Source organism: Paenibacillus sp. FSL W8-0439 (assembly GCF_038008995.1).
GTDB classification, from domain to species: domain Bacteria; phylum Bacillota; class Bacilli; order Paenibacillales; family Paenibacillaceae; genus Paenibacillus; species Paenibacillus polymyxa.
The window spans coordinates 5,607,895-5,665,565 of record NZ_JBBPAK010000001.1; the positions used below are offsets into that span (position 1 = coordinate 5,607,895).

A 57,671-nucleotide genomic window follows, 5' to 3' on the forward strand; every position below is an offset into this window, starting at 1 on the left:
TATCCGCTGTTTCTCGCCATTAACAATTCGTTCAAAAGCTTCGCTGAGGTCATGACCGACGTCATTGCGCTGCCCAAGCAGCTTTCGCTGGATAACTACGTATACGTATGGAAGTTCATTGACTATCCACGCTTATTTCTGAATAACACGATTATTACTGTGCTCGGGCTGGCAGGCATTGTTCTAATATCCTCCATCGCTGCCTATAAGCTGGCACGGACGAAAAGCAAGTGGAGCTCCGCCATTTACATGCTGTGCATTATGCCGATGCTGATCCCATTTCAGTCTATTATGCTGACCGTCTTGCGCCTGGCGAAAGACTTGAATTTGGCAGACAGCACTTGGGGGCTTGGCCTGCTGTACTGGGGTTTTGGAGCCCCACTGGCAGTGTTTATCTATCACGGCTTCGTGAAAGGCATTCCAGTCGAGATTGACGAAAGCGCCAAGATCGACGGAGCCTCAGGCTTTCGGCTTTTCTTTTCTGTGATCTTTCCCTTGCTGAAATCGGTCACCGCTACTATTGTTATTATCGACGTGATGTGGATATGGAACGATTTTCTGCTTCCGCTGCTCATGGTTAACGGCTCACCCAGCACCAAAACGCTTACGCTGGCTGCCTATACCTTCGTTGGGCAATATACATCAGACTGGCAATATGCTATGACCGCAATGGTAATGGCTGTACTGCCCTCCATTATCGTATTTATCTTTCTGCAAAAATACATTGTTAAAGGCGTAGTGGCCGGGGCCGTCAAAGGCTGAGGCAATTACATCATGACAGATGACCCCCAGAGGACTTGCGTAAAGTTTACGCAAGTCCTTTTGACTGATTGGCTCCACCTTCCTTGACATTTCTCCACATAAATGATTTACTAATTTCATTATTCGTAATTATTACGATTAAGTTATCAAACAGAAAGTGCTGCTGCTTTCCTATCTCGCATTACAGTTACTACTGCACAGTCAACATTTTATGAAACTTTCGAAGGGATGAGTGATTACGTTGGCAAACGCTATGGAAAGAGATGAGAAAATACCGGTCACGGTTCTAAGTGGGTACCTCGGTTCCGGCAAAACTACACTGCTGAACCATGTACTGAACAACCGGGAAGGCTTACGGGTAGCTGTCATCGTCAATGATATGAGTGAGGTTAATGTGGATGCTGATCTCGTTCGCGACGGTGGAGGATTATCCCGTGTGGATGAGAAGCTGGTGGAAATGTCCAACGGTTGCATCTGTTGTACCTTGCGTGAAGATTTATTAAAAGAGGTAGAGCGACTGGCGCTCGAAAAAAAGTTTGACTATATTCTTGTTGAATCCACAGGTATAGGTGAGCCCATTCCAGTGGCCCAAACCTTTAGTTATGTAGATGAGCAAAATGGAATTGATTTGACCAAGCTGACCCGATTGGATACAATGGTCACTGTCGTGAACGCGCCAGAATTTTGGAAAGACTTCTACTCTAGAGACTCCCTTAAGGATCGTGGGCAGGAAGTGGCGGCAGAGGATGTACGCGGCATCGTTGATCTGCTCATAGAGCAGGTGGAATTTTGTGACGTGCTAATCATTAATAAATGCGATCTGGTATCCTTAGAGGAACTCGAACGATTGGAAAAGGTGCTGCGCAGCATTCAACCGAACGCCAAAATCATCCGTTCTGAATACGGCAGAGTGGACCCAAAAGAGATTTTAAACACGCATCGCTTTGATTTTGAAACAGCTAGTCAGGCGGCGGGTTGGATACAGGAAATGAACAAGGATGAACACGTACCGGAGACAGAGGAATATGGCATTGCTTCGTTTGTGTACAAGCGTAAAATCCCATTTCACCCTGAACGTTTGTTAAAATGGCTGGCTCAATGGCCTACTGAGGTTGTACGTTCCAAGGGATTAGTGTGGCTCGCCACGCAAAACCGTACTGCCTTTACATTCAGTCAGGCGGGTAGCTCCAAACAATTCGCACGCGCAGGACTATGGGTGTCTGCTTTGACTGAAGAAGAACGACAATACTATCTCGGTGAAAATTTTGAAAAAACACCCGATTGGGATGAGAAGTATGGTGACCGGGTTACCAAACTCGTATTTATTGGTATCGATATGAACCGGGAAGAAATCGAGCGTAGCTTAGATGAGACACTGCTAACCCCTGAAGAAATGGAACAGGACTGGCGCAAGTTGCCTGACCCGTTTACGAAAAACATATAATGAGTTTGAAAAAGCGCCTAAAGTGATTAACTACCTCCCATCTTAGGCGCTCTGGCCTTATTTATGCTTAACCCATTGCGCGTTATCGATCGGCCAAAAGATCACATCCGCACGTCCGACAATATCCTTGATGGAAACAAAACCAATTGCACGACTATCCCTACTATTATTGCGGTGGTCACCCATTACAAAAATATACCCATCAGGAACCTTGGAATCGGTTATGGTACCGTTTGGAAAGTCCACATTGTTATATAATTCTCCCTTGGCGTGAGCATCTTGGATAGCCTCTTGAATGTATGGCTCCTCTACTTTCTTACCGTTCACATAAAGATGATCACCTTGATACTGAATCGTATCTCCAGCCACTCCAATCACACGCTTAATAAAGTCCTTTTGTTCCTCTTTTACATGAAATACAACCACCTCACTTGCCTTGGGGTCACGAAAATCGTAAATCACCTTATTCACGACCACTCGTTCATCTGTTTTGAAATTCGGTTCCATGGATGCTCCCTCAACAATAAATGGCGCAAATAACAGCCAACGTATAATGAACACGAGCACAATGGCAACAATAATTGCCTTAAGCCAATCGATCATCTCCTTGTTCATTCGCGGTCGCTTTTCCTGCAATGGTTCGGAAGTTGAACTTGTCAAATGCTTCCCGCTCTCCATGCGCTAAACCCACCTTTTCTCACAGTTTTCATTTCTATTATATGTATAATGTTTAAGTATAATCAAATTTTCCCAGTCTAGCAAAACTGTATTTTTAGTTGAAACAAAAGTGTGAACTTTTTTTCACAATATTAAAAAAACAATAAAAAACTGTTGATGCAAACGTTAACATATATTACACTGTGCATATACTTCTTAGAGCGTTTTGGACTTATGATAGATCAATCTGTCCCCCCAGGAGGTGTCCTGTTTTTTTAATGGAAAGACAGCATGAGCGACTTTTATATGTGCTATCTTCTTTTAAAATATGAGCTCAGATAAGGAGGAATTTACATGTTTAAACGGAATGATCGTTCAAAAAACGGCTTTAACGCTCTAAGACTCGGTGTTTCTTTTGTTTTTGCTTCTTCTTGTCTTATTGGAACCGCTTACGCGGATATTCCATCCAACAACCTCCCCTCTACCACACTCACAGAGGAGGCAGTTAGTGCAACCGATTCAACAACTGTTTCCACCACGTTAGCGGCAGGCGATTTGTATGTGGCTCCAAATGGTAACGTGTCCAATCCAGGTACCATATCTAGTCCTACCACCCTCGAAGCAGCACTGACACAAATTGCTCCTGGCAAAACCATCTACCTGCGAGGTGGTAAATACGCCTACTCCTCAACGATTACAATTCAGCGTGGAAATAACGGCAATAACGGCTCACTCAAAGGATTAGTCGCTTACGGTAGTGAAAAACCCGTACTTGATTTCTCGGCTCAGGCCTTTGGTTCAGCTAATCGGGGACTTCAGCTTAACGGGGACTTCTGGCTGGTAAAAGGTCTTGAAGTCAAAGGTGCCGGAGATAACGGTATCTATATTGGCGGCAGCAATAACCGAATTGAAAACGTCGAGACCCACCACAATCGGGATACCGGGCTCCAACTCGGACGCTACTCCCCTAACGCTTCCACCAGTGAGTGGCCTGCGAACAATTTGATTTTGAATTCCTACTCTCACGATAACGCCGATCCCGATAATGGCGAGGATGCCGATGGCTTCGCGGCTAAACTGACTGTAGGATCAGGCAATGTGTTCGATAACTGCTTGGCAGCGTACAACGTAGACGATGGCTGGGATCTGTACAGTAAAACGGAAACAGGCCCTATCGGTGCCGTAACCATTTTGAACAGTGTGGCCCATCACAACGGGCAAACCTCTGATGGAACGTCTACTGCGAACAGTGACGGCAACGGCTTTAAGCTGGGTGGAGACAAAATCAAGGTCAACCATATTGTAAAAAACAGTATCGCTTTCCAAAACAAAAAACACGGTTTCACCTACAATAGCAACCCTGGCACCATTACTTTGACCAACAATACTTCATGGGACAATGGACAAAGCAATTTCGCCTTTGATAAGGGTGAACACGTGTTCATTAACAATCTTTCTTTCGAGGGAACAGCAAGTGATAAAACAAGTGGTACGGATCAAGATAACTCTAACGTCTGGTGGAAAAACAAAAAAACGACGAATGCCAAAGGTCTCACAGCCAGTGCAGACGACTTTGTTAGTCTCGTGCCTTCCATCACTCGAAGTACAGACGGTTCCATCCAGCTGGGTGATTTCCTTAAGCTGGCCAAAGGAAGCGATCTGATTGGCTCGGGTACTCCGAGCGGAAATATAGGGGCACGGTAAAAGCCCCACCTAATCAGGACGCCTGGCCCATCTACCAACCTAGACCATTCTGCATAATATAGCGACCGGTGATTGTCCTCATAACCAGACAAAATATGAGGTGAACAGATCATGGAACGAAAAATCACACTGAAACATACACTTGCCTATGGAAGCGGTAACATGCTGGGAAGTGGTGCACTTGCTATTAGCGGTGCATGGTTAATGTACTTTTATACAACCTTTTGCGGACTGTCTCCTGTTCAGGCCGCAGCCATTTTCTCTGTTGCCAGCATCATAGATGCGGTCAGCAATCCGATCATGGGCTTTATCAGCGACAACTTTCACCGAACCCGCTTAGGTCGTAAATTCGGCAGACGCCGTTTTTTCATCATGATGGGTATTCCGCTGATGCTCGTGTATCCGATGCTTTGGATAGATGGGTTGGGCTTCTGGTATTACCTGAGTACGTACGTGCTGTTTGAACTGGTGTACACCTCTGTCATGGTGCCGTATGAAGCACTAGCGTCCGAGATGACCCGGGACTTTGGCGCACGCTCCAGATTGACCGGATGGAAGGCCATGTTTGGTAAAATCGCCAATTTCGCCGCCGCTTTTATCCCTGGTCGCTTTATTGCTGCTTATGGCAAAGACTCTCCGCTGCCTTTCTTGTATACCGGTCTCGTTTTTGCAGCAATTCTGCTGATTGCCATGGCATTCTTGTACAAAAACTCCTGGGAGCGTCCAAGTGAGGAATTACAAAAGGAACTGGAAGGTGAAGCTCCGCTTTCTTTTATAGATTCCATGAGAAAGTTGTTTGTCGACATTTCCTCAACATTTCGGGTTAAGACGTTCCGTCACCATCTCGGGATGTACCTGGGTGGCTTTTCAGCTGAGTGGCTGTTTACTTCAGCCTTTACGTACTTTATTGTTTTCTCCTTGTTCCAAAGCTCTGAAATGGTATCCAATCTCAACAGCTTCAACTCTGTCATTCAATTGATTTCTACCTATTTCTTCATCCAATTCTGTGTGCGTAAAGGGTTTCGTATGCCTTTCATCGCCGCACTCGTCGTCGTTTGCTTTAGCGTAGCAGGTTATGGTCTGCTCTATCTCACAGGAGCCTCTAATACGATGATGTGGCTATATGTCATCACACTGTTCATGGGGCTTGGTACGGGTGGCGTCTACTACATTCCTTGGAATCAATACACATTCCTTGCCGATGTGGATGAAGCGTTGACTGGTCGTCGCCGGGAAGGTATTTATGCGGGTATGATGACTTTTGCCGGAAAAATGGTGCGGGCTGTTGTCGTTTTCATTCTCGGCTGGGTGTTACAGCACTTTGGCTTTGTATCCGGAGCTGAGAGTCAGCCAGTCTCTGCTCAGCACGCTATCTTCTATGTACTCGTGGTGGGTACTATTGTTCTCGCAATCATCGGGATGATTGCTTCTGTCGTAATGAAGCTGGATATTGACAGCCACAAGAAGCTAATCGCCGAGATTGACCGCCTCAAAAACGGTGGCTCCATGAAATCAGCCAAGCCAGAGGCTCGAAAAGTGTTCGAACAACTAACAGGCTTCAGCTACGATCGGTGTTGGGGCAACAATAATGTGGGCTTTAAGAACAAACCCGTTGATCCTAAGACACACACTCCGTCTATGTAACAACAATAACATTACAGATTAAACTTTACTGAAGAGGTGACTGTATCATGGCAAATTCAACATCGCAACCAACAACAAATCCTACAAAAACAGATTCCTGGGCTGTACGTATGAGCGATTCCGTGATTAAACGGAGTCCGGAATTTTATGAAAAATGGGAATATGACCATGGCGTGATTTACAGAGGTTTGGAATGGGTTGGCGAACTGACAGGCGATCCCAAGTATATGGAATATATAAAAAAACATATGGATCACTTTGTTGATGAAAATGGTGTGATTCAGCGCTATAAAGTAGATGAGTATAATATTGACCATGTGAATAACGGCAAGCTGCTCTTCACTCTGTATCGTGCCACAGGCGATGAACGCTATAAAAAGGCAGCCTTCCAATTACGCAGTCAGCTGGAAAAACATCCACGCACAAGCGAGGGCGCATTCTGGCATAAGCAAATTTATCCGTATCAAATTTGGCTTGACGGCTTGTACATGGGTGCCCCGTTCTATGCTGAGTTTATTCGCGAATTCGGAGATCCGTCAGAGTTTGACGATGTGACCCTGCAATTCAAGCTATGCTACAAGCATACGCGTGATCCTGAAACGGGTCTGCTCTATCACGCTTGGGATGAGAAGCGGGAACAGCATTGGTGCAACCCGGAAACCGGCTGTTCCAAAAATTTCTGGGGCCGCTCAATGGGCTGGTTTGTTATGGCACTCGTCGACGTGCTGGACTACATTCCAGAAGATCATGCAGATCGTCCCGTCTTGATTGATATGTTGAGAGAAACACTGGAAGCCTTGCTGAAAGTGCGTGATAAAGAAAGCGGCGTCTTTTATCAGGTGCTCAACCTGGGCCATGTGAAAGGCAACTATCTGGAAGCATCTGCTTCCTGCATGATTCTATACGCTATGGCCAAAGGTGTTCGCAAAGGTTATCTGCCAGAGCATTATCGCCAAGAAGCAGAAATCACCCGTAAAGGTATTATTGATGAATTTATTACGATTACTGAAGAAGGACTTGTGAATCTGAACAAAACAGTACAAGTAAGCGGTCTAGGTGGTAAAGATCGCCGGGATGGTACCTTCGCTTACTATATCAGCGAGCCGATTATAACTAACGATCCCAAAGGTATCGGAGCTTTCATTCAGGCGATGGGTGAAGCAGAGCGCATCTAAATGATGCGGACTATGTACTTTTAAATAGCACAAAGGACGGTGGCGATGAGCCCCGTCCTTTTCTCATATATATCCTACTTCATAACCTTAAATTCATATCCCTGTTTCTTCAGATATTCTATAATTTGCGGCAATGCTTTGGCTGTTTCTTCTTTACCATAAGTATCATGCATGAGTATGATCGCTTTTTCTCGGCCTTTGACTGACCTCATAAACTGATTAATTAGTGCGGGTGCTTTCTTGGATCTTCCCTCTGCATCCTTCGTTAATACATTCCAGTCCACCTGATGGTAATCCTTTTGAAGTAAAACCTTATCCAGAGCAGCCATTCCTTGTGGATCTCTTCTGTTCCATGTCATGTGCCCCCCGGGGAATCGGATCATTCTGGTGGAGAATTCTGGTCCCAGAATGCTTTTTAAAACCTGATTGTTCTTCTCGATCTCCTGCATAACATGATCCGTATTTACTCGTCTGTTCGGATATAAATACTTATAGTTATGTGAGTACGTATGGTTTCCTATCGCGTGACCCTCTTTGACAATTCTTTTGATAAGGTTCCGGGTATGCTCATTCTCATTGGCTTCTTTTCCTACAATAAAAAAGGTTGCCTTGACCTTTTGCTTTTTCAGAATGTCTAATATTTGGGGGGTGACCGTCACAGATGGACCGTCATCAAAGGATAAGTAGGCCACTTTTTTACCATCGGCTCCATCGGGCATCTTTCCTAGCATTTGCTGATTTAAATATTTTTCAACAAAGGCACCGTCTTCTACACCGGGATCATTTTTTGGAGAGGCTGCTTTATCGTTTGTCCCTGCGCTGGCTTTAACTTTGGATGAGTCCTTGGATACAGAATCTGTTTTTTTAGCAAGCTCCTGAGTCGGCGCATGTGGTTTGCTATCTGAGACCTTTATCGCAATAAAAGTAATGCAGCCTGCCACAAATAATACAATAGCAATCAGCATCAGCCTTCTTTTGTTCCTCTTCAAGCGGTGCTCTCTTGTTCTACTATGTGAATAACCCTTTTCCATTAGATTATGTACCTCCACCCTAAAATAAGAAAAACCACCGGAGCAGGGTGAAAGCGCACCTTACAACGAACATTGGAAAACCGGGAGGTTTGGCCGATGAAAGTTTAAGGTTGCACTTCAACCAGGGGACGGACAACCTACTCCCGGTGGTTTCTTATCTTGCATTTGCATAATTTATGAATATCATTGCGGTTCTGTTCATTAAGATTGCTTCGTTAGGGCCTGAGCCAGTAAAGATGCATAGGCTTTAGCGCCTTTAGGTTTTAAATGTACTCCATCATGCTCAAAATATGAGTTTTTACCGGAGCTTGCTGCATACCAGTCAATCATTGTAATTCGTGGGTCTTGGGATGCAGCTTCAGCAAGATGCTTGTTCACAATGCTCTCCCAAGGCCGAGGTACACGGGTATTCACAAGTATTATATGCTTTGTATCCTTCAGACTGGCGAGCAGATTGGATAGCTGGTCCTTGGTGAAAGCGCCGTTCGTACCCAGCTCAATAATAACCGTCTTGCCCAGTTGTCCGTTCTGTCTCAGTTGCTCCAATACGGCAGGCGCTTCCGCCATTTGGCGGCCGATCCGTCCATCCACAACAGCCCCTGGGAAGGATTCCTGAATGTACGACTGTACATCGAGCATGACAGAGTCTCCAATGGCAGTCACACTAGAGCCATCGCCTGTCATAGGCTTAGCTTGTTGGGATGTGGTCGAAGGTTCCATCTGTGTCGTAACGCCATCCGTAGTACCAGCCTTGACTGCCGTATTTTTAGGCGTCTGGGCTTGGGACGAAGCCTTGCTGTCCTTGACTCCTTGCGGCTTGGTGGCTGTAGGCTCCTTGGAAGCTACGGACACCGTTCCATGAAGCGGCGGCATCGCCTTTGCCTTGGCAATTGGCTGCTCATCACTAGATGCTGCCTGCAACGTTGCGTCAGGAGATACCACGTACAGGTGAACGGTACCCACACCAATACCTATACAAAGCATTGCTGTTGCGGTTGTAGAGATCCATCTCCACCGCATCTGCCGACGAACCGCTGAACGAATTCCTGCAATCCAGTGCCGGAATCCATCATGCCGAATCGGTTCCTCGATATATTTAAACGAGAGAGACGCCAGCAGTATGGTAGCCAGCAATTGTATAACGATACGCATCACATGCACACCATCGGTATCCACCTGAGGTGTCGTTAGCGTGATAACTGGAAAATGCCATAGATACAGTCCGTAGGAACGGGCGCCGATCCAGCGCAGCGGCTTGCGTCCAAGCAGGCGACCGAGATGGCTCACCGGGTGTGCCAATGCTGCAACCACAATAGCAGTGACCACCGCAATCCCCAGCAAGCCGCCGCGGTACAGGGCTGGGTCATATTCATTCGAGGCCCACGCCCAGTGGCATAGCAGCAGCAAGCTGATTGCACCGACGCCATCGAGAAGCAAGCGCGCCTTCGCAGAAGCATGCTCTTTCAGCTTGCCGCTTGGCCATACCAAGGCCAGCGCCGCACCAATCAGTAGAGCGAAGCCGCGTGTGTCCGTGCCATAATATACCCGGCTTGGATCGCTTCCCGGTACGTAAATCACGGCCATCAGGAGCGCGGATATTAACGCCAGACAAATCACCCATCCGGCCAGTACAATACGCTTGGGCATGTACTTCAGCCCAAGCGCCAGCAGTAAAGGCCACAGGATATAAAACTGTTCCTCCACCGCCAGCGACCACAGATGCCCAAGCGGAGAAGGAGGACCGAAACTTTCAAAATACGAAACCTGATGGAAAATAAACCACCAATTGCTCATATACACCAATGCGGCAGGTACATCTCCGCGCAAGGCCGTAAGCCGTGACGGATCGAAGAGCAACGAGCACAGGACAATGACAGCCACAACCGTCAGCATGGCAGGCAGCAACCTTCTGGCACGACGCACCCAGAAATCTTTCATTTTAAAACTATGATATGTATCCCACTGACTGACTAGAATATCTGTAATCAGATACCCCGACAAAGTAAAAAAAACGCCTACACCCAACAAACCACCCGGTAACCAATCCGGATTCAAATGATACACAATGACTGCGATGACCGCCAGTGCTCTTAATCCATCCAAACCTGGCATATAACGACGTTGTGACGACAACCGATTAGACTTCATTTCAGCCGCTGTCCTTCTTGCAAATTCGAACTCTCTGTCTGTTTCAATGCTCTTCTGCCCTTTCCCTCTCCTGCACATCGTCTGTGCGATGCCCTGTAGCCTTTTCATTCATTATATAAAACTTCATAATCGTAATGATTTCATTGAAGTTAAAATTAATGACAATGTTTTTATTATATCATTCCTTTCCACACTTAGGTAACCACTGATAGATATACAAAAAAAGGTATCTCTTCCCTTAGGAAGAAAATACCTTTTTTTTAATTCGTGTCTATTAAAATTTGATGATCCCTGAAGTATGAAGGAAGACCAACAACATCAGGATCGGTGCAACATACCGAAGGCCGAACAACCATACACGGAACCAGAAAGGCTTGAGATTGGCATGCTCGCCAGCAGTTTTCCAGTAATACCCTGTGAATATAACTATCAGTAAGCCGCCCAATGGCAAGAAGATGTTGGACGCTGTGAAGTCAACAAAGTCAAAGAAGGATTTGTCGCCCACCTTTAACTCTGGAACCAACCCCATCGACAATGCAGAAGGGACACCCAGCAACAGACACAGGATCGATACGATGACAACCGAGCGTACCCGGCCCCAACGGAACCGCTCCATAACATAAGCTACCGGTACCTCCAGCAGGGATACCATAGAGCCTAATGCTGCAACCGCCAGCAATACGAAGAACAAACCGCCGAAGAAAGCTCCGAAAGGCATGGCAGAGAATGCAGCCGGTAAAGCAATAAAGACCAAAGACGGTCCTTGGGCAGGGTTAATACCAAAGGAGAAGGTTGTAGGGAAAATGATCATACCTGCGATAAACGCATAGATTAAATCCCCGCCACCCACTGCCAGCATAGCTCCACCCAACGATTGTCGACGATCCACATAAGCACCATATGTGACCATGATCCCCATCCCTAGTGAGAGGGAGAAGAAGGCATGTCCCAAAGCAACCAATGCGGACTCTATACTTAACTTAGAAAAGTCGGGATTCAAAAAGAAGGATACACCCGCACCAGAACCTGGCAGCATGAGAGCGTTAATCATCAGCACGAGCAACAGGATGACCTTAGCAGGAATCAAAATTTTATTGAACTTTTCAATTCCGTTCGATACCCCAAGGGTAACCACAACTGCTGTAAATGCAAAAACAATTAACAACCATACCAACGGTGCATAGCCAGAGGAAAATGAAGCAAACTGACCCGCAAAATCATTATTCGAAAACAGACTTCCGCTAAATGCCTCTACGGCATAATGCAGTGTCCATCCTCCTACAATGGCATAGAACGACAAAATAACAAACGGCACGATAACAAACATAATGCTCATCTTGCCCCAAATTGGATGTCCGCCTACTTTCACCATTGCAGAGGCAGCACTTCCTCGACCTGCACGACCAAGCGCAAGCTCTGCTAAAAGTACAGGCAAACCAACAAGCAACAAGCAGACAATAAACAACAAGAAAAATGCAGCTCCGCCATATTGTCCGGTAATATACGGAAATTTCCAGATGTTACCTAGTCCTGCCGCACTCCCGATCGCTGCCAAAATGAATCCAGCCGACGAGAAGCGTTCATTCTTATCAGACAGGTTATTCTGCCCCTTGCCCAAATTCATGGTATCCCCCTCATTCTCTCTACTTACGCATAAACTTGAGCATGCGTACATAAATAATTTTTTCTCATTATAGCGTAAGTAGGATGTAAGGTCATGCATAATTTTTCACTATTACCGGATTTATTTTCATAATGTTCGGTATCTACACAATACAACAAAAAACTACATTTTTTCTTCAGTATCCTTCTTTATTATGGTATCTCCCATACGATTGGATACTTTTTGGTAAATGTACGAAATAGCCAGCAGGACAACCCCAAATGAGAAATAGGCTACAATCGTGCTTCCCGACGTTAATAGGTGTAGATCGTACAATAGCAGCTTACCTGTAGCTAGCAGAGTCAAGCCCAACCCAAATCGGCGAATGTAGACCACTCGCTTGAGGAAGCCGTATACAATATACAAAATGGCCAGCAGGAGATACACCAGACTGAATACAAGACCTGCGTCTCCCAGACGGAACTGAACTCCGAGAAAGGCGGTAATGATGCCCAACAAATATACACCCATAATGACCGGATATAGCTCATTACTTCTATAATGTCGCGTCATCAGTGCGTTTAGGAAGTCCTTGCTGCTGAAGAATACCAGTACATTAAAGGCTGCCAGTACAATTAACGCCACATAATCAGCAGCCGTATTCTGCGCATAGTCTTCATGCAAGGTTGGAATCGCTACGGTAACCACCAATGCCAGCGCGTAGCCTATGACGTACAATGCCAAGCTATAGTATTTAATCACCCGATCGTACAACAGCTTCACTTTAGGCAGGAAATAAGCTAACACCAGGGATACGCAGGTGAACAACAATACCTTGTACAAGGTGTAATGTGCAAACTCATCGGATACGACGATGTTATACCAATGCCCAGCTTCGTACAAAAGATAGAGGTACACGTTCACCAAAGCTACATACTTAAATCCTTGCATGATATGCATTTCGTACAAACGATTGTTTTTGAAAGCATTCGGACGACTATATTCAATCGCATAGAAGACAGTAACGATCAACATTCCCAGTGTAATGAGCGTATATTTGAGCCCAAAATAATCTGTCTCAAAGCCTGACAACAGATATATAGGGAAATCAATGAAAAAGAATGCGCCCAGACACAATCCTAGAATGCCCCATCCTGCACGCTCCAATTCTTTCAAGCGATAGCGATGTCCATACAATGTAAGAAGCACAGCCTCGATTAACCAGCCCATGGACAACCATCTGACTCCAAACTGGAACGGAATCATGAGAATGGCAAAGGTCAATGATGTCGTATAAAACAGTATTTTGGTTTGTTTCTCCTCTGGAATATATCGCCGAACCCATTGGCCCAAGCCCCCATACACCAAGCAAAAGACGAGTGCCAGTAATCCTTTGTAATCATCCAGACCTGCATCGCCGAACAGAGAATACAGAACGGAACAGCTCACAACTGTATTCAGAGCCAACAAGGAGAAATCCAGCCATGATAGTTTTGTTTTGAGTCGGAACGGCACCCACAGTGTCATCCCGAGATACATCGCAAATGTAATGATTGCATATAGCATGCTGGCTATATTGCTTTCTGATAACCACGCGAGTACAACCATTAATGGGGTATTGAGCAGAAAGCTGATATATTGCACGATGACCCACCGTTTGCGGAAGGATACAAGCAGGATCAGCAGGTTCAGCAGGAATAGATAGCCCATCGCGATATACACGGCGTTTCCTTCCAGCCCGTTTGCTGCCATATAGGAGAACAACGGAAGATATCCCCCTACTAAACCGAAGGAACATATCGTTCGAGATTCATATCTTAAGGACAACAGCACAGCGGTCACCGTAACTAGAACGGACAAGCCTATACCTGTATACATTCCTATGATTTCTAGCAAAAAGTAGCTATAAAAAATGGACCCGTACAGTACAGAAATACCGCCGCCCAAGATACCGAGCGCAAAGGTCTGCTTCTGCTTGCGATACAACCACTCGCCGCCGCCCAGCATCAGCGCTCCTAGCAAAAAGAACGCAACGCCCTTCATATTCCCTGTAAACCAGTTTGAGTATGAGTATTTAAAAGCGGCTCCCACACCCAAGATAATGAGCAAAATCCCCAGCTTGTTAATCCAGTTCAATCCCAGCATCATTTCAAACTGATTCTGTTTCATGCGCTTCTGCATCGTTTCTTCGCTGATCTCTTCTTCCCCGAGCTGATGAAGCTCGTTTTCCGTCTGATGAAGCAATTTGCGCTCTGCTTCCTGAAACCGCCTGCGTTGCTCCATGATCCGGTCACGAATCTCCTCCGAGAACAGTCTCAGTCTAGCGACGATCTCATCCTGATCCTCTTTAAGCTCATGAGTGGTTTGCTGAATAAGCTGGTCCACCCGGTTTTTAGCCCCATATTCAATGGAAGTCAGCCGGTTTTCCCCTTCTGCGGTTCTGGAAGCAAAATAGGTCTCCAGCTTTTCCCGCGAAATGCGAATCATATTCGCCTTTTCGCTCAACATCTGCTCCGTCAGCGCAGTACGCAGCTTTCCATTTTCCTGCTCAATATGTCGTACCCGCTCTTCCAAGTGAATGCAGCGAGCCTGATAATCCTCGAACTTTTTTCGCAGAACCTCGTTTTCCAAAATGATATCTGAAGCTTCGTAATCTGCGATTAATGTTTGATACTCCTTGAGCAGCTTGTTCTGTTCTTGGCGGATCGTATGTAAACGATCTTTAAAATCCTCCATGTTCCCCTCCATCGCTGTCGTTTTGGTAATCATTACATTTTACATGAAATTAAAATAGCATTATAGAGACTATAGCCCATTTTGAACGCTGAATTAAGGCTATTACTTAAATATTCTTCCAGTTTCATTATCACAGATGAAGTAGAATGGAAATACATAAGAAATAAAGCCTACCTTTCCCCTTCGCAAACATGAAATCGAAATTGAAAGGAGAAATATACATGTATTCAGTAAGTGGTACTATAGCTTTGATCGCAAGCATGTCCATGTTTTGGATTTTATACGTTCTAAGAGTCAGCCATTCTGTAGGTTACAATGATGCTTTTTACTTATTTCCACTTATCTTAATCGCATTGTGTATTTATTTTTATTGGAAAGATCATGTTGAAAAAAGGAAGTAATCCAGTGTACTGACTCATGCCCTTGATTAACCTGCCAAAAATTCGTATACTTACAAAAAAGCAAACGACATTGTGCCTGTGAAGAGCATCCAACTCGGAGGCGTTTACGCCAAGGATTATACGTTAGTGTACGATATGGCGATATGTTCCTAAGTAAACCGGACCCGCCCGTTAAAGCGGAGCAAAGTGGATTGGAGAGTCATGACTTCTGTCATGCTGTCCGGTCAATTTGGGTGGCACCGCGAGATCAAAGCGCTCCTCGTCCCATGTGGATGAGGGCGCTTTTTGTATTTTTATCCGAAAAGGAGTGCGGTGTCATGTTAGATATCAAGTGGATTAGAGAGCATCAAGAGCAGGTTCAGAGAGCGGCAGACGATAAAAGAATACAAGTATCGGTCGCAGAGCTGTTAACCCTGGATGATCGGAGAAAGCAGTTGCTTCAGGAAGTGGAGCAGCTGCGCCAGATGCGTAATCAGTGTAGTCAGGATATTGGGGCGCTAATTCAGGCCGGGAAAAATGAACAGGCGGATGAGGCTAAGCGGCAGGTCAAAGAAATTAACGGACGGCTAGATCTTCTGGAAGTCCCGCAACAGGAAGTAGAGCAACAGTTTCAACAGCTCTTGCTTCTAATGCCTAATATCGTATCCCCGGATACGCCGCGAGGCCAGTCGGATCAAGATAATATAGAACTGGAACGGGTCGGAACGATACCTGACTTTGGATTTGAACCCAAGGATCATATGACGCTCGGCCAGCTTCACAACCTGATCGATGTGCCTCGCGGTGTCAAAACAGCCGGTACCCGTAACTACTATCTGACGGGAGCTGGGGTCGCGTTGCACCGGGCTGTACAGCAGCTTGCTGTTGATCTGCTGAGCGAACGAGGATTTCAGCTGCTGGACGTACCATTAATGGTACGCTCTGAGGCAATGCGCAGCACTGGCTTTTTCCCGCTTGGACTGGATCAGACGTACCGTATCGCAGGAGAAGATCAATGGCTTGTAGGCACCTCGGAAGTTCCGCTGGTCTCGTATTACAGCGGTGAGATTGTGGACGTTACAGACCCGATTCGGCTGGCGGCGGTATCCGTATGCTTCCGCAACGAGGTTGGCTCGGCCGGAAGGGACGTGCACGGACTGTATCGTGTGCACCAGTTTGCCAAGGTGGAGCAGGTCATCATCTGTGAAGCGAGTCTGGACGCTTCAGAGCAAATGTTTCAGGAGATTACGCGCAATGCGGAAGATCTGCTTCAACTGCTGGAGCTACCCTACCGCAAGATGGCTGTCTGTACAGGCGATATGTCTCAAAAAACCTACAAGCAGTTAGACATTGAGACATGGATGCCTAGCAGACAGGCTTACGGCGAAACACACTCGTCGTCCCAGTTGCTTGATTTTCAGGCGCGTCGTTCCAACATCCGGTACCGTAATGCGGACGGCAAGCTACAATATTGTTACACACTTAACAATACAGCGGTCGCTTCGCCTCGGATCTTGATCCCGTTACTAGAGCATCACCAACAAGAGGACGGTTCGATCCGCATTCCAGAAGCTTTACGACAGTATATGCCGCAGCATATAGAATTTTTGCGTCCGCCCATGTCATGAAAATATGGGCACACTTTGAAGAAGCGTAGAGCCAATGAGTAGGATTTCCTCATAGTCATAAACACAAAAAAGACGAAGGACAACCATCCTTCGCCTTTTTTTAATGTCTCACTGCGCTTCTGCTTCCCATGCACTAGCAGGGCCAAAAAATTCATAGTGGATATCCGATGCAGGGATATTCCACTCTTTCAACAGGCCGTATACCGATTGCATGAATCCCACAGGGCCACAAAAATAATACTGAGCGTTACGTTCCGGTATCACGGATTGCAGCCAGGCCAGATCCAGATGTCCTTCCTTATGAAAGGCCTGAGCTAGACGATCCTGCTCGGTTGGTCTGCTGTAGCACCACCGAACAGCCGCCTGTGCATGTGTGGCGACTAGTTCTTCCACCTCATTACGCAGAGCATGGTTATCTCCGCTGACTGCTGCGTGGACAAAAGTGACGGGCCGATTCGGAGCAGTTTCCACCAGGAAAGCCAGCATGCTGACCATCGGGGTGAGCCCGACTCCACCACTGATCAATACAACAGGTCTGCGATCTGTCCGATCCAGGGTAAAGTCACCCGCCGGTGCAGATACCAATAGTACATCGCCCTCCTGCACGTGCTCATGCAGATACACAGATACCTTGCCCGCTGGACGAGACCCTACAGCATCCTCTCGTTTTACGGATATCCGGTAGTAAGGTTTTCCTGGTGCACTAGAAAGGCTATATTGACGGATATGAGTATTATGTTCACCCGGAATCTCCATCTTCAAGCTGATATATTGCCCAGGCTCGAATGCAGGCAGCACCTGTCCATCCTGCGGCACCAGGTAAAAGGACGTAATTCGCTCGCTTTCCTTAACCTTTTTCTGTACAACAAAGTTCTTAAAGTCTGACCAACCTCCCTGCTGCTGTTCAGCCTCCTTGTACATTTCAGCTTCCACATCTATAAATACATTCGCAATCACGCCATAGGCTTCGGCCCATGCGTTGATGATCTCATCTGTTGCTGCATCCCCTAGCACGTCCTTGATCGCAGCGAGTAGATATTTCCCGACGATCGGATAATGCTCTGGCTTAATCCCCAAACTACGATGCTTATGTGCAATCTGGCGTACCACCGGAAGAATTTCCTCCAGACGGTCAATGTGCTGTGCGGCCGCATATACAGCATTGGCCAGCGCGCCTTGTTGACGTCCTTGCTTCTGATTCGCATGATTAAATATATTGAGAAGCTCGGGATGGGCCTCAAACATCATCTGATAAAAACGCTTGGTGATTGTAGTTCCGTGTACCTCCAAAACAGGTACAGTCGATTTGATCGTTGCAATGGTTTGCTCACTTAGCATTGTTGTATCCCTCTTTTCTCCAAAATAATGATGAACAAAAGGCGTTACAACATAGCTCCCTTTTGTTAACCTTTAATTAAAGCAAGTATACCCACATAAAGTAACCGTTTATGTGATTCCAGTCACTTTAAATTTGAAATAATGTGAACGTGTCAATGACAAAACGCACAATTATATACATTCCCGGTGTAGATAATAGCACATCCACAAGTAGGCAAAGAGAAGCTCCTTTTAACTCAGCCGACCACCATTCCCATTTTCATTCAGTACCGATTCCAATTTATGATTCGAAAGACTTCAATTTATTCCACTTGTAAACGCTTCCAATTAAGATAGAATCGTAGATGAGGTACCGGACAAGCTGTTCGGGGCCATCCTATCTATATTAGGGAGGCAGATGATATCGTGAAGTGGATCAACAACAGCAAATGGTTAGCCCCATGGATTTGTATTATAATCGCAGTGGTCGGTGCAGGTCTTCAACCCGATGCAGTACATGCCAATACAACAGGCGTTACGCAAGCAACCTATGGGAGCGAGATGAACCCATCGCTGAATGGTTTGGACGCCGCTAATGCAGAACTATCCTTGAGTGCAACAGCAAGCACAGCCATTACGAATGGAACGGATTGGAAGGACACCGCAGGAAACCCGATTCAGGCGAACAGCGGCAATATCCTAAAAGTAGGTTCCACTTATTATTGGTACGGCGAGCACGCTGAGAACTGGAAATTTGAAAAAGTGAACGTATATACCTCGACTGATTTGAAGAATTGGTCCTTCCGCAGTAGTATCCTCACCAAAGATTCCGCTCCCGAGCTGAATTCGAGCAAAATCGAGCGGCCTAAAGTCATTTACAACAAATCCACCGGAAAATATGTACTATGGGCACACTATGAAAATGGCACGGACTACTCACTCGGTCGCGTAGCTGTTGCTACCAGCGATACACCTGACGGGAATTTCACCTACCAAGGCAGCTTCCGCCCGCTGAATTATGAGTCCCGTGATATGACGGTGTTCACGGATACCGACGGTAGCGGCTACCTCATTACAGCTTCACGTAAAAATGGCGGCGCCAATGATACGATGGCAATCTTCAAGCTGACGGCCGATTATACAGGCGTGCAGTCGTTCGTTGGCTGGATTTTTGAAAATGGCTATCGCGAAGCCCCCGCTGTTGTGAAAAAGAACAATACCTACTACCTGTTTACCTCACAGGCATCCGGCTGGTATCCGAATCAGGGTGCTTATGCAACCGCCAGCTCCATGACTGGAAGCTGGTCTGCTTTGTCGCCTTTCGGTGATCCGGCGGCTTACGGCTCGCAAATCCACTCCATCGCCACAATTACAGGCAGCGCAGGAACCAGTTATATCTATATGGGCGATCGTTGGAACCCGCTCAATCTGAGCGATCACAAATTCATCTGGTTGCCATTGACCCTGAATGACTCCAATAAAACGGCTACTCTAAACTGGTACAGTAGCTGGGATATGGATGCTGCCACAGGCACAGTCATCCTACCATCCCTTGTGAATCACGCGCAAGGCAAAACAGCTACTGCCAGTTCAGCCGCATCTGCTTCCCCGGCTTCACTGGGGAACGATGGCAATCCCCAAACCTCATGGAAGGCTACATCTGCATCCTGGCCTGCTTGGTGGCAGGTGGATTTGGGCAGTACCAAGACGATTAACGAAGTGGATATTTCATGGTTTATGTACAAAGGATCTGAGGCATATTACAAGTATAAGATCGAATATAGTACGGATGGCGTTCATTATTCCACCATTGACCGTACGAGCAATACTGCATACGGCTTTACCAGTGACAAAGTTAATTTTCAAGCCCGTTACGTGCGAATCAATCTTGTAAATGCAGTGCTATTCAATAATCCGAACAACTGGTATACTCCGACGGTGCATGAAGTGAGATTGCTTGGCAATTAATTTGCTTCATTAAAAAGAACATGGCAGGAGAGTGCCCACATCAGTTAGGCCTTCTTCTGCCATGCTTGTGCTTTACCATCCGTTTCTTACTCACTGGCTCAACGCATCCGATTCACTGTGGTGAACACAAATTTATCATACCGATGGCGCGAGAATGAGTATTCAAATGGTATCCCCGTATCCAGATAACCCACTTGCTCAATTTCCAAGATTGGGTCATCTGCTGCACAATCCAGATGCTCCCGATCCAGTTCCGTCGACTTGGATGCCCGGATGGTACGATGTGAACCGACAATATTAAGGCCCAGCTCCTCCTTAATATGTTTGTACACCGATCCATACAACACTTCCTCGGTAATACCGCTAATCAGCTTCGTTGGCATGTACGTGCGCTCGATAACATAGGGTTCGCCCTCCACAACACGCAGACGGATCACATGATATACAGGAGAATTGACGTCAATAAACAGATGAGTCGCTACTTCCTCGGATGGAAATTGAACGTCAAAGGCTATGATTTTACTTTTGATTTCTTTCCCGCGCAGTACGTTGGTCAGCCCCAGCATTTCATTCACAACGACATTAACCGGGCCATTGTAGACCGATTTGACGATAAAGGTTCCGTGTCCTCTTTTACGATTCAGCAGTCCGTCCATCACCAATGTGTCCAATGCCCTCTTAATCGTCATTCGACTTACACGAAACTCTTTTGCCAATGAGATCTCATCAGGGATGGGATCATCACTGCAGTAGGTCTTATTCATAATACGCTCTTTGACCTCTTGTGCAATCCGCTCGTATTTGTTCATCTGTCTACCACCTGTACTAAAAATTGTTTTATGTCAGCATTTTACCAAAATATCGGTAGCGCTGGTTTTTCTGTTCTGCAGGCGGGACGTTAAGGTATGACGGTATAGTAAGTATACCGAACATTATACTTTCTCACCAGCGGTATACAGCACAGCTTCCTTTCAGCAATGAAGAAAAAAAGGCGGTCCAAAGGACCACCCCCCACCTTACCTTAGAATCCGTTATTTTCGATCACTTGTTTGAACCAGTACCCACTCTGCTTAACGGATCTTTTACCCTCGTTCTGAAGATCCACGGATACAAAGCCGTAACGATTCTTATATGCGTTCGTCCAGGACCAGTTGTCCATAAACGTCCATAAGTGATAGCCTTTCACATTGGACCCTTCTGAGATAGCTCGTTGGACCCATTTGAGATGCTCACGGATAAAATCAATACGATAATCATCGCGGATCATACCCTGCTCATCTCTGAATTTTTCTTCACCTTGTACGCCCATTCCGTTTTCTGAAATGAAACATTCAATGTTGCCGTAATTTTCTCTGACATTGGTCAGAATGTCGTAAATGCCCTTCTCATAAATCTCCCAGCCTCGCATCTCATTCATCTTACGACCAGGCATGGCATAATAATCGAAGAATCGTTCCGGCACAAAAGGTGCGTCTGGATTTGGGAGACTTTCACGGGCCTTGACTCTGCGCGGCTGATAATAGTTAATCCCCAGCAGGTCTACAGTACCCTGGCGTATAATTTCCCGATCTCCATCTTCCATGCTCGGTACAAATCCCTCTTGGCGTAACAGCTCCACAAGCAAAGGGTTAAATTCTCCCGTCACAGATGGGTCTAAAAAGGAACGGTTAAAGAACGCGTCGCATATTTCAGCAGCCTGCACGTCTGCCGGATGCTGACTACGCGGATAGCTCGGCGTCAGGTTCAAAATAATACCGATTTTGCCCTTATAGCCGCCTTCTCTGTAAGCCTTAATGGCACTGGCGCTCGATAACAGGGTATGATATCCCACCTGTACAGCTTTACCGAAATCCACTTCATTGGGATAGTGGAAATCGTATAGATAGCCGCCTTCCACCGGGACAATTGGCTCGTTATGCGTAAACCATTTGGCTACACGATCCCCGAACAACTCAAAGCAAGTGTTCGCGTAATCCACGTAAGCTTCGACCGTCTCGCGGTTTACCCAGCCTCCTTTTTCCTGTAAAGCCATCGGCAAATCAAAATGATACAGATTCACAAACGGCTCAATGCCCACCTGGTGCAACTCTTCAATGACGGAATTATAAAATTGAACCGCCTGCTGGTTTATTTCACCTTTCCCTGCCGGAAACAGGCGTGACCAGGAGATAGAGAACCGGAAAGAGTTGTGGCCAAGCTCTTTCATGAGTGCAATATCTTCTTTATAACGGGTATAGAAACGGGATGTATCAGCAGGACCGACCCCGTCATAGAAACGGTTCGGCTCCTGCTCAAACCAATAATCCCAAATGTTCGGTCCTTTGCCGTCTCCCTCCACAGTTCCTTCTGTCTGGGTAGCCGAAGCTGAGGAACCCCACCAGAAGTCAGTCGGAAAACGGTATTGAATGGCTTGCTGCTCTATATCTTTCATTTCGGTATGATTCACAGCTCTACTCCTCTCTCTTTTGCAAAGAACAAGTCCACTACACTAGCAGCTCATTCATGTTACATTCCAACAGTTTGATCCTTACCTGCAACGGCTGCTTGTTTAAGCTCCTCTTCCTGCTCCTTACGAACGTTCATCCGATCAATAATTTTCAGGAACGGGAACCAGATGACAAAGACGACAGCCATATTAAACAACTGCAGTATGCCTCCCATTAGAGAACCCGTAGCCATCATTCCACTAAAGAACAACGGCATCGTCCAAGGAACCTGTATCCCGTTGGGCGGCGGTACAATCCCCGTAGTCATGGCAAAGTAAGTAATCAGCGTAACGATCATTGGAGAAATGACCCACGGAACAAAAATAAGCGGATTCATCACAATCGGCAGACCGAATATGACGGGTTCGTTGACATTAAACAGACCTGGTCCAAGAGCCAGCTTACTGACCTGCTTCAATTGCTTACTCTTCAGGAAGATCAGAATCGAAAGCACGACAGCCAATGTCATACCTGTACCACCGATACCTACTGTATAAATATCAACAAACTGCTTGGTGATAATATGCGGCAGTTCCGCTCCTTTGGAGTACGCTTCATAGTTTTCAAGTGCCAGTGTATTCCAGATTGGGTCCATAACCGAGTTGATAATAATCTGACCATGAAGCCCAAAGAACCATAAAAGCTGAACAAAGAAAATAGCAATTAATGTAGGTATAATACCACTGCCCAAATGCACCAGCGGTGCCTGTACGGCATGATAAATCAGATCATGCAGGTTATTGTGAAGGGTCAGTGTAACTACAACATTAATGATCAAAAATATACCCAATGTAATACATGCCGGAAGCAAAGCGGCAAACGATTTGGCAACGGCTGGCGGAACGCCTGGAGGCATTTTAATGACAAAATTTCGCTGTGTCACCCTCCGGTATATCTCAGCCGCGATAAAGGCGACGATCATACCAAGGAACATGCCTTTGGCACCAATCCGGTCCACCGGAATGACACCAGCAATCGTGGCACCGCTTTCTTGTGTCAGTACAAAAGGGGTGAGCATTAAGAAACTGGCCAACGCGATCATACCGCCGAATATGGGCTCGACCTTATAACTTCGAGATAGATAATAACCAATCCCGACGATGACAAATAAGGTCATAATATTCAGTGTGGCATTAGGCGCAATGTTCAGCAGACTGCTAAAAGTCGCATAATTGCCGTCGCCCATCCACCCTTTTAGAAACGGCAGATTAATAATAACTACAATAATGGAGCCAAAAACTGTTAATGGAAATGACAGCATGAATGCATCACGCAGTACAGTAAGATAGCGGTTGTTGTTCAGTTTACCGGCAATAGGTATCAGTATCCGGCTTAATTTTTCAAACAAAGCCTATTCCTCCCCGCGAAGTGACTTGCATCAATAGGGTTGCAAGCATTTCATGTCCCAAAATTCACAAATTTACAGGTCCAGCTATAAACTTCTGGATTTGAACAGCTCCAGCAGCTCTTGAACCAAATCCTTCATGGTAGCCGTGGACATCAAATGATCCTCGGCATGCATTAGAAGGAGTGAGAAGGGAGTTTGGGTTCCTCCCGCTTCCTTCTTAACCATTTGAAAATGGATATCATGCGCGGCACGTAAATCCTGCTTGGCTTGTTTGAGCAAATCGTCCGCACCTTCTACATTTTCATTTCTGTATTCAGTCAGCGCCTGAATCACTTTGCTGCGAGCGCTTCCACTATGCAAAATAAGTTGGAAACTAATTTGTTCTTCCGTCAGATCAGCTATATTAACTTTATCCATTTTTACGTTCCACCAGTTTCACAGCCTGTTCGTAGGCTTTCTTACCGTCAACCATTCCGTAGGCCATCATGTCAATCACTTCTACATGAATACCATATTGGGCTGCTTCCTTTTCCAGCTGTCCTTTAAGAAAACTCATTTGCGGGCCGATCAATACAGCGTCAGCCTTAGCCATGTCCTCTGCGGCTTGATCTTGACCTACTGCCCAAATTTCAGCCTCGTCTCCAATGGACTTAGCATAATCCTGCATCTTAGTAACCAGCAAACTTGTAGACATACCTGAGCTGCACGCCAGTAAAATTTTCTTCATGATTGTTCCTTCCCTTCAAGGTCTGATTGGATGATAACTACTAGAAAACGTTTACAGCGTAATTATAAATCCGCTTTTTGAATTTGTCTATACATTTAACATATATGTATAGACTTTTTTTAAAATGACACATTTTCTTCTTTTTTTTTTGAAAGTGAACTGATCCCTCATCTTTAATCTCTCAATAATAATCGATTTTCACTATAAGAGATTCTGCCAATGATATGTTATTCGATTCTGTAAATTGTTAACATGAGCTACGGAATAGGCTTGATAGCCCCTCCGTAGCCAAAGAATAGCTGAGGTCAGAAGAGATGAGTAGAGACGAGATGAACAAGCATCCTACATGAAAGTAGAGCTTTCACGCACTGAAAATTAGAAAAATTTTGAATATCAAGAAACATTCCTACATTTTTATCGTCTATATTATGGAAGGCCCTACGTATGAGGGCAGGATTCTTTGAAGCCCGAAGTTAAAAATCAACTCACAAAGGAGCTTATGCATGTTGAAAAAGTTAGGATTAGCTGCATTAATTTTGATTACTGGCATCTCTGTTATTGGAACAGGCTGGGCCGCACCCAGCATAACAACCATTGAAGTCTCTAAAACTGCTGTAGATTACAACATTGCTCGTCCTTCAAGCGATGGTGCTTTTCATGATGGCTTATTGGCTGCTGAAACATCTGCCGGAAACCTTGTGTATTACAATACCAAGGGACAAAAGGCTTTCTCTCTTCCCGCCGAGCTTAAACCTGTTGGTGATTTTCAAGAGCAGCGGGCTGTAGTCAAAAATACAAAAACCAATCTCTTTGGGTACATTAATACGAAAGGGACACTGGTCATTCCTTGCCAATACACCGAAGCCAATGTCTTTTCCGAAGGCAAGGCCAAGGTCACCATAGCAGACACCAAAGAAAATGCAATTATAGATCGAACGGGAAAAATCCTTTCTCATTTTAAAGAACATGTGGATTCAGAATATGTATTTACAGAAGGGCTGGCCCTTGCCTATGCCCCTAACACTGGGAAGATTGGTTTTGTGAATGCTTCCGGTAAGCTAGCGATTCCTTATCAATACAAATACAGCCGTAGTTTCTCGGATGGCTTGGCTATTGTTCAAAATAGCAAGGGACTATACGGTTATATCAATACGGCAGGAAAAGAAGTCATTCCACCTCAATACAAATCTGGCGGAGACTTCTCGGAAGGATTGGCTCCAGTACAAAATGCCAAGGGTAAATGGGGATTCATCAATAAACAGGGAAAAGTCGTGATTCCCTTTAAATTTACGGATGCACAGGATTTTAGCGAGGGCTTGGCCAGTGTGAAAAATGCGAAAAATGAGGTTGGGTTTATTGATAAAACCGGAACATTGGTTATTAAATATCAACAAAAATATGACGTTACATCTCCATTCAAGGAAGGCATTGCTTTAGTTGGTAAACAAGCAAACTCATCTGTCTCGAACGGAAAATTCGGTTACATCAATCGCCAAGGGCAACTGCTGACCAAGCTTGAATACAGATCGGAATCTTCTTCCTTCTCTAATGGTTATGCTGTTGCTTTTGTCAAGCCAGGCAAAGCCTTCATTGTATCTAAACATTCTGCTTCAAAATAAAAAAATAACCCTGGAGGCAGATCGAATGGATCTGCTTCCAGGGTTATTTTGACTGCTAATATCTCAAAACCACTTAGTCGTGTGTATAGAATTTTACGCCAGGCAGATCAGCTGCCACCCAAGAGTAATTAATAGTATTACTGTTGTAATTTTTGGTTCCCGCCTGAGCGATCTGTACTTCCTTCAAGATCGTGATCGATGAACCCTTTGGTCTGACGACGACGACATGACCATGTCCGTCCGCTTTTTTGATCCCGATGGTTGGGTACCCGAGGTTTGCTCTTTTTTGAGCATCCTGAAAAGTTACGGAGTACCAGCCCGGCGTGTTGTTACCCAGTAAAGCATCAGCCATTTGATTGGCTAAGCCACTTGGCAAGGAAGCCGACATCGCAGCCATCACGTCTTGTGCAAAAATATTACATTTTGTTCCACCTACCGGCGAATACTTTTTGTTCGTTTCTACCTTAAAACCGTCGATTACAGATGCGTATGTGCTTGCACTTCTAGCCATTGAAAATTCCCCCTGAATATAAGTTGTAGAGGAAATGACGGAGTCGCTTGAACATCTGAATGGCTCCACATTCGATTGATATTAGCTTCAATTCCCTCTCAACTATTAGGGTGATTTCCGGCTTACTTTAACAACGCAATACCACAGAAAACGAACTATATTTTTATAATTTCAATCGAAACCAGAGACTTTGCTCAAAATCAACTTAACAGCAGCCATAATGTGACCCTTATTGTTTAGTCATCACTTAGCTGAAGGCTTTCTTCACTGATTACGGTTGGAACGATAAGCTCAGGAGTAGTCGCAGGCTTAGCTGGTGTAAAATAGTCTGCAACCCCCACCATTATAGCAATGCCAATAAACAGCACGATCCAATTACGATTCTTTTTCATCATCTGTACCTCTCATTCTTCACTGCGCCCGTTCATCCACTTGAACCAGTGGAGCAAATGACTGAATCGGTATTCATGCTGGGAAGCATACGTCCATACCTCCGGCTCTTCACCAGGTTCCTTCCAGACGAGCATGGAAAAGTGACCTTCTTTCTCGCTTGCAACCGACAGCAGCGAAAGACGATCATCCCCGAATCGGTAAGGGGCCGATTCCACCCAGTAATTTCGCATATCGCTGATCCAGCTGCGAAAATGCTGTGTACCTGCGATCCGGAGCACTTCATCAGGAAGGAGCAGATGCTCATGGATGTCCTTCCAATCCCCTGCATATTGGTACCGCATTGCCAACATTGGACTGAGCGGTCTCACTTTCCCTAGAGCCAACGTAGGCATACAGGTGACGGGAACGACCGGGCCAATACGCTGGATAGCATAAGCATGGGCTTCCTCCTTACTCATTCCGTAGGATATAGCCTCCACGAGGAAATCGTTCCGTCTTACACCAAACTGATGCTGGTAGTGTGACATTTCATCCCGTAGCTCTAGTACCATACCTTGTAACGTATCTGTTCCGATCATTCCCAAACACCTCTCATTCCAAAATATAGGCGTGCAATTCCTGTTGCGCTCGATACTTAGCCCAATTGAATTCGGGCCAACTCGATTCTTCTCTCGTCATGCTCATCAAGCGGGCTTGTAAAAACTCATCCAGCGCTCCGTGTTCCTTACGGCTAAAATCAATCAGTAGTGGAATCGCGTCCGCTGATAGCTCACTCAAATATTCCTTGTCTATCACCGATGTTGTACGATACCGTTCGAGATTATTTTCAGCTATCCGTACATCAATACCCACATAATTCACGACGACATAGGCGATTAGAGCGAGTACAATATAATATTTCGCCAGCGGAAGCTGGCGGACATGAATACGCACGGCCGCAACGAGCAGCAGCAAGCCTAGAAAAATCATAAATGCGTGTACCAGATAACGGATATACGTATATCCGTATGCTTCTTCGTACATAACCAGCCGGGTATATCCCGAGTACAGCATCACACCCGAACAACCGACGAGTATGTACAGCAGGCCGCTGTTCAATGTTTGCACTATACCTGAGCTGAATTCAGTCCATTTCAATACACTGATCATCAGCACAAAATTGATACCTGTTACCATAACCAGCTCCCCGAATCCTCTTCTCGCATATTCAGCATACGAGGTTCCTTCTGGCAAAGCACCTTCCCATGCACCAAACAGATATCCGAACTGCAGCACGACGAACACAACATACACCAGGTTCATGACAATCAGCACTGTAGCGGTAATGACAGGATCAAACTTGATTGCGACCGGCTCGTGGTAAGGTACTGCTGCTGCTGACTGAGCCTCTCTTTCCGTATTCCGCGGAGCAGGCTGTACGAATCCCCACAAGTAACAGAAAAAACAGAAGGTAAAAAAGCAGGCCCAGATCAGCCGCGGCAAACCACTCCCAAAGGTCCATGTGCCAATCCATGCGGGTATGCCAGATAACAACTCTTCGAACACCCCATCTGCGGAAGCCAGCAGAGATATAATAATGAGTAGCAACGGCAAGGCAATAAGTAGACCGATTATCACTTTACCCAATACACGCTTACGCTCATCCTTTACATTCCGAAAGGCTGCCGTCTTAAACATTCGAAACGGAGTCACGATATGGCGAAAATTTTGATAAAACCAATGGCTTAGCGCCTGACCGATAATACCGATTTCTGACCAGCCATGCCTTTTTTCCCCGAACAGCAACACCATATGTACGCTAATCAGAGCAGATATAGCCAGGGCGTTTAACACATAGAAGATCGGGTTATCGAACAGCACATATGTCAGTGCCAGCATCATAATGACCACAAACAGCAGACGTCCTATCCATGTAATGGGCTGGCAACGATCTCGATTAAAGGAATACATATACACGTAAAATACAATAACGAAAATAGGCATAGACACGCCCAGCCCATGTCCGAAGAACAGATATTGATGGACCAGCGCCAACACAATGGCGCCGGCAAAGGCGGACAACAACGACGCTTTCGGCAAAGACGATCCACTCACCTTGTCATGCATGGTAAATACCTCCACAACTATGCTTTATAACCCTTATTGTAGATGATAAAATAAGAAGATAAAGAGAAATTAATCAAAATAAAATTTCCTATTTTATAAAAGCAGTTGCGCTTTTACTCAAGCATAGGGGAAACGGAGCATTCCTGAATGAAACTTCACGCCCAATTTTTACGGCTTCACTCCCACGCAGCTGACGACAGAGACGAGAACCATACCATAGAGACTACGCTGGATGAGCTGGCGGCTATTTTTGACTGCACCCACCGCAATGCCTTGATGATCATTCAGAAAATGGAGCAGCACGATTGGATACAATGGACTCCTCGCCGAGGCAGAGGCCGCCGCTCCAGTCTGCGCTTCCTTATTCAGCCGGAAGACATTGCTGTGCAATCCATGATGCAAGCCATAGACCGCCATGATATCAAACGCGCACTGGATGAAATCCGAGTTCATTCACGCTCCTCCACCATGCAGGAGCATTTACAGGGCTGGCTGCTGAATTATTTCGGGCATCACGCGGAGGTGCGCAGTGATCAGCAGCAGATCGACACGCTGCGTCTGCCCATTCGCCAGCAGCTCTATACGCTGGACCCGTTGTACTTAAACTGGCTCGCCGAGTCCTTCGTATCCAGTCATGTCTTTGACGGGCTGGCCCGCCGGGCGAACGAGAGCGGTGAGATTTTGCCGGGACTGGCGCACGCTTGGGAGGTGGACACTACTCGTACGCAGTGGACCTTTTTCCTGCGTAAAGAAGTGCTGTTTCATAACGGCAAAATACTGACCGCGGAAGACGTCGTCTATACCTTTGAGCGACTGAGTCGGGCGCCGGGAAGGAGACTTTACCATTTTATCGTCCGGCAAATTCAGCACGTTCAAGCGTTGAGTCCGACGATGGTACGCTTTGTACTAAAGGAGCCGAACGAGCTATTTTTATCCTTCCTGTGTACCAGCCGGGCTGCCATTGTACCGCGTGAGCTTAATCAGGTGGGTGAAGCCGCCTTTGGCATTCGTCCTATCGGTACGGGGGCTTTCAAGGTCACGGAAATGAACGAAAGCTTGTGCTTACTTGAGGCTTTTGCGCCTTATTTTCAGGGTCGTGCTCATCTAGATCGGGTGGAAATCGTTCAACTCCCGTGGGCGACTAAGCTGGAATCGCCGGATATGGAAGATACCGCTTCTTCTTTTCACATTATCCATAATCCTATACTGGCAAGAGACACGGATACCGCATGGAGCCAGATTCACTCGGCGGCTTCGGTACGCAAATTTATCACATGTAACACACACAAGGATGGACCGCTGCGCAACCCGGAAATACGTGCTCGGATTGTAGCATGTCTGGATCATCGCCCCCTTCCTTCAGCAGTGGATTCATCTAACGCTAATGATTCATGCGAACCACTGGCGGCGTTACAAATTGCCACCATTCCCGAGTATAGAGCGGATGCAGAACGGGTCGCAGCTCAGCTCGAATCCTGTGGATATACGTGTAACATTGTGGCCGCATCCATGAATGAATTCAAAAGTTCATCTATTCGTATGGAGTCAGACTTAATCATCTTTTCTCTGTTTCGTGACCGTGATGAGCAATTGCGTCTGTTTGATCTGTATCTCAATGTATCCGGGCATGTGGAGCCGCATAGCCGCGTGGATATCGAAAGACTGCTGCGCGAAATTGCACGGGAAGCCGATCATACCGTTAGAGCACAGCAATTTGAACATATCGAAACTCGGCTCATGGATGAGCACCAGCTGCATATTTTATATGAAAAGCCCGTTCAGACGGCCTATCTTCCTACTGTTCGCGGCGTATCCTTTAACAGCCAAGGTTGGGTGGATCTTCGTCATGTCTGGTTTCCGCCTGCCCAACCTCCAACTCCTCACACTTGACGGCAAGGACGCTCCTTCAACCTTCAAATGCACTTGCAAATAAAAAAGGTATCCTCTTCATAAGAGAATACCTTTTTTAATGTTATCTAGACCCTCTAAGCCGATGGTTCAGGAGATGACAATGCCCATCCCCCCAGCCCATGACTGTGGACATCGCTAGGGTCTTCTATAGGAGGGGTGACGGGTGGTAAATTCAATAGGATAAAAACATTAAATGCGAGCAGAGAAAAAACGATCTTTTTTATCATGGATGTACTCTACCTCTCCAAGTAAGTTTTTATATTCCTCTTTGTCCTCAGAAGTGGCAGTATGCCGATACTTTTCAAATAGTCCTACACACTTGATGGTGACAGGATTACCATTCAGCACGACAGAATAGGAAAGGCTCTCAAGCAGGAATTTCATACCTTTGGAATAACGATGTTTGTTGAGATCGTAACAAGCCATCTCTGCCAAAAATCGTGCATAGAGATCTGCTGACATTTGCTCGGTATAGGTGCCTACCTTGGCATGCTGATCTGCAAATGCCTCAATTTGTTTTTCAAAGTGCTGCAGTACATGATCTACATTAAAATCATAACGGTTGGCCGCTACCATTATCTTATGTAACCCCACCAGAATTTCGCCCTCATTTTTTTCCAAATAATTTACATACTGTGGAATCACATCCAGGCTACCGGACATCAACTGATACAAATACCTGTTGGCCTCAGCCCAGTTGCTACAAAGGGCCTTCAAATGCCGAGCTTCCTCCGTATCCTCTTGCACCCAGCTCAAATCAGAGTATAGGGATACGTATTCCAACGCCTTCTGATAATCCCCGCGCTCATCCCACACCCCGGCACGGAGTACGTAAGAGTATACAATATACATAAACAAAGGGCCCTTAGGTTCCTTGCCACGCTCTGATTTTCTGGTATTTCCGTATTTTTGCTCGTATTGTACTTTGGCTTTTTGAGCCATTTTTTCAGCAAACCATTCTACTTTATCCCAACGCCGCAAGGAGGCATACGTATTAGCCAAATCTCTTAAGGCATCCAGTTGGTCTGCCTCACCCAATCGCTCTACAAAGCTTTCAAAATGTGTGGCTGCCCATAAATTTTCATCCTGATCATCGCCAACGGTAATCGTAAATAAACGGTATTGGCAGAGCGCCAGCCGCTCCGAATGTTGATACTTCTCACTTTCCGCGACATTTTTATAAATAATGGCCGCAGCCTCCAACCTACCTTCGCTGAATAATTCTTCCGCTGTCTCAAACAAAGCCGGGGCGTATATGAGATAGTCCATGATAAACTCCACGACTTGCTTAATACAATCGAGTTTGTTCAGCTCTGCACAGCGATGCAAAAAGGGCCGAACCCGTCGCCAATTCGGTGCCGTATTCCGTATAAATTCATCAATGTATAGCTCATAGAGGCTTCCTTCTTCAAGCCCCATACCTGCAGCAATCCGATCCAGCAGCAGCATCGCAATTGGCCGGTTACCGTTGATAATGGCACTGATTGTTCCTGCATTAATACCTGTGTTCTCCCCAAACTTACTAATCGTAATTCCTTCTCGTCTGATGTACTGCTCCAGCTCTGCGCGAATAGTGGTTGTTTCCTTCAAATCAGGCACCCCCAGGGATAACTTGCATGATTTCAATACAAAAAAAGAAAATTCCCGTGAATATTCCCTTAATTATACAAAAGAAAGCCCACTTAGCCAACTGCATAAGTACATTTATATCAAAAAATTCAATAATTCTCCGAATTGCCGTATACTACAGGAGGCGAGCTGAACAGCTACAACCAATCGGTCGCAGGAAAGGATACGACAAATGGACAACAACCCAACTATAGAACAACAAATTGCACAATGGATGGTCGCGCAAATCCGTGAAGTGGGCACTCTGAAACAAGAAGATGCCATTGCATATGTACGCTCTGAATACGGAGAGCAGTATGTGTTTATAAGCGAGCATGGTCATGTATCTTTGGAAAAAGAAATCAAAAAGGCATTTCGCAAACTACATGGTGGCCGAATCGCCTGGGATCGTGATGCATTCCTCTGGGCCTGGACTTAACAAGCAAAAGCATCTGCTATAGGCAGATGTTTTTTTGATGATTTAACCGTATATCCTCTGGAGTCGGCTAATTTCCTCCTTCACAAACTGTCGGAGTATTGCAGGCTCCACGATTTCAACCCGGCCGATCCAATCCATCGCATCGCGGCAGGCCGCTTCATAGCTATACATGTTGACGGTTAGAATGAAGTGATTGCCTTCCTGTACAGACTGGATGATTTCCATCCTTTTCGCTAGTATTCCAGCTTGCTTCTTAGTCGCTCGGACCAGAACAGGATAGTATTCTTTCTCTCTACAAAGCTGCTTAAAAGCGCTTTCTTTACTTGTCCAATAATATTCCAGTGAAAAATCCTCAGGAACCTTAAAGACTTCAACAGACGGCTGAATTTCCATAATTCGCTCACACTTAAAAGTCCGAATCTCCTGCCCGACTTCACAAAAGGCAATAAGATACCAATCTCCTTTTTTCACCACCAGTCCATAGGGATGTACATGGCGAGAAGTGCAAGAGCCGTCAGCTTTCTCATATTGTATAGTTATTTTATAGGACCCCCATACTGCCGCTCTCACGGCTTCCAGGCAAGGAATCGCTATACGTTCCGTCCACCACGGTGTATCATCAAAATAAAACCGAGCTTTGGCTTTTTGAATATCGGATTGATAGGGGGCCGGCATCGTCTGTTCCAGTTTGAGCAAAGTATTCTTTAACTTCAAACCCGATTCCGTGGACCCGCCCGTATAAATGCCCATCCCCGTTAAATACAACTGAATGACATCCCCGCCATTCAACTGCTTCAGGTTTGCCGTATAACCCTCCATTAAATAAATTCCGCCCTTCGGACCGGATGCAGTAACAATCGGAACTCCGGCTTCAGCCAGAAGGTCGATATCCCTGTAAATGGAGCGTACAGAGGTTTCCAGTGCCAACGCCAATTCCCTGGCCTTCATTCTCCCTCTAGATTCGATACATAATAAAATCGCGATTAAACGATGCAGTCTCACAATCATACCTCCACAATAGATGGTTAACCCGAAATGAAAAGATGATGCAAAGATTGTTGACACCCTGTTGGCAGCAATAGGTGTGTATCATAGAAGTAAAGGGGTGTAATGGATGATGAATATTGGAATTTTGGGGACGGGATTCGGCGCGTATCATGCCTCGCTGTTAAACAACCATCCCAAGGTAAACAGACTCATTGTATTTGGAAGGAACGAAACCAAGCTGCAAAAATTGAAAGAGGAGCTAAACGTAGAAGTCACACAAAATATAGAGGATATTCTGCTGGATCCGGACGTGGATATCGTCGATCTATGCCTGCCCTCCCACCTGCATAGGTCACATGCCATTGATGCGCTAAAGCACGGGAAGCATGTATTTTGTGAAACACCGGTTTGCTTTCATCTCGAAGACGCTCTTCTTATGCAACAAGCTGAGAAGCAATATGGAAAAAAAATTCTGGTTAACCAGTTCATTAAGTTTGATCCTGCCTATACCTATCTGTACGAGGCTTATCGCCAACAAAAATACGGAAAACTCATTTCCTTGTCCTTGAAAAGAGAAACCCCTCCCCTGTGGGGAGACCTTGGACTAAGTTCCCTCCCTACGCAGTTCATGATTCATGAACTGGATTTATTCACCTGGCTATGGGGTCCATGTGATCCATATACAGTGTGGGGTACAGAGGTAGTCCATCCCGAACAGGCACAAGTTCGGGCTTATTTTCAGCATCGGGATACATTCACAGAAGTCATCGCTTCTTCCCATATGCCGAAAAGCTATCCTTTCACGGTGGCCTATGAAGCTTATTTTGAAAAAGCCAAGCTGGTATTTCATGAGAGTGACGAAAACGATCCCATACCCACTGCATTATTTGAGTATACCGCATCAGGACAGCAAAAAATCAACCTCGAATCCGCCAATCCATACGAAAAAAGTTGGGATCATGCACTTGATTGCTTTGGCGGACATGCGGAATGTCTGATCCCATTGGAGTCGGCCGTACAAGCACTGGAAATGGCCATTGAGATTAAAAACAGACTGGAGCAAGCTCGGCGTTAGCCGGTAGTTAGCCCGTACCTTCGGAAATCAGCTTCCTATCAGGAAGCTGTATCCGCAGGCAGGGACACTTCGTCCGCATAGTTCGTTGCCATAATCTTGGCTACCTCAGCCGGGTCAGTCGTCTGGCCCAACGCCCACATCATTTTCGTTACCAGCGCTTCTGTTGTCATGTCATACCCCGGAATAACACCCTTTTCCAGCACCTTCTGCCCTACCTCATAAATCGTCAGGTCCCCGCCCTCATAAGGACATTGAGTGGTAACAACAATACTCATACCGTCCTTCATCAGATCCTCAATTTTACTGATGAGGCTCCTTTCTTTAAAAGGCACGCCGCCCATGCCAAAGCCCTCAATGACGATACCTTTATAGCCCAAGCTCTGAATAGCATCAAAAATCGCCGGGTTTGTACCTGGAATCAGCCTGAGCAGAAATACTTCAGAAGCATACCTGTCATTGTATGGGTGACGAACGGTATCACGATTTGCAAATACGCCCTCCGTATAGACCACCTTGCCATTCTCCACGAGACCTATGTACGGATAGTTAATACTCTCAAAAGCATTATAGCTGCGTGTTCTGATCTTCGAGCTGCGGCTGCCGTTGATAATCTTGCCATTAAACACGACAAAAACCCCTGCTACCTCGCCACATGCGGTCAGGAATGAGTCAATTACATTTTTTTTGGAATCGCTGTGCTCCGCCAATATGGATACTTGTGACCCTGTCACAACGACGGGTTTGTCCACAGTCCCCAACATAAAGCTCAGGGCTGAAGCCGTATAAGCCATCGTATCCGTGCCATGGGCAATAACAATACCGTCGTATTGATCGAGCGAACGATGTACCATCCGGGCGATGGAAGCCCAATCCTCTGGTTGTGTATTGGTGCTATCAATGCTCATCAGATTGTAGGCATCAATCTCGCAAATTTCCTGGAGCTCTGGAATTTCAGCCAAAATATTTTCAGCCGATTGAGTTGGAGTCAGGCCGTTTTCCTGATAGGAGGAAGAAATTGTTCCTCCGGTATTAATGAACAGAACCTTTTTCATTTGCCAATGTTCCTTCCCGATTACAACTTCACTTTATTGTTCTTAGAATTTATCATGAATAAGGGTGATTAGCTACTTTGCTAAAGAAAAGAAATAATGAAGGATGGTGCATTCATGAATCTGGAGCAGCTAGCAACCGTCATCCCGTTGCTGGAGCATATCGAATACGGCAACACCTCTCGGACCCTGCATCCTGGCTCCGACAGCCATCTCCTGATTGTTGCGCTGCACGGACATGTCACTCTCTCAGCTAAAGACCAAGAGCCGGTTATTTTCACGCAGGGCTTTGCCTTTCATAATCAATATGGCGCTTGCAGCATTCAGGTCCCCAAAACCCGGGAAGCCGAATATATCGTGCTTACGTATCGTGTGCTGCAAGGCGAATCCACGGATTGGACGCTGCATGGTCCGTTGCGTACCTTGAGTGAATACAAAATCAAATATATGCTGGACGAGCTGCTACGAACAACAGCCCCAAGCATTCAGGATGAAGCTGGCGTGGAAAAGGCGGCCCGGCAATTTCGAAAAAGACTACTTCTGGAGCGCTTGCTATTCATTTATATCTATGAGACGCATATGGTGCAGGACAACCACAACTCATCGGTATCTATTGAACAATCCCTGTCTTATATCCATGAGCATTATATGCTCAAGCTGACCTTGCCGCTTCTGGCTGATCGGGCAGGCATGAGTGAAGGACATTACACGGTGTTGTTCAAAAAAGCCACTGGCATGACCATGACCCAGTATTTACGTCATCTCCGTATCCAAAAAGCGAAGCAAATGTTCCAGCAGACCCGACTTCCAGCCAAGGAAGTCGCCCAACGGGTCGGATTTACGGATTATTTTCATTTTAGTCGTATTTTTAAAAAAGAAGTCGGCTGCTCCCCCACCCAGTTTCAAAGAATCTAATAATATAACATGTAACGTCTACAAATCAGACATGGTATAAAAGAGAGGTTACCGCTAAAATTCAAATGAGAATAATTATTATTATCAGGGGGAAACAGGATGCATCATTGGTTTACACGTATATTGGGCCTCGCCTTCACCTTACTGCTCGCTATTAGCTTGGCAGCTTGTAGTTCATCCTCCACGAATCAGACTGCGGCAAACGACAATTCGACGGGTTCCCAACCAGCGAACAGCTCATCTGACGGAGACCGTATCACCGTTCAGGACGCACTCGGAACTGTCACTTTACCAGGCAAGCCTGCACGTATTATTTCAATGGATTTCAGCTTTACGGACATGCTGGTGACTCTTGGTGTGCAGCCTATCGGAATTGCTGATGACGGTACGCCTGAGCTGTTCATGGATTCCGTGAAAAGCAAGCTGAAGGACTACACTTCCGTAGGCTCCCGTTATGAACCCAACATTGAACTGATCAGCTCATTGCAGCCTGATCTGATTATTGTGGATATTAATAAGCACAAAAACGCCCTAACTCAATTGAAAGGCATTGCCCCAGTGCTGGCACTGGACGATTTTCAGGCAGACTATGAGCATATGCTAAAAAACTACACGATCCTCGCTACGGCCGTAGGTAAAAGTGAAGAGGCTCAAAAACGCCTAAAAGAACATCAGGTCAAAATGGATGCAGCCAAAAAGAAGCTGAAGAACACCTCTCTGACCGTACTGCCTGCTGTCGTCAATCCTAAAGGCTTCTTCGCCCATTCGGACCATGCATATACTGGCTCCATTGTAAAGCTGTTAGGCTTCACCGATCCGGTGCACAGCGACAAGGCATATCCCGAGCTGACACTGGAGCAGTTGGTTGAAGCCAACCCACAGGTACTGTTCCTGATGCCGACAGACTCTGCAACGATCGTGAACCAGTGGGAAAGCAATCCCTTGTGGCAAAAAATAGACGCAGTTAAAAACAACCGTGTATTTACGGTAGAACGACGTAATTGGTCCTTGTCCCGCGGGATGCTGGGAAGTGAAAAAATAGCCGAGGACATCGTAAACAGCCTGGGAGAGAAGTAAAATGATCCATTCCATATCCACCAAGAAGCAGAGCCGTTCGCGGTTTCTGCTCTTCCTGTTTTTAGTGTCTTTGATTTTATTAATCCTGGGCTTGTTATTCAGCCTCAAATGGGGCCCCGCCTCTATATCGTGGGCTGAACTGTATCAGGCATTGACCTATCAGCGCAGCGACAAGGTACATCTGTATATTCAGACGCTGCGCCTGCCGTGCACCCTGACCGCCTGCATGGTCGGTACCCTGCTGGCGCTGGCGGGGCTATTGACCCAGCTCACCACACGAAATCCGCTGGCTTCACCACATGTATTTGGCATTAACGCTGGGGCTTCTCTCGCCGTGGTGCTGGGACTCGTCTTATCCGCACAGCTATCGGCAACATCCACGATGCTGATGGCCTTTGCTGGAGCAGCGGCAGGTGCATGGCTGGTCTGGTCGCTGGCTGGATTCGCAGACAAGCAGCCTGTTCGCTTGGCGCTGGCGGGCATCACCATTCATTTCATGCTCTCGTCACTAACAGAGGGCTTCATTATATTAAATCAGTACTCTACGGAGTCCATGATTTTCTGGCTGGCTGGCTCTGTAAGCCAGGCGGGCTGGACAGAGGTACGAATGATTCTTCCTTTTTTCATTGCGAGCCTTGTGCTACTCGTTATGCTGTTGCCAGCCCTGCGACTGCTGCTGTTGGAGGATGAGATCGCAGCCGGACTGGGGCAACGGGTCCCTCTTGTTCGAGCGCTGGCTCTGCTGCTGGTTATCGTAATGGCAGGCTCAGCCGTGGCGGTATGCGGACCGATCGGCTTTGTCTGTCTGATCGTACCCCACATCGCCCGGGCGCTGGTTGGAACACGTCTCTCGTTGCTCGTTCCGATGACAGCGCTTGGCGGAGGACTGCTGCTGGTGTATGCGGATCTCCTCAGCCGCATCATTTCTTTTCCGTTCGAATCGCCCGTGGGAATTGTAACCTCTGCTATCGGAGGGCCGTTTTTTATCTATCTGGCCCGTAAAAAAAGGAGGGGGACACGATGACCAGAACTTTCCATCTTGTGACCACCTTGCTTTTGCTGCTCCTGCTCGGCATTGTTTCGGTCAGTGTGGGAGCACTTCCTATTCCCTTGCGTGATATCAGCTCGGCTCTGATGGATACGCACAGCCGTTTTCATTTTATCGTATACGAGGTTCGCTTGCCCCGGACGTTGGTTGGACTGCTGGCAGGCATGGGACTAGCCGTGGCAGGAGCTATTCTGCAAAGTCTGATTCGCAATCCGCTAGCCAGTCCTGACGTGATCGGCATTTCCAAAGGAGCCGGATTTGCAGCGGCGGCTGTGATTTTCCTGTTCCCCCAGTCTCCAGCCTATTTCCTGCCCTTGGCGGCGTTTGGCGGAGCCGTGGGAACATTCCTGATTCTGCTGCTGCTCAGCCGCAGACTTACGCTGGCTCCAGCAGCTCTAGCCCTGGTCGGGGTCGCTATGGGGGCCATCCTCATGGCAGCCACGCAGTATCTCATCGTAACCCATCCGACCAATGTGAACACGGCTTTGCTCTGGATGTCAGGCAGCCTGTGGGGTCGGAGCTGGCGGGAGGCCATCTCACTGCTGCCCTGGATCATTGTCTTGCTACCCTTGGCCTGGGGCAGCTACCAAAAACTGAATGTTTACCAGCTTGGCGATGAGACCATTACTTCCCTCGGGGTACATATGACTCGCCAGCGCCTGCTGCTCCTATTGCTTGCCGTTACACTGGCAGGAATTTCAGTCTCGGCGGTCGGCGCCATCGGCTTCATCGGACTGATGGCACCCCATATGGCTCGAAGATTTGTTGGCAGCCACAATCAGTGGCTGATTCCGCTGGCTGCCCTGCTGGGAGCGAATCTGATGCTGCTGGGCGACATTTTGGGCAGAATGCTCATTGTTCCACGTGAAATACCCGTCGGGATCATGACAGCACTTGTGGGCGCTCCTTATTTTGTATATTTGCTGCGGAGGGAACGCAGCAGAAGATCATTCTGATTCCCCGATATCCACGGGAAAGAGCCCTCCATTGTACCTGGGGAATATCTCCGAGTACTTCCACCAGTAGCCTGATGCATCTATATATAGCACGCCAAAAAGCACGTCAGACATACGCAGGTTTCCCTTCTCCTGCGATAAGTCTAACGTGCTTTTTACTCTAAGTTCTACCCCTTTCCACGTCATTGTACAGAATTTTACGGTTGCTCCTGTAACGTTCTTTGCCCCAAAGCTTTGCCCAAAAATTGCCGTGTCCGTTCTTCCTTCGGATGATTGAAAAACTGCTCCACTGGTCCCTGTTCTACGATCGCACCATGCTCCATCAGCACGACCCGATCCGCTACATCCCTCGCAAAACCAAGCTCATGCGTGACAATAATCATCGTATTGCCTTCACTCGCCACCTTTTGAATCACGGACAGCACTTCATCCACCAGTTCAGGATCAAGCGAGGATGTCGGCTCATCGAACAACAGCACCTGCGGATTCAGCGCCAAAGCGCGGGCAATCGCAACACGCTGCTGCTGTCCACCCGAAAGCTGGGCAGGATAATAGGTCATACGATCCTTTAACCCGACCTTTTCCAAAATGCCTTCACTGATCTCCCTTGCCTGCTTGCGATCCATCTTTTTCACACTGGTCAGACCAATCATCACGTTGTGGAGTGCATTCAAATTTTTAAACAGCTGATATTGCTGAAATACCATTGCCGTTGCCATCCGCAGTCCGAGAATGTCCTTTTTTCCGGCCTTGGCCGCATCTACCTTCAGACCATCAATTTCAATGCTACCGCTGGTCGGCTGTTCCAAAAAATTAATGCTGCGCAGCAGTGTGGACTTCCCCGATCCGCTTGGGCCCAGAATGACCACCACTTCTCCCTTACCTACTGTCAGGTCTATGCCCTTTAACACATGATGCTGCCCAAAATGCTTATGAATTTGATGAAGTTGAATCATGCCCTTACTCACTTCTTTCGTAAATTCGAATACGTTTCTCCAGCACAACAAGCCCGCGCTCAATAATGATGCACACCAGCCAGTAGATCAAAGACACCGCAACATAGACCTCAAAAAAAGCCAACGCCCGCGCGCCCATAATTTTGGCCTGCCCCATCATATCGACGACACCAATCATAAAGATAAAAGACGTATCCTTCACTGTACTGATCAGCGTATTTCCCAGATTGGGCAAAGCCACCGTTAGCGCCTGCGGCAATACAATTTTAAGCATAATCTGTGTTTGGCTCATTCCGATGGAATTGGCCGCCTCAAACTGTCCCCGATCGACCGAATGAATCGCTGCCCGGAACGTCTCCGACAAATATCCCCCAAGGTTCAATGAAAATGAAAGCAACGCAAACAGCTCGGGTGGAATGACGTAGACATTGAATTGCTGCAAGAAGCCATATTCGCTCTGAAAATAATACAAAAACTTAGGTATTCCGTAATATACGAGAAACAGCTGCACAATGAGCGGTGTTCCCCGGATGTACGAGACATACAATGTAGACAAGGGTGCCAAGACAGGCACCTTGTATATCCGGATTAAGGCCGTAGCTAACCCGATGATCGCACCCACCAGCATGGAGACAAACGCAATCCATAATGTAACGGGGAGATACTCCACGATCTGGGGAAGGCTTTTCAGCATATAATCTAAATCAAACAGCTTTTCCATAGGAACCCCACTCTATTCTTTACATTGTGATTACTGAGGAATAAATTCTCCACCTGTCCACTGTTCAGACAATTTTTTCAGTGTTCCGTCCGCTTTAAGCTCTTTAATAATCGGGTCGATTTTAGCTTTCAGTTCTTCACCCTGCTTATCCTTCTTGAACACTAGATTGATGTTATCGCTTTGCACAGGCTCGCCCACAGCTTCCACCTGTAAGCCTTCCTTCTTGATCGTTGCTGCCGCCATCACTGGATCATTCACATAAGCGTCCACTCGGCCATTTTGCACATCTTGAAGGTTATCGGACGAAGTGCCTGTATCATTATATTTTAAAATAATTTTGTTCCCGTTCTTCGCATTATACTGCTCCAGTAACTGCGTATAGGAATCGCCTACCGAGGCGGCTACCTTCTTGCCCTCCAAATCCTTGAGAGAATGGATATCCGTTCTACCCTTTTTCACAATAATAACCGACTGAGCCGAGAAATAGGACTCGTCCGAGAACAAATACTTCTTCTCACGCTCAGGATTTTTGGCAACTTCATCTGCGATGATCTGCACTTTATTCGCATCCAGCGCAAGGAATATCGCATCCCAGCCCGAAGGTACAAATTCAATCTTATAGCCGTCCAGCTTCTTATCGATCTCCTTGACTACTTCCACATCGTATCCGGTCAGCTCATTTTTATCATTCGTAAAGGCAAACGGCGGGTAGTCATTTTGTGTCCCCACATAGAGTACCTTATCCCCTGATGCCGCTTCCTTCGAGGAACAACCACTCAAGGCACCCGTTATTAACACAAGAGATAGCCCAATCGCTGCTACCCAAGCAGATTTCTTCATAAATGACATCCCCTTTTAAAATCCAAGTAATTTACTATGATTTTATATTATAACGAGTTATTCAAATAATACAACTAGCAAATTTCATTTTGATTATCTAACCAGATGCTGCACAAAAAAAGACCCTTGCGGGTCAGTTGTTATCTATGAAGTGGAAGACGGTCTGCTGGATGCTCCGGCAAAATGGACGAAATTAAACGTTGCACAGCCGGGTGAGCAGATTCAAAAATCTGATCTTTCTCAGCACAGTGCTCGACTAATTTCCCTTGTTCCATCACAGCAATGCCATCACAGACGGCGTAAGCCGCTCGAATATCATGTGTGATAAACAGATATGACAATCCAAATGAAGTTTTCAGCTCTTCCAACAGAGATAAAATGCGCATCTGATGAACCATATCCAGACTGCTGACGGACTCATCCAGCACGATCAGCTTGGGTCTGAGCGCAATCGCCCGTGCAATGTTAATCCGCTGTAATTGTCCGCCGCTGAATTGATGCGGATATTTATTCCGATCCTCCGGTTTAAGACCCACCCGCTCCAGCAGATTTTCTACCGTTCTTTTTTGTTCCTGCACTGATAACCGCTCGTAATTGTCCAAGGGCTCTCCGATAATCTGTCCGGCGGTCATGCGAGGGTTTACAGCAGAATAGCAGTCCTGGAATACAACCTGCATATCCCGTCGCAATCCCCTGCGTACTTGAGGACTTCCATTATAGATGTCCTGCCCCTGAAACAGCACCTGACCCTCCTGCGGCTTCTCCAGCCCCAGAATAACCTTGCCCAGCGTGCTCTTCCCCGCTCCACTGGTTCCAAGCAGTCCTAGGCAAAATCCGCTCTCTATGGTAAGCGACACATCAGTGAGCACAGGGAGACGTGATTCGGAGCGGCCCAGCCATTTGCGCTTTCTATAGCTATGAGTTACTTCCTTCACTTGCAGCACACGCATTCGCTCCCCTTTTGAAAGTATCCAACAGGCAACTCATCGCCCTACTGATTTATGCCCTGAAGGGACAACTTAGGTCTGGCCTGCAACAGCATTTTCGTATATTCATGCTGTGGATGGTCGAACAACTGAAACACCTCTGCCTGCTCAACAATACGCCCCCGCTGCATCACTGCCACTTCATCCGCCATTTGGGAGATGACACCCAGATCATGCGAGATCAGCAAAATAGACGTGTCATATTCCGTACGTAAGCGATCCAACTCTCTCAGCACCTGTAGCTGATTAACCACATCGAGTGCCGTCGTCGGTTCATCCGCAATAACCACTGCTGGCCGCAGGCACATGGAAATGGCGATCATGACCCGTTGCAGCATCCCGCCACTCAACTGAAACGAATAACGCTTCATTAGCTTGGCTGGATTGGGCAGATTCATATTTTCCAGAGCCGTTATAGCAAGATCATGGGCCTGTTGTTTGGTTAATCCGGTATGCGTGCGGATCGTTTCCATAAATTGGGATCCAATCGTATATACTGGCGTAAAGGCTCTCATCGGATTTTGCATAATAAAGGCGATTTCCTTGCCTCGAATGCGGCGCATCTCCTCAGCTGCCATTCCGTTCAACTCACGTCCGTTCAGACGAACACTGCCTTCCACATCCATCGTCTGGCGATCCAGTAGCTGGAGCAGCGCGTTACAGGTTACTGTTTTACCGCTACCACTCTCGCCGACAAGACCCAGAACCCGCCCCTTTTTCAGTTCAAAATGGATAGGTTCCAGCAGAGATACCGCCCCTGCACCCGTTTTGAGTTTTACCTGCAAGCCACTGACCTCCAGCACCTGCGTCTTGGCTGTGTCCTCCATCGTTGTCCTCACTCCTGTTTTACTGACGTTTGGCAATTCCATATCGGTCGGACAACGCCTCTCCCAATATATTGAAGGCCATTACCACCACCAGAATCATGATACCCGGATAAATCATTAATTCCGGATGACTGCGGATGTATCCCGTTCCCTCATGAATCATGGCTCCCCATTCAGGAGTCGGCGGCTGGATGCCTAGACCCAGGAATGACAACGCGGAGATATCCATGATCGCCCAGCCCATCTCCAGCGTACCAATGACCACAATCGGCCGCAGCACATTCGGAATGATGTGCCGCCGGATAATGGCCCCTGAGGAGGAGCCGCTAATCCTTGCGGCCGCTATAAAATTCTGCTCTTTCAGACTGACGACCATATTGCGGCACATTCGGGCATAGTACACCCACTGCACCAGCATCAAGGCAAACAGCACCTGCATGAGACCTGGCCCAAAAATACCGACAATGCCGAGCACAAGCACCAAGTTGGGAAACGCCATAATGCCTTCGCAAAACCGCATCAGTACACTATCGACCCAACCGCCCAAATAACCTGCAACTGATCCGATCACAACACCGATGCTAAGCGAGGACAGGAAAATTAATGTCGCAAAGCCGAGCGAAATTCGCGCTCCATACAGCAGCCGGGACAGATTACACCGACCCAGATGGTCCGTTCCCAGCCAATACTCTTTTGAGGGGCCTTCCAGCTTATGCAGTAAATTGACTTTAACCGGATCATGGGGAGCCAGCCACGGAGCCAGCGCCATTATGATAAAAAGAGCTGCCAGCACGATAGAGCAAACCACGATTACCTTTTGACCTTTGAACATTTTACGCAACCTTATCATCACTGCTCTGCTCGTCCCTTCGAAGAAATTCGGGGGTCCATATACAAATGCACCAGATCAACGAGCAAATTGCATACGATGAACAGGCATGCCGCCAAAAACACATAGCATTGTATGACGGGAATATCCCGGTTAAAAATGGCTTCCACGAAATAACGGCCAAACCCAGGCCATGAAAACACCTGCTCCACAATAATCGTTCCAGTCAGCAACTTGCCCAGGTTCATGCCCATACTTGTTATTAGCGGAGTAATGGCCATTTTGAGTATGTGCCTGAGCATAATCACACGCTCGCGTATTCCTCTGGTTCTGGCATACTGGACATACGTTTCCTGAAGCTGTTCCAGCACACTGGAGCGCAACAGACGCGTATATAAAGCAATCAGAACCAGCGACAGAGTCAACGTCGGCAACACCAGATGCTGCCACGTTCCCCGACCCTCTACAGGTAGCCAGTCCAATCGTACAGAGAAAAAGAAGATTAACAAATATCCCAGCCAGAACTGGGGAATAGATGCCCCGAAATACGAAATCCCTCGACTCAGTATGTCGATCCAGCCATTTTTACGCATCGCCGCCAACACACCCAGCGGAATGCTCACCACGATGGATAATGCCATGCTGCTTAAGGCCAGCTCAACAGTGGCAGGCAATCGAGCCTTCACCTCATCCCACACTGGCTTGTTGGTCAGATACGAACTACCAAAGTCCAACCGACTGATTCTTTGAAGTGTATGCATATACTGTGTCAGCAATGGCTGATCCAGCCCGAACTCATGCCTTTTCTGCTCCAGAATTTCCGGGGTAGGATAAATATGAGCAGCCGTCAAATAAGCTTCAGCCGGATCAACCGGTGAAATGTGAATGAGTGCAAAGGTAACAAGGGTGGCAAAGAGAACAATAGGAATGACCGCTACCATTCGCTTCCCGATATAGCTAATCATAGTTGTCCTCCTATCCTGTAAATTAACGTTACCTTCCCGTTTCAGTTACTTTCCAATTTCAATTCCCTCAAATGGATTTTCATCCCGATTAGCTGGGAATACAAAATTAGTAATCTTTTTCTGATACACTGCCGTCTTCTTAATATACGAAATAGGTACAATTGCAGATTGCTCCTGAAGTGTCTTCAAGATTGAGGCGTACAGCTCCTGACGCTTAGTTTCGTCTGTCGATGAAAGTGCTTCGTGTACTTGCTGATCCAGATCCTTCTTCATCGGAAGGGCGCTCAGCACCTCAGAAATTCCGAAGCTCTTCTTGGCAATAACATTAATAAAGGAATGCGGATCATAAGGCGCACCGTAGTTGTACCAGAAATACAGATCAAACTGGTTGGATCTAAGCCGCTTGATTTGAACCGTCAGCTCCAGTCCGGTCAGATTCACTTTGACACCCAGCTCTCCCCATTCAGCCTGAATGGTTTCAGCCATCGCCTTTTGGATCGGATCGGTCTTATCGAAAATCAGCTCAAAATCCAGCTGTTGTCCATCTTTCTCCCGTACTGTGCCGCCTGCGGGCAGCTTCCAGCCAGCCTCATCCAACAATGCTTTGGATTTTTCCACATCATAGCCTATTTGCTGTAAGTCGACATTCGTATACGGGTAGTTTTTGGATAAAACCGTATCCGCTGTTTCCTCGAGCCCCGAGGTTACGCCTTCCACCATCGCCTGCTTGTTAAATCCATGCTGGAGTGCCAGACGTACCCGAAGATCTGCCAGCTTGGGATTGGACGAATTGAGCAACAGGCTTCTTGTGCCGACAGGCTCGGACAGCGTGGTAACATACTGATTCGTGTCGCGAAGCTGTTTGAAAGCATCCAGGCTAATAACACCTTCTCCATAAATCAGATCCAGGTCGCCTTTTTCAAAGGCCATTACACGTGTTTCACCATCGGGAATAATTTTGACCGTAATTTTGTCCACCTTCGGTGCAGTACCCCAATAATTCGGGTTACGCTTAAAGGTTGCATACTCATCCTGCTTGTATTCATCCAGCATCCAAGGTCCTGTACCTACAGGTTTCTTAATTCCTTTGGACGTATCTCCATCATCCGGGAACCCGGCTTCACCCAAAAAACGGAACGGGCGAACGACAGACAGATCCTGAATAACTGGGTAGTATGGCTCTTTGAGCGTCATTCGGAACGTACTGTCATCTACAGCTTCAGTTTTATCGAGAACGCCTACTATACCAAGCCAGCTATGCGTTTTCTCATTTTTCATAATAGCGTCAAAGTTCTTTTTCACAATCGCCGCATTAAATAGCGTTCCATCGGAAAATTTCACACCTTTACGCAGCTTAAACGTATATGTCTTGCCGTCCTTGGATATGGTCCAAGATTCAGCCAAGGCAGGCTCTAGCTTGCCTCCTTGCTTGTAGCTGACTAACGGCTCATAAATCATGGATTGTGCAAATAGCTGGGAAGGGTTGTATACGTGAGGATTCATTGTACCAATGTCCCGTGGCCACGATAGCGTGATCGACTTTTCATTGGCAGCTCCGTTAGTAGAGGTGGATGCAGGTGTGTTCTCCTGCTTCGCGCAGCCCAGAATAACGGATAATAAGAGGAGCGTCACCAACATAAAGGTGGCAGTCTTGCGGTGTCGAACGGACATCAATGTATTTCCCCTTTTCTATATATGTGATAATGATTATCATAATCATATTTAGAATAGGTACCACATTATATTTTGTCAACAATATTCGACAAGCAAAGCTCTTATTTATTTTGAATTTGTATAATATTAAATTTATGGATTAATCCGCCAACGTTTGAAATAGAGTACGCGTGTATTCATGCTTCACTAGCTCTTCATCCCAATCCTCAAATATTTCCACGATCTCTCCCTGAACCATGACGGCAACACGATCACAGAACGTACGGGTGGATTGAAGATCATGGGTGATGAAAAGATAGGACAACTGACGTTCGAGCTGCATTCTTTTGAGCATGTTCAGCACGGAGGACTGGGTTGTCGTATCCAGATTGGCGACGGATTCATCGAACAGGATGATTTCTGGTTCAACGGCCAACGCCCGAGCAATGCACACCCGCTGTTTTTGTCCACCGCTTAGCTGCGCAGGGTATTTTTTCAGACTGTCAGCCTCTAACCCTACCGATTCCAGTAAGGAAAGGCAGATATCCAGTGCCCTTACTTTTCGCTCAGGAAAATAGTTGCAGATCGGCTCCATCAGAATATCTCGAATGGTCATACGGGGATGCAGTGAGGAGGCCGAGTCCTGCGTGACTAACTGAATTCGTTTGTACAGATGAATATCTTTCATCCTTCCGGTATGTATGGGCTGCTGATTCAGCCAGATTTCCCCCGAGGTCAACGACTCTAGCCCCAGGATACACTGTGCCAGCGTGCTTTTGCCACTTCCGCTTTCTCCAACCAGTCCAAGGCATTCTCCCTGTCGTAATTCCAAGCTCACTTTCTTTATAGCCTGCTCACTGTGTTTCGTATTGAACCAGCCTTTTCTCCGTCTGCGGACAGGATAAGCTTTGGTGACGTTCTTCAATTCCAATATCACGTTTGCATCCTCCCTTCCGGGGTCATCTCCAATACTCGATCTGCTACGCGACTCATACCCTGACGATCATGTGAAATCAACAAAATAGTGAGCTCGAAATCCTCTCTCAACTGTAAAAGCAATGACAGAACCTTGTCGCGGTTGATCACATCCAGCGCTGTAGTGGGCTCGTCGGCAATAAAGAGGCGCGGGCCGGAGCTTAACATTGCAGCCAGCAGCACCCTTTGGCACATACCTCCGCTTAGTTCAAAAGGATATGATGACAGAATATACTCAGGATCGGCAAAACCGACCTTGCGGAGCAGAGAACACAAATAAGCTTCCTGCCCTGGAGTAGTGCGGCCTCCAGCCAGCTCCGTGGCACGGTTCAGCATCTGTCGCATCCGTGACATTACGCCCTGTCGTCGATGGGTCTGCTGTGATGCAGTGTGGGACGGGGCAAGATCAGCCTGGCCCTGCTCCTTCTGGGCGTGCATTTGGCGCCGCCTGTGCAGTCTAAGCGTATCCGTCAGCTGGGCGCGGACGGTACGGATCGGGTTCAGCCCGCTCAGCGATTGTTGAATGAGCAGGGCAATATCCTCACGGCGCAGTCTTTGCCAGCGCTGTTCATGGAATGGGATAATGTCTTCCCCGTTATAGTAGATGCACCCTTGCGTAACACCAACACTTGGGTCCAGCATACCCGCGATTGCGTGTGCGGTCAGGCTCTTGCCACATCCACTTGGTCCAGTCAGAGCCACAATTTCCCCTGGGTAGACGGAAAAGTTCACATCTCGCAGTAGCGGATTGCTCTCGCTTCCGCTTGCTCCTGCACCTGTACGACTAATCTCCAAATGTTCCACGTGTAACAACGGTTTTTGTACGTAAGCTCGCTCTATCGTATCCTTCCACCCTATGACTGGTCGTTTTCCCACTATTTCGCCGCCCCCTTTTCTGAAAAATGATCACCCAGAAGCTGGCAGGCAAGCACAAACAGCATAATCGCCAAACCCGGAAAGATCATAACATGCGGAGCCACCTGAAAATACGAGGTTGCATCATGCAGCATCACGCCCCACTCTGGCTTGGGCGGCTGTACACCCAGTCCAAGAAAGGAGAGTCCAGCGATCATTAACACCACGTGTCCGATATCCCATACCGCATAAACCAACAATTGCTGCCATACTTGTGGCAATACATAACGTCTTAGTATGCGCACGTGTGAATTGCCGGACAAACGGGCATACCGTACATAGTCCTCCTGGCAGGCTTTTTGAACCAAACTACGGATATAGCGGACATAGCCCGCCCACCGTACCGCAATAATCGCTAAGGTCATGTTAACGAAACCCGGCCCCAAAATACCCACAATCGCCACCGTTAAAATAATATCGGGAAAAGCCAGTACGCCATCGATTCCCCGCATAATCAGCTGATCCACACGTCCTCGCACATAACCAATGAGCATGCCTGTGGGCAGACTAATACACAGCGTTGCTACCGTAATCGCACAAGCGATTAACACGCTTGTCCGAATTCCATAAATGAGCCGTGACAGCACATCCCGACCCAGATGATCCGTACCGAAAGGATATTTCCGGCTGGGTGGTGCCAAACGGTTCAGAAGGTCCACATGCAGAGGATCATGAGGAGCGGCCCATGGAGCCAACAACCCAAGCAGCACGATCAGGCCAAACAGTGCGCCCCCTGCCAGCAAGCTTCCTCTAAAGGAAAGCCGTATCTTTTTCATTTTCAGCTTCCCCCTTAACGCAAACGCAGCCTTGGATCTATCACCGTCTGGACCACATCCACCAAACACTGAACACCTACAATTAAAAACGCGGCAAACATAACATATCCCTGAATCACCGGGTAATCACGCTGCGTAATTGCATCTATAAAATACTTTCCTAACCCTGGCCATGAAAAAATGGTTTCTACGATGACGTTACCTGCCAGCATAAATGATAGATTCGTACCTAACAGCGTGATCATAGGCAGAACGGCATGTTTAAATATCTCAAAAAAGAGAATATGCATACGGGAAAAACCACGAGCCCTCGCTGCCTTCACAAAATTCCGGTCACTCAGCTCCAGCATCTGAGCACGCAATACACGGGCTTGCACCGTTCCCAATCCTGCACCAAGCGTCAGCGCTGGGAGTACTAAATGTGTCCAGTCCTCCCTTCCCATGGATGGGAGCCAGCCCAAGCGAACGGAAAATAGATAGATCAGCAGAAACCCAAGCCAAAAAGAAGGAATTGACGATCCCAGCAAAGCGAACAGCCTGCCCAGACGATCTAGTGGACCGCTGACTTTTAGCGAGGCAGCCAGTCCCATCCCAAGCGTAAGCACCGTCATGACGGCAAAGCCCGCCAAAGCTAGCTCCACCGTAGCGGGCAGTCTGCTCCATAGTTCGTTTAGCACCGGCTCCTTGGACACATACGAGGTTCCCCAATGTCCTGTGAACACATCCCTCAGCCAGTTCACATATTGAATATGAAGCGGCTCATTCAAGCCCAGTTCGTTTCGCAGCGCGGTCAGCGCCTCCCCAGAAGCAGGAACATTATGCGCGGTGAGCAAAATGAGAGCAGGGTCACCAGGGGCCAGCCTCATCAGTACAAAAGTCAGCGTAGATACAACGAATACAATGATGGGCAGCTGCGCCACACGTTCCAATATAAAACGAATCATAGGATACGTTGCTCGTTATTCCGCAATATCAGATTGCGCTGTAATGTAGTAATACTCGATCGGATGAGGTGTAAAGCCCTTTACTCCTTTTTTCACACCAAACACATTGTCAGGGTGCACAATGAACGACTGCGGCAAATCTGTATTGATGATATCCAGTGCTTGCAGTGTTACCGCATTACGCTGTGCGGTATCCTTCGCCAACTTCAGGCTGTAAAGAATATTCTCCAGCGGTTTGGAAGCATAACGGCTTACATTCGCTTCACTTGTAGAGGAGTAGAACATGTCCATAAAATACTGCGGCTCCCCTGTATGGGCCGTGAGCATGCTGTACATAGCAAAATCCCAATCGTTTTTGGTCAACGCCTCATCGATATTTTCCACCTTGCGAATCTTGACCTGGATTCCCTCATTTAGCAATTGGCTCTGAATCACCTCAGCCATGACGGACAGCTCCGGACGCTGAGGGAAGGTCAGTAGCGTAACCTCGAATGGCTTGCCCTGCTTGGTCCACGTACCTTGGGCATCCTTCTGCCAGCCATCCTTTGTCAACAACTGCTCCGTCGTTCCGTCCAAAGCTTTGCGCTCAATCTTACCGAAGGGAAGAATGCTCGGAAACGGGCTGCTTGCTTCCGTACCGAAGCCTCTCATGACGGCGCTCACAATGGACGCGCGCGGAATCAGACTGTCCACCACCTTACGGTTGGTTGCATCCTTGAACACAGGTGATTCCATGTTGTACACAATCATATGGGTGCGCAAGGATGGAGCCGACAGCACTTGTAGCTTGTCGTTCTTTTTTAATACCTCTGCGTTATCTACCGGAATATCCGTCGCTACATCCACCTCACCAGATTGCAACGCCATCAGGCGCGAATTACCGTCCGTAATGAATTTCATCGTCGCTTCGGCCAATCGCGCCTTTTCGCCCCAGTATCCGTCATAACGCTCGACGACCAAGGATTGATCCTTGTTGAAGGCTTTGATTTTAAAAGCACCTGTCATTGCAGGGTAGCTTTGCTCATCTTTCATGGATGCCACATCCAGTACAATCGTTGACGGATCAGCCAAATTGGATACCAGCGCTGCATTCGGCTGGTTTGTCGTAATTTTCAGCGTCAGCGGACCAGTTACATCAATGGACTTCACATCCAGTAAATCCTTCGCCAGATGGCTTTTCTCGATTGAGCGCAGCAAAGATGCTTTTACACTTACTGCATCCATGCTCTTTCCATTATGAAACGTGACCTTATCCTGCACGCTGAACGACCACACATTAGGACTATCATGCTTCCATTCCTTGGCTAGCCAAGCTACAGGTTCCAGTTTTTCATTCAAACGAATGAGTGTCTCACCGGCACCGGAACGCATCACGTCCCAGCTATTATCTCCATGCGGATCAACGCCGGACGGTTTCCACGTATACGCCATCACCAGCTTTTTATCTGCTTGAGTCTGTTGTGCAGACGTGTTCTCACCCTTGCCCGAGCTATCCTCCGTCTTCGTGGCTGCGCCACATCCCGAAAGAGTCATAACTGCCATCAGCAGCAGCAATCCTGTACATATGAACCATGAACGCCTATTACGATTGCCTATCATCCCACATTTCCCCCTCTATCTTGTAAAATCGTATAAACCTAACGCAAAACGCGAAAAAGCATTCCCAACCACTTGATCAGCAGTCAGAAATGCTTTCATTATAAAATGTCAAAACTCACCTCAAAGCCAGCTCCAAAAACATAGAAGGGATCAGATCGGTTTCAGACATTCCGTATGCAGCACGCCTAACCACCTCCCCAGCATCCCGTGGGTCTGACAGTGATGTCAAAACAGGCAGGTCTCCTGACTCCAAGCGTATCTTTCAGGCCTTCCCGGTTCCTCACAGTTCCAGTGGCTTGTTCTGAAAGCTCCAGCAGTACCCTGCTGATGCCTGTATACAGTGGCGGGTCCGTGTCGGAATCTACCGAACTTCCCTTTTAAGTGAACACGCTCAACAACTATCTACATCGTCTCTACGAAACTTCGTATATAGAGTTGTCCGGCTCACACCTGTTTTCTTCCTTTATTCCTTTTTATTACGATTTAGGATTATCTTATTTTGTTGCTACTGGCTTGTCAACAAATGTTGCGTAATAATTTAAATTTGAATGATATAGTGTGAATCAAGACCAAGGCTATTCATTGCTTGCGCGCAATTGAAGGTTGTCTTAACGTTGCGTGCACGCAATTCACGTGTTAAAATTAGGTATAGAGATAACCACCGTATCCGTATACTAAAAAGAGCCTTCGCCGCTCCAACGGCAAAGACTCTTAGGACTTAAAAGGCTGTGGATCACCACCACGGCGCGCTGCATAACTGAATGTTAATGCGAACGAAACCCACCGTTAGGGGCCAACCTAATTACGCGGTGGGTTTTCGCTTGTTCCGAAATTTCCGACGCAGCCAGCGATAAAGCTTACGAATACTAAACACCAGGCTTAGTAACGTAACCATCCAACGCAGCACATCATAGCACGACACAAGGTTGACCATCGGCTTCACCCCCTTTCGGGAAGCTGCGCCGTGATCCGAAAACATCCACCACTATCCAAAGTCCTTAAGGTAGATTATACCATGCCTCTTCCTACCACTCGATAATCCAAACCCCGATCTTCATACAGAAAGAGGGTTTTATCAATAATTTCATGCTGCTTAATAAATAACTAGTTCTGGATAACCCCATGCCAAACAGCCGGAAAAGAGGCTACGCCCTCTCTCCGGCTGTTTTTGTTTATTTCCTATTCATCAAACCTTCTGTGGAACTTCTGAGACATTAACGCCTTTGACCGATTCACCCTGTTTTCTTGCCAAAACAATGTTCAAGACAATTGCCGTAATCGAGCCAGATACGATGCCGTTTTGCAGCAGCATTTTGGCAAAGCTCGGCAGTTGGTCGAACATTTGCGGCAGAACAGCTGAGCCTAGGCCCACGGCAATACTGCATGCTGCAATCAGCAGATTGCTTTCTTTCCGCAGATCCACTTCTGACAAAATAGACATGCCTGATGCAGCAACCGAGCCAAACATGACAATCATCGCCCCGCCCAGCACAGCGTTAGGAATCACTGTCGTCAAGGCAGCCAGCTTAGGCAGCAAACCGAGGACGACCATGATGCCGCCCGCAGCAAAAATAACGTTACGGGATTTGACGCGAGTCAGCGAGATTAGACCCACATTTTGGGAGAAGGCCGTGTAAGGGAACGCATTAAAAATACCGCCCAACATAATTGCAAGTCCTTCCGAACGAAGTCCATTGACGATTTGCTTTTGCTCCACTTTCTGATCAATCGCTTTACCTACTGCTAGATAAACCCCTGTAGACTCGACCATGCTCACAATATTGACGATAATCATCGTACATACTGCCATAATGCTAAACTCCGGCTTACCAAAATAAAACGGCTGCGCAATACTCACCCACGAAGCATCCGCTACAGGAGCAAAATGTACCATTCCCATCGCATAGGCGACTACAGTACCTGCGAACAGACCAATAAGTACGGAAATCGAGCGTAAAAAGCCCTTGGCTACTCGATTGACAAGCAGAATAACCAGTAGTGTAACCAGCGCCAGCAGCAAATTACGCGGCTGTCCAAAATCCGCGCTGCCCTGACCACCCGCTACATTGTTCATCGCCACCGGAATAAGGGATAGACCGATAATCGTAACGACCGAGCCGGTAACCACTGTTGGGAAAAAGCGTAACAGTTTGCCATACAACGGTGCCGCAAGCACCACAAATATACCGGACAAAATGATGGCACCGTACGCTGTCGCCAGATTTGATGTCGAAGCAATTGCGATAATGGGTCCTACTGCCGTAAACGTACAGCCCAAAATGACAGGCAGTCTACTTCCGAAAAAACGTGTGCCCATAATCTGTAATAATGTAGCAATCCCGCAAGTGAATAGATCAGCAGCCACTAGATAAGCCATCTGGGCTGGCGTCAGGTGCAGCGCTCCCCCTACAATTAGAGGGACAGCAATGGCTCCGGCGTACATCGCCATGACATGCTGGAAACCCAGCGCAAATAATTTTTGTTTACTTAACATCCCACATTCTCCTTAACGGGAGGAATTACCGTGCCAGCTTCCTCTATAAAATGGACTTCGCCCGGTGCCATGGAAGCGATACGCGCTAGAGAACGTACGGCAATACCTCTTTGCTCCAACAGTCCACGGCCTTCCTGAAAGCTCTTTTCAATTACGCAGCCAACTCCGGCCAGCTCTGCTCCTGCTTCCTTCACAATATCGGTAAGTCCGACCAAAGCTGCACCAGTTGCCAAAAAATCATCCACGATCAGCACATGGTCGCTGGCATCGAGATATTTTTGGGAAATGCTCACCTGATAGGTTTCCTGCCGAGTGAACGAGTGAACCTCTGCGAAGTATACCTGTTCATTCAGCGTGATCGCCTTCTTTTTCTTCGCATAAATGAACGGTACTCCCAAAGCAATAGCAGTGGCCATAGCAAATTGAATACCACTAGCTTCAATAGTAAGCACCTTGGTAATTGGAGCACTGCCGAACAGACGTGCGAACTCCTTACCAATCTCCAATGCTAATGCTGTATCCACCTGATGGTTCAAAAATGAATCTACCTTTAACACCGTATCGGATAAAATTTGTCCCTCTTGACGAATACGTTCTTCCAAAGCTTTCATTATGCGAATATCGCTCCTCTGTACTTAAAATAGAATAAAACCTGCAAAAACCAAAAAAGGACAAGCTCCCTTGAGTCGTTTCTCAAGTGAAGCCTGTCCTTGGGGTCGTAATCCCTGACGGATTGGCGCACAAATAAAATGCCCGCATTCATCCGAAGCTGATGCGCTATCACTCATAGTCGGACGATTACAGTGGTCATCCGGTAGAAACTTTTGGGCCATATCCCCAATATTATACGAGTCATATGAAATTGATATCTTGTATACTACACCCTCTGGCGGGCGGTTTCAAGACTATTTTTCATACAAACAGCGGCATTTGGAGAACCTTCCACAATTTGAATATCGCAACAACACACCGATCCCTGTTTGAGGTATATATATAGTAGAAAGCAGATATTAAAAAACGAAAAACAATACAAAACAACATTTAAAATTAATTTTATTTTTAAATTCAAAAGAAAAACCAAAAATTATACTTCCGTTTATGTTGACTGCACAGACAAACGGAAGTAGTATGGAATTAGTTAAGAAACAAAAGGCAGTCTTTCAGGCTGCCGGGATTTCATCCATGCAAGGAGATTAGATATGAACAACTATCTTGCTGTTGATATTGGAGCTTCAAGCGGAAGACTCGTGAGTGCAACTCTACAAGGTGAACAAATTCACTTGCAAGAACTTCATCGTTTCAACAACTCCTTTACTGAGAGGAACGGGCACGATTACTGGAATATAGACAATTTATTTGATGAGATCATCCAGGGACTACAAAAAGCCAAACAAAACGGGATTGACTCCTGTACGCTCGGCATTGACACATGGGCTGTAGATTACGTGTTACTTAATAAGGAAGGTCATCGCATCCATGAGGTGTACGCATACCGCGATGCACGCACTCTACATGTCCCCGATAAGCTGCACCAGCTCATCAGCCGAGAAGAGGTATATGAGAAAACGGGCATCCAGGAACTAAACTTTAATACCCTATATCAACTGTTCGCCCATGATCGGGAACAACTCGCCCAAGCAGATAAAATATTGATGGTACCCGATTATCTGTACTATCGCCTGACAGGCATTATGGTCAATGAAATGACCAATGCATCCACGATGCAGCTTCTCAACGTG

The 57,671-nt window shown here is 46.9% G+C and carries 50 protein-coding genes and 2 riboswitches (2 of these 52 only partly in view); of the genes, 16 read left to right on the top strand and 34 right to left on the bottom strand.

Features of this window, described 5'->3' with window-relative positions:
* Positions 1-762 carry the 3' portion of a carbohydrate ABC transporter permease gene (locus MKX36_RS24190; RefSeq protein ID WP_013373701.1) on the top strand. Its footprint begins 69 nt before the window's first position, so 762 of the gene's 831 nt are visible here — the last part of the coding sequence; its start codon lies beyond the left edge, outside the window; the stop codon is at positions 760-762.
* 253 nt (positions 763-1,015) lie between these two features.
* Positions 1,016-2,206: a GTP-binding protein gene (locus MKX36_RS24195; RefSeq protein ID WP_445671824.1), complete on the top strand. Its 1,191-nt coding sequence runs from the start codon at positions 1,016-1,018 to the stop codon at positions 2,204-2,206.
* A 57-nt stretch (positions 2,207-2,263) separates the two neighbouring features.
* On the opposite strand, the gene lepB is transcribed toward MKX36_RS24195, so the two are convergent.
* On the bottom strand, positions 2,264-2,884 hold the full coding sequence (gene lepB, locus MKX36_RS24200) for a signal peptidase I (RefSeq protein WP_340865935.1): 621 nt from the start codon (positions 2,882-2,884) through the stop codon (positions 2,264-2,266).
* Between the two features lie 333 nt (positions 2,885-3,217).
* Between lepB and MKX36_RS24205 the strand changes: the two genes are divergently transcribed.
* The 3 genes from MKX36_RS24205 to MKX36_RS24215 all read left to right on the top strand — a co-directional run bounded on the left by MKX36_RS24205 (position 3,218) and on the right by MKX36_RS24215 (position 7,386).
* Complete coding sequence (locus tag MKX36_RS24205; protein WP_016822642.1) at positions 3,218-4,567, top strand: right-handed parallel beta-helix repeat-containing protein; 1,350 nt, start codon at positions 3,218-3,220, stop codon at positions 4,565-4,567.
* A gap of 111 nt (positions 4,568-4,678) precedes the next feature.
* On the top strand, positions 4,679-6,211 hold the full coding sequence (locus tag MKX36_RS24210) for an MFS transporter (RefSeq protein WP_019688972.1): 1,533 nt from the start codon (positions 4,679-4,681) through the stop codon (positions 6,209-6,211).
* Positions 6,212-6,258: 47 nt separating this feature from the next.
* Complete coding sequence (locus tag MKX36_RS24215; RefSeq protein WP_107733716.1) at positions 6,259-7,386, top strand: glycoside hydrolase family 88/105 protein; 1,128 nt, start codon at positions 6,259-6,261, stop codon at positions 7,384-7,386.
* A 74-nt stretch (positions 7,387-7,460) separates the two neighbouring features.
* On the opposite strand, the gene MKX36_RS24220 is transcribed toward MKX36_RS24215, so the two are convergent.
* From MKX36_RS24220 to MKX36_RS24235, 4 genes are all read right to left on the bottom strand, one after another.
* Positions 7,461-8,417, bottom strand: coding sequence for a polysaccharide deacetylase family protein (locus MKX36_RS24220; protein WP_102997428.1), 957 nt, complete (start codon positions 8,415-8,417; stop codon positions 7,461-7,463).
* Between the two features lie 201 nt (positions 8,418-8,618).
* Positions 8,619-10,673 carry an acyltransferase family protein gene (locus tag MKX36_RS24225; RefSeq protein WP_340865936.1) on the bottom strand — a complete coding sequence of 685 codons (2,055 nt, stop codon included), beginning with the start codon at positions 10,671-10,673 and terminating at the stop codon, positions 8,619-8,621.
* A gap of 166 nt (positions 10,674-10,839) precedes the next feature.
* Positions 10,840-12,189 carry a sodium-dependent transporter gene (locus MKX36_RS24230; protein ID WP_016822637.1) on the bottom strand — a complete coding sequence of 450 codons (1,350 nt, stop codon included), beginning with the start codon at positions 12,187-12,189 and terminating at the stop codon, positions 10,840-10,842.
* Between the two features lie 162 nt (positions 12,190-12,351).
* On the bottom strand, positions 12,352-14,904 hold the full coding sequence (locus MKX36_RS24235) for a DUF2339 domain-containing protein (RefSeq protein ID WP_340865937.1): 2,553 nt from the start codon (positions 14,902-14,904) through the stop codon (positions 12,352-12,354).
* A gap of 718 nt (positions 14,905-15,622) precedes the next feature.
* On the opposite strand from MKX36_RS24235, the gene serS reads away from it, so the two are divergent.
* Entirely contained in the window at positions 15,623-16,912 is a 1,290-nt protein-coding gene (gene serS, locus MKX36_RS24240) for a serine--tRNA ligase (protein WP_290409707.1), read from the top strand.
* A gap of 108 nt (positions 16,913-17,020) precedes the next feature.
* On the opposite strand, the gene hmpA is transcribed toward serS, so the two are convergent.
* Positions 17,021-18,250 carry an NO-inducible flavohemoprotein gene (hmpA, locus tag MKX36_RS24245; RefSeq protein WP_340865938.1) on the bottom strand — a complete coding sequence of 410 codons (1,230 nt, stop codon included), beginning with the start codon at positions 18,248-18,250 and terminating at the stop codon, positions 17,021-17,023.
* A 405-nt stretch (positions 18,251-18,655) separates the two neighbouring features.
* On the opposite strand from hmpA, the gene MKX36_RS24250 reads away from it, so the two are divergent.
* Positions 18,656-20,197, top strand: coding sequence for a family 43 glycosylhydrolase (locus MKX36_RS24250; RefSeq protein ID WP_340865939.1), 1,542 nt, complete (start codon positions 18,656-18,658; stop codon positions 20,195-20,197).
* Between the two features lie 98 nt (positions 20,198-20,295).
* Here the strand turns inward: MKX36_RS24250 and MKX36_RS24255 are convergent, their stop codons facing one another.
* The 5 genes from MKX36_RS24255 to MKX36_RS24275 form a co-directional block, all read right to left on the bottom strand.
* Positions 20,296-21,006 (bottom strand): GntR family transcriptional regulator, encoded by a 711-nt coding sequence (locus MKX36_RS24255; RefSeq protein ID WP_016822631.1) that lies wholly within the window; start codon positions 21,004-21,006, stop codon positions 20,296-20,298.
* A 212-nt stretch (positions 21,007-21,218) separates the two neighbouring features.
* Positions 21,219-22,628: a glycoside hydrolase family 1 protein gene (locus MKX36_RS24260; protein WP_031462474.1), complete on the bottom strand. Its 1,410-nt coding sequence runs from the start codon at positions 22,626-22,628 to the stop codon at positions 21,219-21,221.
* Between the two features lie 74 nt (positions 22,629-22,702).
* A complete protein-coding gene (gene celB, locus MKX36_RS24265; RefSeq protein ID WP_016822629.1) occupies positions 22,703-24,031 on the bottom strand; it encodes a PTS cellobiose transporter subunit IIC in 1,329 nt (442 codons plus the stop codon).
* A gap of 84 nt (positions 24,032-24,115) precedes the next feature.
* Positions 24,116-24,448: a PTS lactose/cellobiose transporter subunit IIA gene (locus MKX36_RS24270; RefSeq protein WP_016822628.1), complete on the bottom strand. Its 333-nt coding sequence runs from the start codon at positions 24,446-24,448 to the stop codon at positions 24,116-24,118.
* The gene (locus MKX36_RS24275) at positions 24,441-24,758 is read right to left on the bottom strand and encodes a PTS sugar transporter subunit IIB (RefSeq protein WP_013312603.1); all 318 of its coding nucleotides are present in this window, start codon (positions 24,756-24,758) and stop codon (positions 24,441-24,443) included. The genes MKX36_RS24270 and MKX36_RS24275 overlap by 8 nt, the downstream gene beginning before the upstream one ends.
* Positions 24,759-25,261: 503 nt before the next feature.
* Here MKX36_RS24275 and MKX36_RS24280 point away from each other — a divergent pair.
* The gene (locus MKX36_RS24280; RefSeq protein WP_126666335.1) at positions 25,262-26,377 is read left to right on the top strand and encodes a WG repeat-containing protein; all 1,116 of its coding nucleotides are present in this window, start codon (positions 25,262-25,264) and stop codon (positions 26,375-26,377) included.
* 73 nt (positions 26,378-26,450) lie between these two features.
* Here MKX36_RS24280 and MKX36_RS24285 read toward each other — a convergent pair whose 3' ends face one another.
* The 4 genes from MKX36_RS24285 to MKX36_RS24300 all read right to left on the bottom strand — a co-directional run bounded on the left by MKX36_RS24285 (position 26,451) and on the right by MKX36_RS24300 (position 29,387).
* Positions 26,451-26,888, bottom strand: coding sequence for a hypothetical protein (locus tag MKX36_RS24285; RefSeq protein WP_016822626.1), 438 nt, complete (start codon positions 26,886-26,888; stop codon positions 26,451-26,453).
* Positions 26,889-27,124: 236 nt separating this feature from the next.
* Positions 27,125-27,280 (bottom strand): hypothetical protein, encoded by a 156-nt coding sequence (locus MKX36_RS24290; RefSeq protein ID WP_017426112.1) that lies wholly within the window; start codon positions 27,278-27,280, stop codon positions 27,125-27,127.
* 12 nt (positions 27,281-27,292) lie between these two features.
* The gene (locus MKX36_RS24295) at positions 27,293-27,859 is read right to left on the bottom strand and encodes a hypothetical protein (RefSeq protein WP_090889058.1); all 567 of its coding nucleotides are present in this window, start codon (positions 27,857-27,859) and stop codon (positions 27,293-27,295) included.
* 13 nt (positions 27,860-27,872) lie between these two features.
* A complete protein-coding gene (locus MKX36_RS24300; RefSeq protein ID WP_340865942.1) occupies positions 27,873-29,387 on the bottom strand; it encodes a DUF4153 domain-containing protein in 1,515 nt (504 codons plus the stop codon).
* 147 nt (positions 29,388-29,534) lie between these two features.
* Here MKX36_RS24300 and MKX36_RS24305 point away from each other — a divergent pair, with 147 nt between their 5' ends.
* Positions 29,535-31,277 (top strand): ABC transporter substrate-binding protein, encoded by a 1,743-nt coding sequence (locus MKX36_RS24305; RefSeq protein ID WP_025366168.1) that lies wholly within the window; start codon positions 29,535-29,537, stop codon positions 31,275-31,277.
* 210 nt (positions 31,278-31,487) lie between these two features.
* On the opposite strand, the gene MKX36_RS24310 is transcribed toward MKX36_RS24305, so the two are convergent.
* The gene (locus tag MKX36_RS24310; RefSeq protein ID WP_102997419.1) at positions 31,488-32,888 is read right to left on the bottom strand and encodes a helix-turn-helix domain-containing protein; all 1,401 of its coding nucleotides are present in this window, start codon (positions 32,886-32,888) and stop codon (positions 31,488-31,490) included.
* A gap of 211 nt (positions 32,889-33,099) precedes the next feature.
* Here MKX36_RS24310 and MKX36_RS24315 point away from each other — a divergent pair, with 211 nt between their 5' ends.
* Entirely contained in the window at positions 33,100-33,345 is a 246-nt protein-coding gene (locus tag MKX36_RS24315) for a DUF6953 family protein (RefSeq protein ID WP_340865944.1), read from the top strand.
* A 42-nt stretch (positions 33,346-33,387) separates the two neighbouring features.
* Here MKX36_RS24315 and MKX36_RS24320 read toward each other — a convergent pair whose 3' ends face one another.
* Positions 33,388-34,347 carry a helix-turn-helix transcriptional regulator gene (locus tag MKX36_RS24320; RefSeq protein ID WP_340865945.1) on the bottom strand — a complete coding sequence of 320 codons (960 nt, stop codon included), beginning with the start codon at positions 34,345-34,347 and terminating at the stop codon, positions 33,388-33,390.
* A gap of 112 nt (positions 34,348-34,459) precedes the next feature.
* On the opposite strand from MKX36_RS24320, the gene MKX36_RS24325 reads away from it, so the two are divergent.
* Positions 34,460-35,407, top strand: a complete 948-nt coding sequence (locus tag MKX36_RS24325; RefSeq protein ID WP_090889064.1) for a Gfo/Idh/MocA family protein — start codon at positions 34,460-34,462, stop codon at positions 35,405-35,407.
* 38 nt (positions 35,408-35,445) lie between these two features.
* Here the strand turns inward: MKX36_RS24325 and MKX36_RS24330 are convergent, their stop codons facing one another.
* Positions 35,446-36,459, bottom strand: a complete 1,014-nt coding sequence (locus tag MKX36_RS24330; RefSeq protein ID WP_045244741.1) for an asparaginase — start codon at positions 36,457-36,459, stop codon at positions 35,446-35,448.
* Positions 36,460-36,573: 114 nt separating this feature from the next.
* On the opposite strand from MKX36_RS24330, the gene MKX36_RS24335 reads away from it, so the two are divergent.
* The 4 genes from MKX36_RS24335 (at position 36,574) to MKX36_RS24350 (ending at position 40,452) form a co-directional block, all read left to right on the top strand.
* A complete protein-coding gene (locus MKX36_RS24335) occupies positions 36,574-37,371 on the top strand; it encodes an AraC family transcriptional regulator (protein WP_340865946.1) in 798 nt (265 codons plus the stop codon).
* A gap of 99 nt (positions 37,372-37,470) precedes the next feature.
* Entirely contained in the window at positions 37,471-38,448 is a 978-nt protein-coding gene (locus MKX36_RS24340) for an ABC transporter substrate-binding protein (RefSeq protein ID WP_090889067.1), read from the top strand.
* Between the two features lies 1 nt (position 38,449).
* Positions 38,450-39,472, top strand: coding sequence for a FecCD family ABC transporter permease (locus MKX36_RS24345; RefSeq protein ID WP_340865947.1), 1,023 nt, complete (start codon positions 38,450-38,452; stop codon positions 39,470-39,472).
* A complete protein-coding gene (locus MKX36_RS24350; RefSeq protein WP_340865948.1) occupies positions 39,469-40,452 on the top strand; it encodes a FecCD family ABC transporter permease in 984 nt (327 codons plus the stop codon). The genes MKX36_RS24345 and MKX36_RS24350 overlap by 4 nt, the downstream gene beginning before the upstream one ends.
* 197 nt (positions 40,453-40,649) lie before the next feature.
* On the opposite strand, the gene MKX36_RS24355 is transcribed toward MKX36_RS24350, so the two are convergent.
* The 16 genes from MKX36_RS24355 to MKX36_RS24430 form a co-directional block, all read right to left on the bottom strand.
* Positions 40,650-41,408 carry an amino acid ABC transporter ATP-binding protein gene (locus MKX36_RS24355; protein ID WP_016822613.1) on the bottom strand — a complete coding sequence of 253 codons (759 nt, stop codon included), beginning with the start codon at positions 41,406-41,408 and terminating at the stop codon, positions 40,650-40,652.
* A gap of 4 nt (positions 41,409-41,412) precedes the next feature.
* The gene (locus MKX36_RS24360; RefSeq protein ID WP_340865950.1) at positions 41,413-42,129 is read right to left on the bottom strand and encodes an amino acid ABC transporter permease; all 717 of its coding nucleotides are present in this window, start codon (positions 42,127-42,129) and stop codon (positions 41,413-41,415) included.
* Between the two features lie 30 nt (positions 42,130-42,159).
* Entirely contained in the window at positions 42,160-42,969 is an 810-nt protein-coding gene (locus MKX36_RS24365; protein WP_016822611.1) for a transporter substrate-binding domain-containing protein, read from the bottom strand.
* A 140-nt stretch (positions 42,970-43,109) separates the two neighbouring features.
* Positions 43,110-43,919: a nickel import ATP-binding protein NikE gene (gene nikE, locus MKX36_RS24370; protein ID WP_340865952.1), complete on the bottom strand. Its 810-nt coding sequence runs from the start codon at positions 43,917-43,919 to the stop codon at positions 43,110-43,112.
* A 41-nt stretch (positions 43,920-43,960) separates the two neighbouring features.
* The gene (locus tag MKX36_RS24375; RefSeq protein ID WP_340865953.1) at positions 43,961-44,782 is read right to left on the bottom strand and encodes an ABC transporter ATP-binding protein; all 822 of its coding nucleotides are present in this window, start codon (positions 44,780-44,782) and stop codon (positions 43,961-43,963) included.
* Positions 44,783-44,801: 19 nt separating this feature from the next.
* A complete protein-coding gene (gene nikC, locus MKX36_RS24380; protein WP_090889081.1) occupies positions 44,802-45,632 on the bottom strand; it encodes a nickel ABC transporter permease subunit NikC in 831 nt (276 codons plus the stop codon).
* A complete protein-coding gene (nikB, locus tag MKX36_RS24385; RefSeq protein WP_016822607.1) occupies positions 45,632-46,576 on the bottom strand; it encodes a nickel ABC transporter permease subunit NikB in 945 nt (314 codons plus the stop codon). Before nikB (MKX36_RS24385) ends, nikC (MKX36_RS24380) begins: the two co-directional genes overlap by 1 nt.
* Positions 46,577-46,621: 45 nt before the next feature.
* Positions 46,622-48,247 (bottom strand): nickel ABC transporter substrate-binding protein, encoded by a 1,626-nt coding sequence (gene nikA, locus MKX36_RS24390; RefSeq protein ID WP_340865954.1) that lies wholly within the window; start codon positions 48,245-48,247, stop codon positions 46,622-46,624.
* A 142-nt stretch (positions 48,248-48,389) separates the two neighbouring features.
* Entirely contained in the window at positions 48,390-49,166 is a 777-nt protein-coding gene (locus MKX36_RS24395; protein WP_340865955.1) for an ABC transporter ATP-binding protein, read from the bottom strand.
* Positions 49,163-50,080, bottom strand: coding sequence for an ABC transporter ATP-binding protein (locus MKX36_RS24400; protein WP_340865957.1), 918 nt, complete (start codon positions 50,078-50,080; stop codon positions 49,163-49,165). The genes MKX36_RS24395 and MKX36_RS24400 overlap by 4 nt, the downstream gene beginning before the upstream one ends.
* Entirely contained in the window at positions 50,080-50,895 is an 816-nt protein-coding gene (gene nikC, locus MKX36_RS24405) for a nickel transporter permease (RefSeq protein WP_340865958.1), read from the bottom strand. The genes MKX36_RS24400 and nikC (MKX36_RS24405) overlap by 1 nt, the downstream gene beginning before the upstream one ends.
* A 14-nt stretch (positions 50,896-50,909) precedes the next feature.
* Positions 50,910-51,839, bottom strand: a complete 930-nt coding sequence (gene nikB / locus MKX36_RS24410; RefSeq protein ID WP_031462490.1) for a nickel ABC transporter permease — start codon at positions 51,837-51,839, stop codon at positions 50,910-50,912.
* Positions 51,840-51,854: 15 nt separating this feature from the next.
* Positions 51,855-53,438 (bottom strand): ABC transporter substrate-binding protein, encoded by a 1,584-nt coding sequence (locus MKX36_RS24415; RefSeq protein ID WP_340865959.1) that lies wholly within the window; start codon positions 53,436-53,438, stop codon positions 51,855-51,857.
* 216 nt (positions 53,439-53,654) lie between these two features.
* Positions 53,655-53,859, bottom strand: a riboswitch (cobalamin riboswitch).
* Positions 53,860-54,240: 381 nt separating this feature from the next.
* Entirely contained in the window at positions 54,241-54,372 is a 132-nt protein-coding gene (locus MKX36_RS24420; protein WP_016822600.1) for a hypothetical protein, read from the bottom strand.
* A gap of 252 nt (positions 54,373-54,624) precedes the next feature.
* A complete protein-coding gene (locus MKX36_RS24425; protein WP_016822599.1) occupies positions 54,625-55,932 on the bottom strand; it encodes a nucleobase:cation symporter-2 family protein in 1,308 nt (435 codons plus the stop codon).
* Positions 55,926-56,543, bottom strand: coding sequence for a xanthine phosphoribosyltransferase (locus MKX36_RS24430; RefSeq protein ID WP_016822598.1), 618 nt, complete (start codon positions 56,541-56,543; stop codon positions 55,926-55,928). Before MKX36_RS24430 ends, MKX36_RS24425 begins: the two co-directional genes overlap by 7 nt.
* A gap of 156 nt (positions 56,544-56,699) precedes the next feature.
* Positions 56,700-56,803, bottom strand: a riboswitch (purine riboswitch).
* 328 nt (positions 56,804-57,131) lie between these two features.
* On the opposite strand from MKX36_RS24430, the gene rhaB reads away from it, so the two are divergent.
* Positions 57,132-57,671: the beginning of a rhamnulokinase gene (gene rhaB, locus MKX36_RS24435; protein WP_340865960.1), read on the top strand. It continues 942 nt past the right edge of the window; only the first 540 of its 1,482 coding nucleotides appear in the window; the start codon lies at positions 57,132-57,134; its stop codon lies beyond the right edge, outside the window.

Bases quoted from the DNA above. Each gene is read 5' to 3' on its own strand.
- nikE (WP_340865952.1), bottom strand. From the start codon at position 43,919: ATGCGTGTGCTGCAAGTGAAGGAAGTAACTCATAGCTATAGAAAGCGC.
- MKX36_RS24420 (WP_016822600.1), bottom strand. From the start codon at position 54,372: ATGGTCAACCTTGTGTCGTGCTATGATGTGCTGCGTTGGATGGTTACG.
- MKX36_RS24285 (WP_016822626.1), bottom strand. From the start codon at position 26,888: ATGGCTAGAAGTGCAAGCACATACGCATCTGTAATCGACGGTTTTAAG.
- nikB (WP_031462490.1), bottom strand. From the start codon at position 51,839: ATGATTCGTTTTATATTGGAACGTGTGGCGCAGCTGCCCATCATTGTA.
- MKX36_RS24330 (WP_045244741.1), bottom strand. From the start codon at position 36,459: ATGAAAAAGGTTCTGTTCATTAATACCGGAGGAACAATTTCTTCCTCC.
- MKX36_RS24255 (WP_016822631.1), bottom strand. From the start codon at position 21,006: ATGAACAAATACGAGCGGATTGCACAAGAGGTCAAAGAGCGTATTATG.
- MKX36_RS24225 (WP_340865936.1), bottom strand. From the start codon at position 10,673: ATGAAAAGGCTACAGGGCATCGCACAGACGATGTGCAGGAGAGGGAAA.
- MKX36_RS24335 (WP_340865946.1), top strand. From the start codon at position 36,574: ATGAATCTGGAGCAGCTAGCAACCGTCATCCCGTTGCTGGAGCATATC.
- MKX36_RS24350 (WP_340865948.1), top strand. From the start codon at position 39,469: ATGACCAGAACTTTCCATCTTGTGACCACCTTGCTTTTGCTGCTCCTG.
- MKX36_RS24280 (WP_126666335.1), top strand. From the start codon at position 25,262: ATGTTGAAAAAGTTAGGATTAGCTGCATTAATTTTGATTACTGGCATC.
- MKX36_RS24260 (WP_031462474.1), bottom strand. From the start codon at position 22,628: ATGAAAGATATAGAGCAGCAAGCCATTCAATACCGTTTTCCGACTGAC.
- MKX36_RS24415 (WP_340865959.1), bottom strand. From the start codon at position 53,438: ATGATAGGCAATCGTAATAGGCGTTCATGGTTCATATGTACAGGATTG.
- MKX36_RS24375 (WP_340865953.1), bottom strand. From the start codon at position 44,782: ATGGAGGACACAGCCAAGACGCAGGTGCTGGAGGTCAGTGGCTTGCAG.
- MKX36_RS24205 (WP_016822642.1), top strand. From the start codon at position 3,218: ATGTTTAAACGGAATGATCGTTCAAAAAACGGCTTTAACGCTCTAAGA.
- MKX36_RS24345 (WP_340865947.1), top strand. From the start codon at position 38,450: ATGATCCATTCCATATCCACCAAGAAGCAGAGCCGTTCGCGGTTTCTG.
- MKX36_RS24230 (WP_016822637.1), bottom strand. From the start codon at position 12,189: ATGAATTTGGGCAAGGGGCAGAATAACCTGTCTGATAAGAATGAACGC.
- MKX36_RS24355 (WP_016822613.1), bottom strand. From the start codon at position 41,408: ATGATTCAACTTCATCAAATTCATAAGCATTTTGGGCAGCATCATGTG.
- MKX36_RS24210 (WP_019688972.1), top strand. From the start codon at position 4,679: ATGGAACGAAAAATCACACTGAAACATACACTTGCCTATGGAAGCGGT.
- MKX36_RS24425 (WP_016822599.1), bottom strand. From the start codon at position 55,932: ATGTTAAGTAAACAAAAATTATTTGCGCTGGGTTTCCAGCATGTCATG.
- nikA (WP_340865954.1), bottom strand. From the start codon at position 48,247: ATGTCCGTTCGACACCGCAAGACTGCCACCTTTATGTTGGTGACGCTC.
- hmpA (WP_340865938.1), bottom strand. From the start codon at position 18,250: ATGCTAAGTGAGCAAACCATTGCAACGATCAAATCGACTGTACCTGTT.
- MKX36_RS24290 (WP_017426112.1), bottom strand. From the start codon at position 27,280: ATGAAAAAGAATCGTAATTGGATCGTGCTGTTTATTGGCATTGCTATA.
- lepB (WP_340865935.1), bottom strand. From the start codon at position 2,884: ATGGAGAGCGGGAAGCATTTGACAAGTTCAACTTCCGAACCATTGCAG.
- MKX36_RS24235 (WP_340865937.1), bottom strand. From the start codon at position 14,904: ATGGAGGATTTTAAAGATCGTTTACATACGATCCGCCAAGAACAGAAC.
- MKX36_RS24365 (WP_016822611.1), bottom strand. From the start codon at position 42,969: ATGAAGAAATCTGCTTGGGTAGCAGCGATTGGGCTATCTCTTGTGTTA.
- MKX36_RS24215 (WP_107733716.1), top strand. From the start codon at position 6,259: ATGGCAAATTCAACATCGCAACCAACAACAAATCCTACAAAAACAGAT.
- MKX36_RS24220 (WP_102997428.1), bottom strand. From the start codon at position 8,417: ATGGAAAAGGGTTATTCACATAGTAGAACAAGAGAGCACCGCTTGAAG.
- nikC (WP_340865958.1), bottom strand. From the start codon at position 50,895: ATGAAAAAGATACGGCTTTCCTTTAGAGGAAGCTTGCTGGCAGGGGGC.
- MKX36_RS24325 (WP_090889064.1), top strand. From the start codon at position 34,460: ATGATGAATATTGGAATTTTGGGGACGGGATTCGGCGCGTATCATGCC.
- MKX36_RS24340 (WP_090889067.1), top strand. From the start codon at position 37,471: ATGCATCATTGGTTTACACGTATATTGGGCCTCGCCTTCACCTTACTG.
- MKX36_RS24195 (WP_445671824.1), top strand. From the start codon at position 1,016: ATGGAAAGAGATGAGAAAATACCGGTCACGGTTCTAAGTGGGTACCTC.
- MKX36_RS24295 (WP_090889058.1), bottom strand. From the start codon at position 27,859: ATGATCGGAACAGATACGTTACAAGGTATGGTACTAGAGCTACGGGAT.
- serS (WP_290409707.1), top strand. From the start codon at position 15,623: ATGTTAGATATCAAGTGGATTAGAGAGCATCAAGAGCAGGTTCAGAGA.
- MKX36_RS24300 (WP_340865942.1), bottom strand. From the start codon at position 29,387: ATGCATGACAAGGTGAGTGGATCGTCTTTGCCGAAAGCGTCGTTGTTG.
- MKX36_RS24305 (WP_025366168.1), top strand. From the start codon at position 29,535: ATGAAACTTCACGCCCAATTTTTACGGCTTCACTCCCACGCAGCTGAC.
- MKX36_RS24275 (WP_013312603.1), bottom strand. From the start codon at position 24,758: ATGAAGAAAATTTTACTGGCGTGCAGCTCAGGTATGTCTACAAGTTTG.
- nikB (WP_016822607.1), bottom strand. From the start codon at position 46,576: ATGATTAGCTATATCGGGAAGCGAATGGTAGCGGTCATTCCTATTGTT.
- MKX36_RS24430 (WP_016822598.1), bottom strand. From the start codon at position 56,543: ATGAAAGCTTTGGAAGAACGTATTCGTCAAGAGGGACAAATTTTATCC.
- MKX36_RS24315 (WP_340865944.1), top strand. From the start codon at position 33,100: ATGGACAACAACCCAACTATAGAACAACAAATTGCACAATGGATGGTC.
- nikC (WP_090889081.1), bottom strand. From the start codon at position 45,632: ATGATAAGGTTGCGTAAAATGTTCAAAGGTCAAAAGGTAATCGTGGTT.
- MKX36_RS24270 (WP_016822628.1), bottom strand. From the start codon at position 24,448: ATGGATAAAGTTAATATAGCTGATCTGACGGAAGAACAAATTAGTTTC.
- MKX36_RS24360 (WP_340865950.1), bottom strand. From the start codon at position 42,129: ATGGAAAAGCTGTTTGATTTAGATTATATGCTGAAAAGCCTTCCCCAG.